The organism is Candidatus Hinthialibacter antarcticus, from assembly GCA_030765645.1.
Classification (GTDB): domain Bacteria; phylum Hinthialibacterota; class Hinthialibacteria; order Hinthialibacterales; family Hinthialibacteraceae; genus Hinthialibacter; species Hinthialibacter antarcticus.
The window spans coordinates 1-57671 of the sequence record JAVCCE010000039.1; the positions used below are offsets into that span (position 1 = coordinate 1).

Consider the following 57671-nt stretch of genomic DNA (forward strand, 5'->3'; position numbering starts at 1 on the left):
ACTCGTTTGTGGAATTATGGAGCATAGACCAAACGGATTTCAAATCGATTACAAGCAATGGAGCACCTAGTTCCTAAATTTTGAGACACTTACAACACTTCTTCTTTCAAACGTTGGGACAGTAGTGTTTTTAACTGTTAAAACAGTCGGAATTTTAGTTAGACCATCTGCGACGTTATTAGATTGATCATGCCACTTAAGAGGCATAAAAACTTGATTGCTGTTTTGCCATGGCACAAGAGACGAGAAACTATACATGTCTTCATGTGACAGCGCAGTACAAATAACATAAGGCAATTTTGAATAAATTGCAAATGCGATAATTCCACCTGATTGATATTGAAAATAAAAATCACTATTTTGTAAAAGCAAAATATCTCCAAGAAAGGAATTTGAAAAATCTTTTGAGAAAGAACAGGCTAAATTGTTTTCTTTAGCAACTTTACGGAAATATTTACACCCATTAAAGTCTGAAATCATTAGCACTGAATGGTCTGGGAAGTATTTATTTAATTCAACAACTGTTTCTATAAATTCAGAATCTTTGGTGTTTCTATCTTCTCGTCGTATTGTACAGTATCGACAATGAAATGTTATGTATGGTTTAGATGGACATGATTTCAGCAATTCAGGTTCTAAATTATTTTTGTTTATAAGAAATCTGTCTATATTTGTTGACTTACTTTTTTCAAAAAGATGGTTCATTAAATTAAAGCATAATGGATAAATTGGCTCTTTTGCAAGTATCTTTTTCAAAAATACAAAATAATCATTATTTTCTTTACTAGTCATTTGAATGAACACATCATTCCACTTACAAAGTTTTACTCTTGATACTGATTCAGGCAAATAAGCTTTTGCAATATTCAACTGATCTTTTAAAAAAGTTTCTTTTTCATCAGTATTTAAAGGACGTCCCTCGACATCTCGATATGAGGCAGAATCAACAATAAAGAAATTAACATAGACTTCATGAGACAAGAAATACCGTCCCAACATTACAACTTTAAAATATTCACCATATGCGGGAGGAGAAGTTGAATTATCAAATACGACTGAAACCCTATCGATTGATTTATTTTCAAGAGCATTTAATATAGATTTCGCTTCTTGCTTTTCTATCTTTCTCTTTCGATAGATATCATACTTGCGGCGAATATTTTTGATTGACAATGCTCTCACCAAAGACGCCAATTTGCGTATCAAAGGCAAGATCATCATGCGTCCAATACCAAGCGGCAAACGGTTTAAACCATTTTTAAAATTTTCACGAAATGACTGTAAAAAATTAGTATTAATCACATTCACCTTCCAATTCCAGCATCGGGCGGCCAACGTCGCCCCGCTCCAGGTCAGCAAGCGCTTTATTGACTTCATCAAGTGGATAACGATTTGTAATTAATTTTTCCAACGGCAGGCACCCTTGGCGATAAAATTCAGCAAAACGCGGAATATCCTCATCCGAATTCGACTCGCCGCCCCAACTCCCTCGTATCTGTTTACCCGAAATCAAATCATGCGGTTCCAGACAAATTTTTTCTCCCGAGGGAGGATGGCTGGCAAATACGCACAATCCGCCGTTTTTTCGTACGCTATTAAACGCACTCTCGATGGTTGAGGTTTGACCCGCCGCTTCAACCGCGTAATCAACTCCGTCAGCGCCGACAATCTCTCGAATACGGGCCGGGGCGTCTTCCTCGAGGGCGTTGATGGTATGAGTCGCGCCGAACGCTTTGGCCAGTTCCAATTTACTGGCTTGTGCGTCTACCGCAATCAATAGCGATACGCCGCTTAGTTTTGCAGCCATTACAGCGCTCAGACCGATTCCACCGACGCCCCAAACAACCATTCGGCTGTTTGGTTTAGGACGGACGGAATTCAATACGATACCAGCGCCCGTCAACACCGCGCAGCCAAACAAGGCGGCAATGTCTAATGGAATGTCATCTTCAATTTTCACGCAACGGTTTTCGGAAACGACCGTTGAATCACTAAACGTGGTAATCGCGCCTGCGTTGATCGCCTGTTCTCCGTTTCGATAAATGCTTCCTCCGCTGTCGATTCCGCTGCCTTTGATCCACGTCAAAACAACACGGTCGCCGGGTTGAACCTTTGTCACGCCTTCGCCGATTTCAACAACTACACCAGCGCCTTCATGCCCGAGTAAATGCGGGAGGTAACGGTCAGTTCCCCGTTTGCCTTGCGCCTCCATCAACTGGCTGTGGCAAACACCGCTATATGCGACATCGACTAGAAGTTGCCCCGGTTTGAGTGCAGGAATTTCGATCTCTTCAATGCGAAGCGGTTGATTGAGTTCGTATAAAACAGCAGCGCGGGTTTTCATGGTTGTGTTTGCTCCGGCATGTCTATCTGACAACGACCAGCAGCCACATCTGCCCGGGCTTGCTCTAAGCGTTCCGGCGAGTCAATGGCGCAGCGATACCCCGTGAGAGGAAAACCATACAAGCGCCCGGTATCGACTAATTTTGAAAAAACGTCCCGGGGAAAATCACAGGGCTGGTTCACTGGGACATGAGAAAGAACTTCACGGTCACAAAGGCAAATGGCGGAATTCACCCAATGCCATTCAATATGTTTGTATGCGTCTTCGCCTGGTCGTTCTAGAAAGCCCGTAATGCGATTGGAATCATCCAGGCTGACAATGCTGTTAGAGCGCTTTCGTTGATGAAGAAGCAATGTCGCCAAAGCGCCGCGTTCACGGTGAAACGCAAGCATCGCAGTCAGGTTTTGGTCAGTCAAAATATCTCCGTATTGAACCAGGAACGAATCGCTCTCGCCCAAGAAGGTTTCCATTTTTTTTGCGCCGCCCGCCGTACCCAGCAATTCGTCTTCTTGTGAGTAAACAATTTGGACGCCGCAACGCTCGCCATCGCCAAAATAGTTTTGAATCTGCTCAGGCATAAAATGCAGGTTGACTGCGATTTCGCGAAACCCATGCCGGGCGAGATGCGTCAGAAGATATTCAAGCAATGGCCGGTTTTGGATATCCAACATTGGCTTGGGGGTTTCATGCGTCAGCCCGCCCAAGCGTGTTCCATAGCCAGCGCATAACACTATCGTGCGGATGTTGCAGCCAGTATCCATTCGGCGGCATCTCCTAAATCTTTGCAGATAAAATCAGGTTGAATTGTCTCGTCAAGAATATCGCTGGTTTGAATCGTTGGCGCGACGTGTGCGCCGGTCTGAACCAAGACGGTCTTACATCCAGCCGCAACGCCAGCATGGATGTCAGTAATTCGATCTCCAACCATGTAACTTGTCGAAAGATCAATTTGATATTCTTTCGCTGCATGTAAGATTAAACCCGGACGGGGTTTTCGGCATTGGCAATCAATCCGGTACGCGGGCAAGGTCGCCTGGGGATGATGGGGGCAGGCGTAAAAGCCGTCAATCGGCGGAGCGCCCTGTTGCATCAATTGATCTTCAATTTGTTTTTGTAATGAATACATTTCGTCTTCTGAAAGTAAGCCGCGCGCAACCACGGTTTGGTTGCTAGCGACCAGTAGGCGGAATCCGTTATTGTGCAAATTAATTAATGCGTCAACAACGCTTGGCAGAACTCGGATTTTCTGGGGTTGCGTTAAGAGATGAACGTCTTCAATTAAGACGCCGTCACGATCTAAGAACACAGCCGAATTCAAATTACTCACCCTGGCTCATCTTGTTTGAATGCCACATATCTCATGCAGATTCCGCAATAAACCAATAATAGTCGCCCTTGTAGCCCACTTCATCGAAGAGTTTTTTCCAGTCATCCACGTGCATGTACGTTAAAGCGGTCAGGTTCCAATTCAACATGGACTGGTGTTCTGCTTCATTGCGCCAGGCGTCGTTCATGACAAACGCGTCTTTTCGCGTTACGCGCTGAATTTCACGAAACGCCTGCTTACAATCAATCGGCGGCAGGTTGTGAATAGTGTTTATACAAATCACTAAATCAAACGAGTCGTCTTCAAATGGAATGTTGTTGGCGTTTGCGACTTGGATAAACGGCTTCATCTCTTCATGGGCATGATCGTAAGCATATTTTGAAACATCAATGCCGCGAATATACGCCTTGGGCATTAGCAGGCTGAGGTCGTACATCATGAAACCTTTGGCGCAGCCTACATCCAAGATGCGAGCGTCTTCGGGCAGTTGGTAATGGTCGCGAAATCGCTTGACGGTATCCGTCCAGAAGCGTGCGTTGTAGCCATATCCGCCATAGCCGGTGAGGCGGTCGCCGTCGAAATATTCCACGTCGAATTTACGCGCAACGGCGCGGTGATCTTCGGTGATCAATTTGGCACGATCATCAATTGGCCGCTTGGATTGTGGATATTGGTCGAGCAGGTTGATTTCTTGTCCCATGATCTCACTCTCTATCTTTAAAATTCTGTCCATTGACGAATAACATCAACGACGCATTGAATATTTTCAAGTGGTTGGGAAGGCCCACATGGCAATATAACGCCTTCATCAGCGAATGCGGATGCATTGGAAAACGCACTGGGATTATTTAAGTATGGCGCACGATTTAACGGCAAATGAAAAGGTATTGCATCAATATCATTTTGCGACAACATCTCAAGAAACGACTCACGCTCTTTTACTCGAACTTCAGCACAAAGCGAAATTGCCCCTTGATCGATGCGAACAGGAATAAAGCGGATATGTTCTGAATCAACGATACCATCAGAGTAAATTTTGTATACAGCATTTAAGTGCTTGACTTTTTCTTCAACTCGATCCAGCTGAGCTAATCCCATTCCAGCAAGTAAATCGCTAATTTTGAAATTAAAACTCAAAACCTCGTAGCGTTCTTCTCCTTGGCGGGGAACTCCTTGGTTTTGAATTAATTTTAATTGCTGGTACATTTCTTCACTGTGAGTAACAACGACGCCTCCATATCCAATAGAGACAAGAGAAATCATTCCTAAAGAAAAACAGCCAGCGTCACCTATCGTTCCAAGACATTGGTGCTCAAATTTGGAGAACATGGCCTTGCAAGTATCTTCAATAACGACGATCCCAGATTTGGCGGCAATTTTTTTAATTCTCGCCATATCACAAGCCCGACCATTCAAATGGACGGGAATAATTGCTCGTGTAGACGCTGTGATTTGTTTTTCGATTTCATAGGGATTCACCAAAGGTGAATCAGGAAAACAATCCGCCAGTACGACCTTAGCGCCTATAGCCGCCGCTGCGTTTCCTGTTGCGATCCAAGTCAATGCAGGAACAATCACTTCGTCGCCTGATCTAACTCCAGCAGCAATCAACGCCATTGTGAGAGCGGCTGTTCCGCTTGGCGTTAACACAGCGTAAGGAATTTGCAACATTTCTGCAAACCGACGCTCCCATTCTGCTGAAACAGGGCCCATGCTTAAGTGTTTTCCGTCAAAAGCACTTAAAAGCCCTTGCTTTTCCGCTTCTCCGATTTCTGTGTACCACCATGGAATTTTCATTTTGGACCAACCTAGAGAAGATATAATTTATTTAATCAGGATTTTTTCTGATTTTGTGCACATATGTATGATTGGCGCGCTGCATGAAAATGATCGACCCCCAACAATCCACCATCAACAATAATTGATTGCCCTGTTAGGTAAGGACAACCCTCAGAGCACAAATACGACGCCAGATCAGCGATTTCTTCTGGACGCGCCGCTCGCTTCCCGGGGACGATCGATTCGACAATGTCGTGATTCATTGGCTTACTAGTTAGCGATGCGCCATTATCGTCTATATCCACTAATCCAGGACAAATCGCATTAACCCGAATTCCTTTTGCGGCAAAATGCTGAGCCAGATAACGAGTCAAATGGTCCAAGCCTGCTTTTGCTGCATGATAAGCCGCTGGTTGATGAGATATGGTAAACGCATTTGTGGATCCAATATTCAGAATTACTCCGCCCCCATTTTTTTCCATGACAGGCATCACGTATCGGCAGGCCAGTGCAGGTGCCTTTAACAACACATCCAATGCTAGATCCCATTCTGAAAAAGATTCTGCATAGTCATACAGGCTTAATTTAGGACGTGCATTATTTATAAGGAAATCCACACGCCTGTATTGTTGAACTGCAATATTAACCATTTTCTGAATCTCAGATTCTTTTCGAAGATCAACTGGAACAAATTCTGAATTTTTGATTGAAGCCGCTGCTGCTTCGCCTCTTTCTTGATTCATATCAGCAAGAATTACTGTGGCTCCCAATTCGGCGAAACGACGTGAAATTTCAAGACCGATACCTTGTGCAGCGCCGGTTATAAGTGCGACTCGATTTGTAAAACAATTTGGAGTCATAGTATTAGGTTTCTAAATATTCTTTGGGCAATGAGTGGATATAATCCCACAATTTCAGTGATCGAATTGATTCATCAATCTGTTGAACTTCGTCTTTTTCAAGCACCCAAGAGGCGCCGTTTACGCATTCGGTTAACTGAGCATTATTCCGAACCCCAACCAATGCTGTACAAACACCTAGTCGGGATAGGAGCCAGGCAATCGCCAATTCAACAAGCGTCTTACCATAACAGGTTGCTATTTCGCTTAAAGATTCAACCAGGCTATAAGTAGACTCAGTAAGCCAGCGGCTCACCCGCTGACTGGTTGCAGCGCGGCTTTCTGGAGGCGCTGCTTGTCCTCTTATGTATTTCCCGGTAAGCAGTCCTCTCGCTAATGCGCGGTTGCAGATAATGCCAGTGTTTTCTTGCACGCATAACGGCCGAGCTTCAACATCAACCCGTCGTTCAATCATGTTAAAATGCGCTTGATATGAAACCATTCGGTTATATTTGCATGCATCTGCGATTCGGTTAATCGCATTGAGCTGACTTGGAGAAAAATTTGAGCAGCCATACGCTAAAATTTTTCCTTCTTGCTTGAGCGCATCAAGAGCCCCGAGCGTCTCATCTAACGGCGTGGATGGATTGAATGCATGTAACTGAAAAAGGTCGATTCGGTCAGTACGCAGTGCGCGCAGGCTAGACTCAACATGAGATCGCAACGATTTTTCCGTCAGTGAATCTAATTTCACTGCAAACGAACCATCGGCGCGTTTTGTCGGGATCAACCCCGCCTTTGTGCTTAAAATTACTTCATCACGCCGACCTTTCAATGCACTACCTACAATTGCTTCAGATTGCCCATTTCCGTACAAAGGCGCTGTATCGATAAACGTAATCCCCTGATCCAATGCATTATTTAAAAGAAGAGTGGATTCTTTTTCGTCAAGAAAAACACCAAAGTGAAGCGCACCCAAACCTAATATGGATGAATGTAATGAACTCGAACCTAATTTTCGTTTTAACATTGAATCAAAAATGTCGCTAAATTGGCTTTATTCTAAATTCAAGACTCAGACGAGTTGTTTCTCCAACCTCAATATTTTCGCTATGCAGTAAACGCGGGTGAAACATGATTGCATCTCCGGAAGACAGGGAGGGACGCATTGGATCTAGTTGTGTGACATCACCAGCGAAATAGAGTTCATCTTTACGGAATTTTCCATTTTCCGGCAAATAAGATTCGTACTCTCTTTTATGCGAACCAGGGACAAGCGCAATGGTTTCCTGTGGAGTAAAACCAATGATGGGGATCCAAAATGAGAAAACGTCTTTGGCGGCCCCCCATTCTTTTCGACTAAAGGGATATCCATCGCCAAAACCGGGTCGGATAAAACGAAACGCCAACCAACCAAGCCCTTCGTCCCATCGCTCGTAATTTGAACAACCCAATTGATTAAGCAACTCAATCATTGACGGGTTCATCAGAATGTTTGCAATTTCTTCAGGAGGCGTAGTGTGTCTATTGTTCGCCTTAAATAGACTATTGTGCTCTACGCCAAGTTCACGAAACCATAAGTGATATTCGCCTAATGGATGAGTATCCTGTTTCCCATTAACCCACTTGTCGAGTAAGCGATACAACCATTGGTGGGCAAATTCCGTAAGTTTGCAAATATCGGATGATGAAAAAGCACAAAAAATAGCGAATCCATTTTCTTCATAAGAGTGCGCAGCAGACTCGATTACTTCTAAGTTTTGGTTCATGCGGCTTAATTCCCCAAATAATCTTCCTTAGGCCTTAAAATTAAATTCTCGCTGAATTTGGTTATTGATTCCTTCAGGCGAAAACCCCAATCGTTCGCAATGATCATGATAGGTTCCGTATTCACGTTGAAATTCATCGGGGATACAGACGGAACTAAATTGAATTGGCCCGACTGTATGCAATAAACGTGCGATTTCCTCTCCAACGCCGCCAGACTGTGCGTGCTCTTCAATTACGATCACTCGGCGCGTTTTTGATGCGCTGGACAAGATTAAATTATCATCTAGAGGCCGAATTGTATGGAGATAGATCACTTCTGCATCTATACTGTGAGCAGTCAACTGTTCACGCGCTCCCAAAGCGGCTTTGAGATGCGGCCCCGTCGCAACGATTGTGACGTCTTCACCCTCGATTACTTTCACGCCTTTTCCGAACTCAATATCTTTGCTATCTAAGACTTGTTCATGCTGATAGGCGGGAAGACGGTATAAAGTCAGCTGTCCATTGGCATAAACCTGGCGGAATAGAATATCGAACTCGACTGGAGACGCGGGATAAACAATCTGTGAACCTGGTAAGGTTTTGAGTAGCGCAAAATCAGAATAACAATGATGCGTACACCCCAAGTTTGAATAGTCGAAAGCAGAACCAACCGTAATCAGGTTTCCACCCAGTTGGTGGTACCCAAAATCCAATTTAATTTGTTCAAATGAGCGCTCAATCAGAAACGGCGCAATCGTATGTGCAACGGGCACAAAACCCATTTTTGCAAGCCCAGCCGCCATACTGATAATTGTCGGTTCACAAATTCCGACATTGTAATAACGACCAGGGCAAGCTTTTGCAAACGGCTGCAAAATAAAGTGGCTGATATCACCAACCAGAACCACGAGATTGTTGTCTTCTTGCCCTAATTCTAACATTGTCTCTGCGAATTGATCCCGCATGGATTTAGCACTCAACGCAATACCTCCATGATTTTCGTATACTCTTCTGCAGACGGAATTCGATGGTGCCACATCCCGTGCCCCTCCAACATTGGAACGCCTTTCCCTTTGACTGTTTTAGCCACAATCATATTCGGCACGTCTTCAGATTTGAAATCAAGAGCGCTCGCGAGTTCTGTATTTGAGTGGCCGTCTACCACTTGGGTATGCCAACCAAAAGCCTTCCATTTAGCAGGAAGGTCGTCAACAGGCATCAATTGTGCGGCGGAACCATTCCAGTCTACAACTGCACACAAGTTGCCAAGTTGAAAGTTTCGAGCCACGCTGGCCGCCTCCCACACCGTGCCTTCATGACATTCGCCGTCACCCATCAAGACGAAAACCTTATTATTCATCCCTCGAAGGCGGAGCCCCAATGCAATACCAAGAGCGAAGGACAATCCATGACCTAAGGAGCCAGTCGACGCCTCAACACCTGGTACTTTCGTACAATCAGGATGCTCACCCAAACGACCGCCTTTTCGGCAAAACATCATTAAATCTTCGTCTGTTAAAAAACCGAATTTATGCAGTACTGCGTACATCGCAACGCAGCCGTGCCCCTTACTTAAGATAAAGTAATCTCGTTCAGGGGAATCTGGATTCTGAGGATCAAAATGAAGGTATCGCTCATATAATAAATTAATAATGTCGACAATAGAAAAGGCGCTCGGGATATGACCATCTTTTCCCCGATAGACCATCTCAATGATTGTTTTGCGTAGATCGTTGTTCATAAGCTTCTTTCAATTAGCGAGATTGAGGAAACGGTTCATGATACTGGCCGCTTATATATAAAGATCCGTCGTGATAACTGGTCGGCATTTGGTCTAAATTCTCGACGCGCTGCCAACCAATCTTTTGGGCGTACATTCCAACGCCTTCTGTCGTAAAATGATTAAACACAGATTCTGCATTTTTCACGTTTTCTATTTCGACCATTGCGTCTGTATTTTCCCACTGATTCTTATTGGTAGATAGTAATATTTCTTTTTCGTGACCTTCTGCATCGAGTTTGATAAAGTCAGCCCATTCCAAAATCGGCCCGATGCCTTCTAACGAAACGGGAAAGCGTTCTAATTCCCCATACGGGTTTTCTTTTGAACCAGCGATATGGCTGCCTGTCGTATTGCCTACAACTCGAATAAATTCGGTTTCACCTGGTTTGCTGGAAACAGCCGCTTGGGAAACGTTTACAGATTCGCATTGATTGAGTTGTAGATTACGCCGTAAAATATCAAAATGTTTTGGGTCCGGTTCATACGAACGAACATCAAATCCGCACTTTGATAATAGGACACTGTGCAATCCGATGTTGGCTCCAATGTCTGCAACTTTCTTATAACGGTTTCGAGCGCTCCAGTAAAAACTGAAAATAATCAACTCATCCAGATCGAAAAGGTTGGTCGAATTGATTGCTCCCATTTGAAAAAAAGGAAAAACCAGATCACCGAAAGGAGAAAAATCTACTGGAATCGCCTCTTCATTACGAAATAAAGTTCCCACCTCAAGTTTAACAAGCTGTTTCAACGCATTGTAAATAGGTTGTTGAGGTGAATGAAATGCAGAAATTGCGGGTAAGCCTTCAAATAAGTTGTTGAATACTGAATCCATTTTCTCTCTCATGATTGATTTTTGAGATATGCGTCGTTTCCATGACGCCGTAATTTGTACATATTAAAATTATTGCGCAACATTGATTCAAGTTCGGGATCGCCCCATGCATCAAATACAACACTGAAATTACGCCCGCTAACGACATCACGCGGTGAATTGATAATCCAATCACAGCAATTTAAAACATCGCTCATTGGCGTACATTCATCGCTATTTAGTTTTGAACGGGTTTTATCATAATTGGCGCCGACTTTTTCGACTCCAGCCTCTAGCGTCGATTGATGAATTTTTGTTTTAACCCATCCTGGACCAACTATAGCAAAACGTGCGTCTTGGATTTCCGCATCCAAGAGTTCACACATTTTGATTAATGCAATTTTTGAAATCGTATACGCAGAATAGTTCACCGTCGCGTTATTGGCGCCGCCGCCCGCAAAAAACAATACACAGGGTGGAGTATTCGCACCACTGGAACGATATGGCAACAGTGCATGCGCGATACGAAGTTGCGCCGTAAAGTTCACTTGGATTGACGATTCCCATTCATCAAAATCACAGTCCAAAAATGATCCAACAGGATCTTGCAATCCAGTCGCAAGAACAAGAACATCCCAATTTGGGCACGTCTCTTTCAACGAATGGATTGAAGTCTCAATCGACTCTTTATCACTTAGATCACAATGAACCAACGACATCCCTTTGGATTCAAGTGCAGAAATTTCAGGAGAACTTGTGCGATAAGTCCCTGCAACCGTCCAGTCACAATCCAACCAACGCTGGCACATCGCTAAACCGATATCGCTAGAAGCGGAAATGACAATAGCTTTTTTCATTAATGTTATCTCTTTTTAAAACGGGCCTTTGAAATTGGCGTCGGGAACATCGAGTCGTTGACCTGATTTGACATCAAGTAAATCAGTGACTGGTTCAAGCCCCAAGGTGCGCTTCGCTGCGATATGAATATGGCCCGCACGCGGATAATACGCCGCTGACAACGGCGGGCTGGTGGGGCATGGGCAGTCCGGCAATGCAACGCGTTGCGGCGCCGCTTTCAGCGATTCAAATTCTTGCTCGACCACTGCGGCGACAATTTCCGCGCTCACGCCAAATGCCTGTCCGCCTGTATCCGCTACAACGAGGCGACCCGTTTTACGAACGCTTTCAAAAATACACTCTTTGTCCCACGGCAGGATCGTGCGTAAATCAATCACTTCGGCGGAAACGCCTTCTTCCGCTAAGCGATCAGCGGCGCGTAATGCTTCCAGCGTCATATACGAAGCGCTTACAAGAGTGACATCGCTTCCCGCTCGCATTATACGGGCCTTGCCAATCGGCGTCGTATAGTGTCCTTCCGGCGCCTCATCGCTCAGATTATACAGCCATCGGTGTTCGATCATGACAACCGGGTTATCATCCTCAACCGCAGCGATTAACAACCCTTTGGCGTCGTATGGCGTTGTTGACATGACGACTTTTAACCCAGGAATGTGGGCGAACCAGGCCTGAAGGCTTTGAGAGTGCTGAGGCCCTTGCCCCCATCCCCGCCCGGCGATCATTCGGATTACGAGCGGGGCCTTCATCACGCCGCCAAACATGTAGTGCCATTTGGCGGCTTGGTTCACAATTTGCTCAATGGAGACCAGGGCAAAATCAACTCGCTGGTGCGTTAAGATCGGGCGCATTCCGCTGATCGCCGCTCCCAGTGCAACGCCTGTAAGAGCGTTTTCGGAGAGCGGGATATCAAATACGCGTTTCGATCCATATTTTTTTTGCAGATCAAGCGTAGAGCCGAAAATCCCTTTGGGATCGGGCGCGCCTAAACCCATCAGAAAGACATTGGGGTCAGTTTCAAGACAGATGTCTTGCGCTTCGCGAAGAGCCTGTGCGTAAGTGATAGTTCGACTCATGCGTACACCTTGGCGAATAAATCATCGGCGGGTGGAAACGCGCTGTCTTTTGCGAAAGCAAATGCATCGTCGATCTCAGCGCCTATGATTTCATCAAATTCATTTAATTCTGATTGCTGGACGGCTCCATCGGCGAGTAAGCGCTGCGCACAAGCCGCAACAGGGTCTTTCTTGCGCCAAGCCTGATATTCTTCTTCTGTGCGGTAGCCAATATCGTTGTCGTAGTTGGGGCCGCAATGTTCGCGCCATCGGTAGGTAGAAAATTCAAGAAAGACAGGCCCTTCGCCAGTGCGCGCTTGTTGGGCGGCTTCTTGCGTAACACCAAAGACTTCTTCAACAGTATTGCCGTCCCCTTGCCGGGTCGCGGCGCCAAGTCCCTCTGCCAATTGGCTGAGAGAACGACCTTCAGGCTGCCGGACATTTAACGGTGAATAAACAGAATAGAGGTTGTTTTCGCAAACAAATAATATTGGTAGCCGCTTGAGCACGGCAAAATTGAGGCTCTCGTGAAAAACGCCCGCTTCAGCGGCGCCGTCGCCAAAGAAAATTGCGACGACTTGGTCTTCTTCGCGCATCTGGATAGAAAGAGCAACGCCGACTGCGATAGGGATGGTGCTGCCAACAATAGGCGTCGCGCCAACAAATCCCGCATCCAGATCGGTCAAGTGCATTGACCCGCCCATGCCTTTTGAACAACCGGTCTCTTTGCCATAGATTTCAGCCAACATGCGTTTCAGGTCGCCGCCTTTGGCGAGATAGTGAGCATGGCTGCGATGACCGGACAATACGCGGTCCCTCTTTTGCAAGGCTGAACACACGCCGACGGCCGCCGCTTCTTGCCCAATAGAAAGATGAACGGGGCAACGCATCTCCTGCTCAGCATACTGGTCAGCGATTCGCTCTTCGATCAAACGGATGCGGCGTATGTCAGTATATAGTTTTTTTCTGATGTCTTGATCCATATTCAATTTCATCCAGACAATATATAAAATGCCGTTATTGTAAAAATTCTTTGATGGCTTGATAGAGGCTTTCCCGGTCAATCGGGTCGCGGTTTCCGACAATCGTGACCGCCTGGGCGCCTACCATATTACTGATGAAGCCAACAATGTCAGAGGGCAGATTCCGCTGAACGCATAACGAACTAACCGCCAAGACGGAATCACCAGCGCCTACGCGGTCCGTTACTTTCATCGCTAGCGCAGGACATTGGGTAAAGCCGTCATCCGGTCGGAAGAGTAAAGTGCCGAATTTACCTTGCGTAACCAACACGGATTTGCAATCCATTCGTTCAGACACATTCTTGACTAAATCATCTAACTGTCCGGTTCGGTCTCGTTGATCGAGCCTCACCTCACCTTCATGCACACATACGTAATCTGCCCGAGGATAGCGCGACAACGTATGAAATCCATGATTGGCGGCATTGATCTGAGTATTCACCGACAAAAAGCGAGCATGTTGACAAATGAAATCAATCACGCGCGGCGTCAAGAGACCATGACCATAATCCGCCGCAATCACTACATCGCATTCAGCCAAGCGTTCACGAAGAACAGCGCATAAGGCTTCTTCTTCGTTCTCCGCCATCGGCGCATCATTGATTTCATAGACTTCAAGCAGTTTGGTAACAAGATATTTATCGACAAAGCGGCGTTTAACGATGGTGGGAGAATTGGATTTTTGAATAAAAAATGGCTTAACCGTTTCGTGAAGGCTCGACCGAATAAAGTCTTCGCGAGAGTTTTCTTCTCCCAAGTAGGTAACCAATTCGACTTGATCGCAAAAACTCGATAAATGATTGGCCACCATCGCTGCGCCGCCAGCATGCGTCTCTTCAGACAAATGACGCAAAACTAATATGGGCTCTTTCGCCGACTTGCCTAAAATATCACCGTATACATATTCATCGAGAATGGTTTCCCCAATGACTACGACCTTGAGTGAACGCAAATCGTCCAGGCAGCGAATAATCTCGTTAACTGTATGACAAGATTTAAATTCTCTGATATATTCGTCTACGTTTTTGTTGTAAGCAGTCATTCAACTTATAGTTGGTGTTTTATATTATTTTTTGTGGATGTAATCAAATGGCTGTGATTTTAATTCATTGAAATGTTTGTCAACCCAGGCGATTGTCTCTTCGACGCCGCAGTCTAAATCGATTTCATCTTTCCAACCAAGTACATCTCTTGCTTTCTGGCTATCTAAGCGATAGGCAGCGTCTTTGCCTAAACGCTCTCCGGCAATTTCTACGCATTCAGAAAATTCAACACCCATTTTTTTACAGATTAGTTCAACCAAATCCCGAATCGAAATCAAACGCGGCGTGGACAAATGATATACTTCGCCTGATTTTCCCTTTTGGGCAATGCGCCAAGTTCCATCAGATACGTCTCGTATATGAATGAATGATCGTATTGACGTCCCACCGCCATGCAACTGAAGTTTTCGGCCTAGCCGGATAAACAGTATCGTTCGCGGAATGATTCGGTACAGTTGCTGCCCCGGGCCATACACATTCGCGGCGCGCGTAAAGACGACGGGGAAATTATAGGCAGAGAAAAAACTCATCAGGCTCATATCGCAGGCCGCGCGCGAAACCGCATAAGGCGTGCTGGGATTATACGACGCGTCTTCCAACACATCACCTTGACAGCTGCCATATACTTCTGGAGTCGAAACGTGGACGTAGCGCTTCAAAAAAACACACGTACGCAATTTGTCGTGCAAATTCACGTTCGCGACAACATTGGTTTGAAACCAGTCAGCAGGTTGCTGCCAACTTTGCGCGACCATGCTTTGCGCAGCAAAATTGACAAAGTAATCAGGACGAAATTCATGAACTACATCCATGATGGCGTCTAAATCACTATTTAAATCCAGTTGGTGAAATGTATAACGGGAGCGGTCGCCCCATGCGTACGGCAACAATGCAGGAATTGGTTCTTCAGAGCGGCTAATGCCAACCGTCTCGATCCCCTGATTGAGCAAGTATCCAACAAAACTGGCGCCGGAAAATGAATTGCTGCCTAAAACAAGAACTTTATCACTCATGTTTTAATTCCCTGCCGCAGTCTGTTCAAATGCGCGTTTCATCCAACGCAAATTATAATAGTTATCTTCATCTTTGATTCGGCCATCTTTGAATGCTGCGATCATCTCTTCAATCGCATCAGAGACGGTAAGTTTAGGCTTGAAGCCCGTCGCCAGCAATTTATCGGAATTGACGCGGTAGGATCGCGGGTCTTGAGATTCCGTCACTTTAATTTCCGCAGGAACTCTCTCAACCACCATTTGGGCGATATCAAGTATTGAAATGTTTTCAAACCCGGCGTTGTATACCCCCGTGATTTCATCTCCACGTTGGATCAAAAAAATATACAAATCCGTGATGTCTTGAATGTGAATATTCGGACGCACTTGCGCACCGCCGAACACCGTAATCAAACTCCGGCTTAACGCTTGCAACGTTAACATATTGACGGAAACGTCCAACCGCATCCGCGGTGAATAACCACAAACGGTCGCGGGGCGAATAATCTGCACAATCATATCATCCGAATAACTGAGCAACACTCGTTCCGCAACCATTTTGGTTTTGTTATATTCAGAAACCGGCTTCAGAGATAAGTCTTCCGTAACGTGTTCTTCTTCTTTAATGCCATACACGCTGCCGGACGAAGCATAAATAAATTGTTTTACGCCGTTTCGTTTAGCCGCTTCGGCCAACTGCATCGTCGCCAATGCGCCAACTTCCCAAGTTAGTTTTGGATCCAAGTCGCCGCAGGGATCATTTGCAACCGAAGCCAAGTGGATCACAATATCGACGCCGCCCATCGGGATTGACTCTGCATCCCGAATGTCCACATTCAATACGCGGAGTTTTGGGTGCGGTGCAAGAAAATTGCCGAACCATTGGCAATCCACGACAGTGACGTCATGCCCCTCGTCTAGTAATTTCGGAACCAGAACGGTTCCTTTGTACCCACAACCGCCCGTTACTAGAATATTCATGCTGAATTTATTCCCTCTAGTGTAAAAGTGTATTAATGATCTTTAAAATCTATCGTTTTGAATCTGCAAAGAAAAAATGTAGGGCTAGCGTCTAATCCAACTTAGACAGTGCAGTATTCCAAGCCAATTTCGGACGAACAGTTCCAATTGATCCATAAGAATACTCTTTACCAATTTCGCCTGTATCAACAGCATCAAAAACGAGAATTTGATCCTCAAAAATCTGTGTATTCGTTGGCGATTTCCCAACGATAGCAGTTACGCTAAATGAGCCATCATTTAAAAAGTTTTTCGGAATTCGACAGATAGAATGATACAACCCAGCCGGGCACTCCTTAGCATACCATGGATCAGGTGTTAATGAAACAGACGTGTGATTAGAAGAACCAAATAATGGAACCCCATATTGATCTCTGAGCCATAATGCTGCATATAATTTTTGATTGTTTTGTAAATTCCAATATGATATCTGAATTTGAGTTTCCTTTGCGATATCAACATTCGCAGTTGAGCCGGATACTCCCTCTTGCAAAATTCTCACTGCATGGAGACGAACGCAGTCATTGCCTGGCGCTTGTTCAGGATCATTCCAGACAATCTCTCCCCCCATCGTACGAGCGCTTGATAAATAATCATGCACAACATCATTGACAGAGCCGTCAGCGATTACGCCGCCCTTATCCAGTAAAATGGCTCTTTGGCAAAGATTCATAATGCTCGGCATATTGTGAGAAACCAGCAAAACCGTGCGGCCCTGTTTTGCGACTTCGCCCATTTTGCCGAGACAACGCTTTTGAAACTCCGTATCGCCAACAGCGAGCACTTCATCAACGAGCAAGATTTCGGGTTCAAGGTGAGCCGCGACAGCAAACGCCAGTCGGACGTACATTCCGCTTGAATAGCGTTTGACCGGAGTATCTAAAAATTTCTCGACTTCGGCAAATGCAACAATTTCATCAAATTTCCGTTTTACTTCCTGTCGGTTCATGCCCAAGACAGCGCCGTTTAACCAGATGTTTTCTCTTCCGGTCAACTCAGCATGAAACCCCGTTCCGACCTCTAGCAAACTCGCGACGCGTCCTTTAATGGTCACTCGCCCTTCGCTCGGCTCTGTAATGCGGCTCAAGATTTTTAACAGCGTACTTTTCCCTGCGCCGTTTCGGCCGATCACGCCAATGATTTCGCCGCGCTGAATCTCAAAATTCAGGTTGTTTAACGCCCAAATTTCTTCGAGTTCATCCCCCTGAATAATTGGCTTGCCTGAGAGCAAATCGCGCGTCTTGCTCCACATCCCACCAATTGTTTGAACAATTGTATCGCGCAATGTGGAATAACTTGCACCGCCAGTCTGATGACCGATTGTGTATTTTTTGCCTAAATTTTCTACTTGAATGACTGTATCAGCCACCATTGATTAAATCCCTATAGCAATGAAATTGCGCTTAGATAAGATCGGCGAATATACATTCGACTCGCCGGAAGGTTCTGACGCCCAACCAAAGAAAAACAACGATAACCACCCAACTCAATATAAAGCCCGGCCAGTAAATAGGACTATCGCTTCCTAAAATACACCAGCGAAATCCGTCAATGACTCCAACCATTGGGTTCAAATTATAAAGCAGACGCCATTTTTCAGGAATCAGATTACTGCTAAAACCCACGGGAGACACATACAAACCAAACTGGACGACAAAAGGAATTACGTGACGGAAGTCTCTATATTTCACGTTGAGTGATGTGATCCAAAGGCCTGGCCCTAAACTGGCGAGCAAAGCCATCAGCATAAAGACAGGTAAAAATAAAATAGAGAAACTTGGAAGATATTGAAAATAAACCATTAATCCCAGCAGCAGCAAAAAACTAATCAAGAAATCCACAAAAGCCGTCACAACGGTCGCCGTCGGTACGATCAATCGTGGAAAATAGACTTTACTGATGAGGTTTGCGTTATTGATTAAACTGTTAGAGGCTTCGCTCAACGCTTTAGAAAAAAGCGTCCAAGGCAACAACGCCGATAAAACCATTAACGCATAGGGTGCGTTGCCTTCACTTGGCAATTTTGCAATTCCGCCAAAAACAAACGTAAACACTAACATGGTAAGAAACGGCTGGATAATCGCCCAAGCAATGCCGACGATCGTTTGTTTATAGCGGACGGCTATATCACGCCACGCAAGGATCCAAAACAATTCACGATAATGCCACAAATCGATCCAGTAATTCTTGTTCGCGCGCCCCGCTTCAAGAATTAGGATGCGCTCGTTTTGTACGTCAGAAATTTCAACGGAATTCGTCATAGTAGGCATCAATCAATCAAACGGCAAATAGGAGATTCAGATAAATAGGTGAATTTAGAAGATAAGGCAGGCTCCGCCCCTGTAAGCGGTACATAAAGTAGGGTAGACCGCGCAGGGAACATCATATTGTGCTGCAAGTAAAATATATAAATCCGTGATTAATGTCAAGTCATATTATACTCAAGATAAAAAAAAGTCTGGCTCCGTAACGCCCTCTGTTTATTCTATCGAAGTCAATCATTGCTTCTGATTGATAAGATACAACCATTCAAACCGCCTCTTCCTACCTATATAAAAACATACGCAGATTCGGCTCACTCTTGATACTGCGTTTGTCCTGACAAGCCGCAGGAGTGAAGGCTTTCATCATGGTGAAGACCTTGCGCAGTAAACGCAGTTGGCCTTCTTGCCTGGAACGGGTCTGGAATTGTGGCGTTTAACAATTGCATTTGATATCCATTGGAGGTCAGCACAGCGCGAGAGCCAGCGTTTTCATTGGTGCGCGACGCCATGACCATCGAACCAGTCGAAACATCAATCGCTGTTTCATCGGTACGCAACATAAAATCGCCAAGCGTCTTTCCCGGTTCTAACTCGCCCTTGGGCGTCATAATCACTTCAAACATGGGTAAGCGTCCGTACCGAAGTTTATGCTCACGGAAGATATTATCATGCGCGTTTGATTTTCGGCTGACGGAGTTGACGCTCATTCGGTTCAGCACCTTTTCGGCGTCATCTTTTTTGTCGGGATCGCTCAGGTCGGTCAATAACCGGGCGATCAAAGCGACATCATCTTCAATCGCTGAATCGGTTTTGTATTCAATCGGCAGGTTGCCGCCGTCTTCATCGTCATCCTCTTCTTCGCCCGCTTCGGGAATTTGCAAGTTCCTCACCGCAGGCTCATCAGGAATCACATCAATGACGCGCCGCAGCGAATATTCAGCGCTAAACAAGCCACCCTCGTCGCGCCAAGCCGATTGCGGAACGGAGACGCATAAATAGCGCTCGGCAATTGCTTGCGCGGAACCGGCGCCGCCCAAGCCTTCTACGCTCACGCTTTCTTTCAAGGCATCCTTTAGGGCTTCAAACGGCGCGTTCAAAATTGCGCACACGCCGACGTTGGCGATTTTTCCCGGCGCTTTGACCAGACCGCTTCGGGCTTCTGCGGCCAGGCCTCGAAACCCTTTTTCTTTTAATTCTTTTAATTCAGGAAATTCGATAAAATCTCCGGCAGACACTTGAATGCTATCGACGTAAGGCACGAATGATTGACCGGAACGTAAAACGGAGTTCGCCACATGAAAAGGCTTCGACGTGCTGGCGTCGAGTTGGTTGGCGAAAAATTCCGATTCCGCAGACGACAAACTAAAGCTGATGCTGGCTGTCGTGAATGTCCCCGCGACGTCTAACCCTCCGCATAACGCGTTCCCTGCTCCGCCAGTGAGCGCAGCAAGAATCACCTGCGCCGAGAGATTGACGGTCATATCGACCACAAAGTCGATTGCGGCTTTTTGTAAATGCTCATTGCCAAAACTTTGGGTTGAGACCAATAAGTTGACGTTTTCTTCGGGTGTGCGCGGCAACTCACGCAGCCAAACAGACGCAACCACAGGGACGCTTTCTTCTAAGCCGGGCGGGTCAGTCGCGACCTGGTATTTGTGGGTTGAGAAAAGCGAGGTCGTAATGGGATCGCTTTTGTCGCGCGCTTGGGCAAACCCATTCACGCGCCGCAGTTGCGTGGTTTGACCAAACAACTTAAAGAATTTTTTTTCTTCCTCAATCGCGGTTCCAGCGCCGCCGCTTCGTTTGATGATGACCTCTTCGATGTCGTCTTCAATTGACGGGTCGTCATCATCGCCCAAGTAGGGATCGGTCAAAAACGCCGTAGTGTTTTGTACGAGATATCCGGCGTGAAGTCCGGGAAACTGCTGCCCCGGCGTTTTAGAAACCACTTGGTGACTTCCGGGGTATTCTTTATTCAGATCAAAATAACCGCCTGAGGTTCCGCCATGTTCAGGGACAAGGCCCCGGTCGCTCAACATCCCGCCATTTGTCCATTGACTGACAACGGGCAGTTTAAGCATATCGGGACTATTGGGCGGTAAATCAAATACCGCATCTAACTTTGGATCATAAATGACTCCATCCAGTTCTACGCCGAAACCGCGACGCTCAAACGGAGTCACCAGAAGCGAACCGCTGCGCTCGCCATTAAAAGCGCGCACGCGACTGTCTTTTGCAATCGAGACCGTGCGCGGCGTGCTTCCGATTGAATAGATTTTTTTCGATAGATAATATTGATCGAGTACGCCCGCAAAATATTTCGTCGGAACGTCTCCCTGAATCAATTGGCTTGAGGAATTAAGGTTTGACGTTGTCGCTTCTTTATCAACTTGAATACTCACTTTTTGCGTAGTGAGTTGGTTGCCGACGCTTTGAATGCTCTGTGAAGAGTCCGGCCCGCTATATTTCGTCCACGTGCTAGAAATATTACCTTTGATATCATCAAACCCGACGCCGGGGTCTTGCAGGTCTTGCGTCACTTTCGTCACCAAATTATACGCAGTGAACTCGTAGTAATCGCCCAAATTCCCGCTGAGAGAAACCAGAATTTTTTCCGCGTCGGTTGTTGAACTGACAAAGTCAGGCAAGCCGTCCGGCCCGCTCTGCGCCATGAGTTGCGATCCTTGAGGGTTCAACGTCTTTCGGTCGGTTGTATTTCCAAACACCATAAAGGCGCTGAAATTGCGTTGAAAGAACTTCTGCTTCAAAGTCGAGATGACGGTCTGTTGGGTTTCTTCATCGCGTTCTGTTTCAAAACCCACGAGAGGGCTTTGCGCTTCTTGTCCTCTGAACTGGTCTCCGGTTTTGATCGAAGGGAGCAATTCCAATTCCAACATGTGCAACACCGCGCTCCGACTTTTATTTTGCACGTCAAATTGTTGCGACCCGACTTCATGCGCATTGTGGTGTCTTGCATTGAGCGGAAGGTTCTTGTCTGAGTGATTCACAAAACCCGGGTCAGAGACTTCAAACTCAACGAATTCGGTCGCGACTTCCCACTCTTTTCCATCTCCTGTAACAACCTTGAAAAATCGCTCTCCGGTATCTTGAAACTGCAAGTCAACCGTCACTTGCATCTGACGGTCTGCAATTTTTTTCGATTCCTTGATCGTCAAACCAGACGTGACGCCGGGATCAGACGAGTAACTGATCGCAGTAATGCCCGAACCGATTGACGTGTTGAAGCGGTTGTTGCCATGCAGCGCCAAGGTTGTGTATTTCGACGCCTCGGGCAGTTTTCCGGCGGCAACGGCATTGCGAACGCGCTCCGAAGGCACTGGCAGCTGGCGCGGGCTGGCGGCGAGCGCATTGCCGCTCACAAACAGGCACTGCTTGTTAAACAGCATATCTTGCTCTTGGATGAATTCCGTAATGCCAAACGGCGCTGCTGCTAATACGCCGCCGTCTCCGTCAACGAAACGGCGGGTTTCAACCGGGAGACTGGTAAGAAGTTGATCTTCAGCGAAAATGGAATATACCGTCGGCGCGATTTGAACAATTAAATCATCACCGATGTTGTTGATCGCTGATTCGGTCGGGACGATATTAAACGAAATGACGCCCTGGCTGTTTGGCATCAGTGAACCGTTTACGAAAAAGTTGAAATTGCGCAAAAAATTAACAGAGACGCCAACCACTCGTTGCTCAACCGATTCACGGGTTAAACGAAGCCCTTCACTGGTGTTTGAAAAAAATTGAGACTGAATCGACTTGCCAACAGTCTTAGCGGTTCCGTTGGCGTCATACGTCTGGATCACAACCGGAATCGGAATTCCCGGCGCCCAACCGCCGCCAATCGGCGCGACTATCTCAAAGGCGCCCATCTGGTTTGACCGAGGAACCAACTGTTCGTTGTCTTCATCGGTTACGGGTTTGATGTTCTCAGACGCCACGCTCTCAACATCAGCGGGGTGGACGACGTTGACGGTCAATTCTTCAGTTTCGATTACGGGATGCTCTTTCAAGCCATGCTTGACCTTCCATTCGCCCTGGATATCAAATGGGCGGTTGAAGGTTCCGCCGCGATACACCGTAGAAGAATTAAACAAATCGGTAATCGGAAATGTGGAATTCTCTCCGGTCGGGTCAGTGACGTTCCAAATCACGACATCGTTATGCGCGAAGCGGGTAAAGGTGTTCCCTTGCGCCTCCTGCACCAGATCAAACGGAGACACCGCCGAATCGGGGTGGCGGTGGAATACATTCACCCACGAATTAACGGGGACCTTAATATCATCTGGAACAAAATTCTGCTCGTTGCTAAATTGGGCTGGCGGATGTTGTAACACCATTTTGGGCTTGACGACGTTGACCGAAATAATCACCGGCTCAACGCCGGGGTCGTCTCGAACCGTGAATTCAATATGGTGCATTCCCGCCTGTCGAGGGACGACAAAAAATTCGTACTCGCCAGGACTTTCAACAAACGCTTCTGGTCGCGCGGATGAATCTGCGGTGAGATTGAATAGGTCATATTGACTGAATTGAAATGGAAAGAAGTTATTAAACTCACCTTTGATTGCGCCGTTGCCGGTATGGCGGTTGCGGTGAAACGCCGCTTCAAACGGCGCGGGGTCTCCGGCTTGGTTGAGCACTTTGACTTGCAGTGGGACATCGCCAAAGAACTCGCTGTTTGGATTGGTGCATTGTACGGCAACCTGAATATACTCCGTGATGAGCAACTCCGAGGTGCTTTGGGTGATATGCCCTTTCGCGGTCGCGTTGACTTCGATCCTTGAGAAAATCACATCCATCTTAACTTGATGTTTGGCGTACGCGTAATCAAAATCCGCAACCAGCGTCGCGCGGCCTGGTTCCTGACCAACGACAACAAACCCCTTATCTTTGTGCATAACCGCAATAAGCCCCTCTAAATCGGGGAACGGGTCGTCGTCGCCAATCACAGCGACTTTTTCACTTGATGATGAAAATGTCAGATGCGAGCTGGTTGCGGTCAGTTTGTCGCCCGCATGATCTCCACGCAGAATGGTTGCAACCGGCACAAAGTTAAACATTGCGCCAGGATTGGTATACTCAACTTCAATCACTTCTTCATTTACCCGTTCAACCCGGAAAAACTGAGGACTGCGCGGTTCAATTTCCGCCTTCAGGTCATAATCCGTCCGGGAACGGGCAACCACCGTATCTCGCGCCCCAGTCGCGTTGTCATCAACGAGAATGACGCAATCCCCCAGTTTGTCTCCAATGATAATTGTGCCGTTCGCGTCAACCGTCGCGACATCGGGGAGGCTCGGCGTAAAAGTTAAATTCGCTGGGCCGACCGGAACAATGGTGTCGTTCGATTTCTCAACGGTTACGTTGATAATTTCTGTCGGGCCCGCTTCCAAACTCACCACCGATTGAGGCGTCGCGTGCAGTTCAGAAATAAGAACGGGAACATCCGTGATGATGGCGCCCTCCGGCGTAAACGAGAAACCGACGTTTACATCAAACGGCAGCGGCGCGGGCATAATCGCCGGGGCTTTATAATCGCCAAGAATATTGATCCTCCCGGTTTGGAACTGCCCGCCAAGCGTCTCATTGACTTTCCAATAGACATCATTGATCGGGTAAAAAACGCTATCGAATTCGATTCCCGCTTGAAACGTGACCGTTTGCTTCAAGCCGACATCGGCGTTATTAGGCTGAATGATAAATTCGCCGAATCGGGGAACAATCGTAACCGCCGCCGTAGCGCTCGCGCTTGTATCTGTTGCATGGCGAACCTCAAGAACCACCTCAATCGGCTGGGCGTCCGAGAGGTCCGGCGCCGAATATAAACCAAACAGCGGGCTGGCCTCGCTTGCTTGAAACGTCCCAACCGACGCATCGCCTCCCTCGACTCCATTCACCGAATATTTCCAATTCGTGGTATGTTCTTGCGGGTCGAGAATGGCAAACAACTGCGTGTCTTCTTCGACGACGCTTGCTATGTGGGGGATGAGTTCGATGCCTTTATTGTCATACCAATGCGAGGAGAAAACAAACAAGTCGTCCTCGCTGACAAAACCATCTTGATTGAAGTCCGCAGGAGAACCAGACAGTTGAACGTACCATTCCCGCATGAACAAAAGCAGGTCCGATTGATCGACAACGCGGTCTCCGTTGAGGTCGCCTAATTCAACTTGTGAAAAAGACGGGAGGGCGAGAAAAACAAAAAGCGAACAAAACAGGGCGGCTATAAATAGACTTCTCTTGGAATGATTCATTCACCCACTCCATCATAGATATCAGATTAGATTAAATCGTCGGGAAAAGATGAAATTCTTGGATGCGCCAAAAATCGGCGTAGGCGGATATCCCTCAAAGTGAATGTAACTTAACAATATTAGTCATATTTGTAAAGAGAATTTTTGAAAAGAACTGAAATTCAGTAAAAATAAACATGGAAATCTTATTGATTAAGCATAAAAAAATGGAAGGAGCGAATATCGCCGCCCCTTCCATTCGCAGAACGCCAAATTGCTTCTATTTAAATTTCTGACAGATAGAACCTCGCCCAGTTGTTATAAATATCACGTCCAACAACTTGTTCGAGAGCCTCTTTCGCTTTTTCGTGATTTCCCTTGCCGAGATATCCCAATGCCATCAGATAGAGCGCGTTCGACTCACGCATCGACGGGCTTTCTCCCTCGCCAAATTTTGCAAAGAAATCGACGTCTTCTGATGAGCCAAGTGTTTTTTCACCGGCTTCAATCATCTCGTCAAAACATTTGGAGGCATTCTCTTCGTCGCCTAATGCGCGGTTCGCCAAGCCTTGGTAATAGGAATATTGCCTTGGCTCCCGGATATTTGTTGCAAGTGATTTATTGAAGTAAGCCTCTGTTTTTTGCTCATCGCCAAGCGCTTGATAGGCAAGCCCGGTGTAATAGAAAATTTGCGGGTCGCGATCATAGTTACGGTTGCGGCCCATTTGATGATTTTCGGGATATTCATCCGCCGCGAGGAAATCTTCAAGCGCTTTTGCAAACTCGCCCTGCTTGTATCGCTCGACGCCGCGCAGCATGTGTGCATCCGTATAAGTATCATGAAGTCGGCGATTGCCTTCCTGGATGTGGAAGTAGTAGTCATCTAAATATTGGATCGCCTTGTCGTATTGCTCGCCCTGCACCAACGCAATAATGGCGCGGGTCAACGCCGATTCATTTTTTGCGACCACCTCATGGTTTGCTTCGAGAATTTGAATGCGCGTTTCGACTGGCGCCAGGTTGCCTTCATATAATTTGTCGAGTTCATAGTAATAGCGCGGGTCGAGCGGGTTGTGCTGAATCGCGGTTTCATAACTTGCGATTGCCTGGCCAAAATCGCGGTTAACGTCATAGTACGCCCACCCCAGGTTGCGGTGAGCAATCGCCAACGCCGACTCATACTGCACCGCCTTCCGCCACATTTCGATTGCTTGTATCGGTTGCAAATCGAATAACAAATTACCCAAATAATAGTACGCCCGGCTATCTTGCGGGTTCGTCTCAATCGCAAATTGCAAAACGCGGATCGTCTCTAAACGATAAGGGAAGCAGTAATCCGTCGGGCTTTTCCGGGCGAGTTCAAGTTGTTGAATCGCTTTCTTTTCATTGCCGCTCAAGTGGCTAAGAAAAGCCAAAGTATAATGAACCGTCGGGTAATCGCTTAAGCCTTCAACTTCAGAATCTACGGCGAGCGTTAAAATTTTCTCCGCGTCATCGCTTAGCCCTGCATTCATGTAATCCTGCGCGAGTTCCAGATACGATTCAGGATCATCCTTGAGAATGCGCGCCAACTCGACCTGATCACTTTGACTGGCTTGTTGATCTCCGCGACGCGCAAGCGCTCGTTCGTTCCAGGCGAGAAAATCTAACGGGTCAATGCGCAATGCGCGTTCGGTGCTTCTTACAGCGCGGCGGGGTTGCTTGAGTTGTCTCTGTAACGCACTTTTGAGGCCAAGCGCTTTGGTATTAAGCGTGTTTACTTCGAGGCTTTGATCAATCAAAGCAAGCGCTTCGGCATAATTACCGCGCAGGCTTTCAATCTGCGCCAAGTTAAAATACGCCGCGCCGCGAAATTCATAATCCCAAACGGCGCGATAGAGGTTCTCATACGCGTCGTCAAGTTTGCCTTGCTTCTGCTGGACTAATCCTAATTGATAGTAGGCCTCGCAATCACGCGGGCGGGTATAGTTCTTAGAAATGCGCTCGACCGCTTTTGAGAAGTAAGCCTCGGCTTCTTCATAGATTCCCCGTCGCGCCGCATCCAACCCCATCTGAATATTCGACCGCGAATCGAGCGGGTCGCGTTTTAGCGCTTCTTTAAAATACTCAGTCGGATCTAAGCGGGCGTTATGAAACTGCTTGATGCGCAATCCCGTCAGATACAATTCTTCAACAGATTCGATTTTATCCGGGTCCTGCGGCGGTTCGACGGTTTTAGGCCGTTCATCAGGAACGTCTAATTTCACTGGAGAGTATTCAACGAGTTTTTGTCCGCCCTGCGTTATTAGCGAGACAACAATGTCTTCTTCTTTGGCGCCTTGCGGCATCTCGATGATTTCTTTAAACGGCTTGGCGGGCGATACGTCAATTGGTTTGTAGCGTATGTTTTTGCCGCTAATTCGAAGCGATAGCATGACATCACGATGATGCTCGGTTGTGTTAATTCTAAGATGAATTTGATTATCCGAATTGACTTCGAGATTGACCGCCGCGTGTTGGTTTGCTGATTTCACGCCGCCGATTTCACGTAACGGATACCAAGTCTGCACCGCCTCTTTGACTTCGTAGGGTTTGATCCAGCTGTAATCCGGTTGATTGTCTGAATACGCGCCCGCCATTAATTCCGCATAAGGACCGTCAGCATCCGTCAACACTTGGGTATCCCACATGCTGCCTTCCGGGCCCGGGCCCCATTCCCACAGTTTGGCGCCTTTTACGATATGTGGGTTGGCGACGTGGACAACGCCCGCATCTTGCCCATGGTCATAGCCGCCCAGAAAGCCCTCTTTGAGATCATGCGCAAAAATCGAGACCGGGTTGGGATGGTTCTTCCACCAGCTTAAATCGACGCCATCATAATCAACGCCGCGATAGCGTGTACGTCCAATCGGCCAGTGGACGAATTCATTTTTCGAATGATAAACGCCGTACTCTGTCGACGGTGGGAAGAAGACTTGATAATCGTCGTTGACATGGGTCGCCACATTCGCCCAATACAAAATCGAGTTCGTCGTATCCGTGCGGTTATACATACGGATTTTGGCTTCAATTCTCGAACTGCCAGGGAACAACGAAATGCCGATGCTCCATTTCATGCGGTGGCGCGGCTCGATCTCGCCGAACCAGATGGTCTTGCTGCCGTCGTTATTTTCAACTAACCGATAATTCATCGGCATAAAGGTCGATGCGCGGTGATGATGAAAGACACACCACTCGATTCCGCCCGACACCCAAGCGCCCAACATACCGATTTGCGAGGGCTTTATCACATGTTGACGGTAGAACAACTCATACCCGTTGGTCTTGTCAGTCGCATAAAACAAACGCCCGCCCATCTCAGGCAAGACGCACAATTTGATATATTCATTCTCAAGATAGAGCGCGTTGTAAGTTTGTTCTTCTTTCTGGTTCGACAACGATTCCTGCAAAGGATACGGGTAGATGACCTTGCTGGCGCCCTGATAGGAAAGCGGCTTGCGAAACATCGGGTTCACGTCATCTTCGCCAGTGAGATACGTCGGCAAAACCAACGGCTCTTCCCAGATTTTTACGGAACCGTTCTGTGCGGCGCCCCACTGCGCCATGAAGCAAAACAGCAAACCGAATGCGATAGAAAAGCGATAACGTGAATTCAACATGATGAGGCTCCCCTTCTTGTATGAAATGCTACTCACTATTTTTCATATTTCTCGATGAATGGATAGGCCAAATATCAATTATTGTGGTTCATCCGGTAAGTGAGTACCTACATTGATGGATGGTCATGATTTTGATTACGAAAACATATCCCGGCGTATCAATAATTGACAAACCAAATCAGGCATGGGTGCAACTCTGGGAGCGCCTGTGCAAGCGGTCTTAAAACCCGAAATCATTTATGGTAAATTGGGTGTTGGCTGCAACTCAATCGTTGCGCCGCATTCATCATTCTATGAAAAGAGGCATCGTAATGTTACGCACCATCAAAACATCATTCATTCTTACCTCACTCGCTTTGATTCTTACAATGAACGCTGTTCAGGCGGCGGACGACGGCTTTGCTCCGTTGTTTAACGGCAAAGATTTATCGAATTGGGAGCAACACGGCGGTGAAGCGGTTTATACCATTGAAGACGGCGCCATTGTTGGAACCTCCGTCCCAAAAACGTCGAACAGTTTTCTCTGCACCAAGAAAATGTATTCTGATTTCATCCTTGAAGTGGAATATATAGTTGATCCAAAACTCAACTCCGGCATCCAGATCCGCAGCAACGTCTATGACGAAGACAAAGTGTATGAATACAAAGATGCTGACGGAAAACTCCAAAAGAAAAAAGTCAACGCTGGCCGCGTCCACGGCTATCAAGTTGAGATCGACCCCGCCCCGCGCGCTTGGTCAGCAGGCATCTATGACGAAGGCCGCCGCGGCTGGCTCTACAACCTGGAAGGCGATAAAAACGCTAAAGCCCGCGCCGCCTTCAAACAAAATGAATGGAACCATTATCGCATCGAATGCAAAGGCGACTCACTCAAAACCTGGATCAACGGCGTAGCCGCCGCTGACCTGAAAGACGACATGACCCCGACCGGCTTCATCGCATTGCAGGTTCACGGAATCGGCGACAGTCAAGAAAAAGCCGGGACGCAAATCCGTTGGCGAAATATCAAAATCAAAGAACTCAAATAATGTTCGCCCATGTAATCGCGTTTCACCGAACCAACGAAAGCAAAAAACAATGACGACAAAAAACAGTAATCATCCAGTCAACCGTCGACAAATCTTAAAAACGGGCGCTGCGGCGACAGCGGGGCTTTGGATCACCTCAGGGTTGTACGCGGCAAACGCACAGTCGCCGAATGACAAACTCAACATCGGCGTGATCGGCATCGGCGGCCAAGGCCGCGCCAACCTGAACGCGGTCGCGCATGAAAATATCGTGGCGCTCTGCGACGTCGACGACGAACGCGCCGGCGACGCCTATGATAAGCATCGCCAGGCGAAGAAGTATTTCGATTACCGGACGATGCTCGACGAGATGGGAAACCAGATTGACGCGGTCGTTGTCAGCACGCCCGACCATACCCATTTTCATCCTGCCATGGCGGCGATGGATATGGGAAAGCACCTCTATTGTGAAAAACCGATGGCGCACTCTATCTCTGAAATTCGCGCCATGACCGATCTCGCAAAGAAAAACAAACTGGCGACGCAGTTAGGCGTCCAGCGTCACACCATCCCGAATGTTCATCGCGTAGTTGAGATCATCCAATCGGGCGCCATCGGCGAAGTGCGCGAGATCTATTCCAAACTGGGCGGCGACCGCGGTATGCCCGCCGTCCCGACCGAATTCCCGCCTGTACCCAAACACCTCAAGTGGGACCTGTGGCTTGGCCCGACAAAAGAACGTAAATACAGCCCCGAATATTGCCCTTACAAATGGCGCTTCTGGTGGGATTTTGGCACTGGAGAAACCGGCAACTGGGGCTGCCATATTCTCGACATCCCCTATTGGGCGCTAAAACTCGAACACTGCAATAAGGTGTCTGCCTGGGGGCCGGAGCTCGATAAAGACCGCACGCCGAAAGAACTCTCCATGAAATATGAGTTCCCCGCGAGAGGCGACCTGCCGCCTGTGACCTTACATTGGGTTCACACAACGAAACCAATCAAGTCATTACAGGAACGCGGCATCCCGCAAGACGGCAACAATATTTTTGTCGGATCAAAAGGCACTTTAGTGTGCGGCTTTGACAAGCGCAAACTCTACCCTGAAAATAAATTCGCTGATTACAACGAACCCGCACCGAGCATTGCCGATTCACCCGGCTTCCGTCAGGAATGGATCAACGCGTGTAAAGGCGGCGAGACCGCGACATGCAACTTTGACTATAGCGGGCCGATGGCGGAGACCGTCATTCTCGGCAACACCGCTTACCGCGCCCAAAAAGATTTTGAATGGCAATCAAAAACGATGACGGCAGTAGGCGCGCCGTCAGCCGAGCCATTTTTGCGTCCGACGTTTCGTAAAGGGTGGCCTCAAGTATGATGAGTTATGATTGAGAAGAATAATCCTTCCCATTCATACTATTGACAACTGATATCATCCACTGTTCGAGCGAAGTCTTCATTGGCTTCGCTCGTTCTTTTTGCTGAGCAATAACATTTTTCGCTTCTAACGGGTCGTCATGTAGGTTGTACAATTCAAACTTCACGGATGAATCTTTGTTTTGAATCCGATGGAGTTTCCACGGCCAATCTAACCAGGCGGAATGTCCGGGGAACGTATTATCGGGATATTGCGTTTTGATTTCCGCCGCGTCTAAACGCAACCTGCTAACTTGGCTAATTTGGCTCCCGCTTTGTTGCGACTTCAACAATTCCGGCATCCACTCACGGCTAGGCGTACGTACGCCTTTAGAGGGGTAACTCCAAAAACCAATCGGTGGACGTTCAAATTTTTCTCCTTGAAAGAGAGACGCTAAACTGACTCCATCCAGTGGAGGTTGATTGGGTAAATCAACGCCTGTGATATCAAGCAAGGTTGGGTAGATATCGCTGGTGGAACATGGAATGGATGTTTGTTGCGGCGCCTTGATTTTACCTGGCCATTCGACAATTGCAGGGACGCGTAATCCGCCTTCATAGATTTGGGCTTTGTGCCCGCGCCCGCCCGTACTGCCATGTTTGGGCAAGCCGCCATTGTCGCTGCAATACCACAGCAGCGTATCCTGATGAATATTCTTTTCCCGAATCTGATTGCGCAACTTTCCAAACGCGCGGTCCATGCCCGTAATTTCACCGAGAAAATGTTGATACGATTCCTCTTCGTCTTTATACAACTCGCGGTCGCGCTCAATTGCCTCGTGCGGTAAATGAGGTGAACCAAACCAGACGACAGCGAGAAAAGGCTGATCATTCTTTGAATGGCGCTCAATGAACTCAAGCGCCGCATCAACAATCAACATCGAACTTTCGCCCTTGGTTTGAATCGCGTTGCCTTCGCGGCTCATCACGGCATCGTTGTCATAAAAATTGGGAGCAGAGAGCCATTCATCAAAGCCGCTTGCGCCAGGATTCACGGGGCTTCCCTTCTGCACGGAACCAAGATGCCATTTACCAAAATGCCCGGTTACATACCCAGCCGACTTTAACGCTTCGGCAATCGTAATTTCTTGAGGCCGCAACGTGTTTCCCCATGAGAAGCAGCCGAAACGGTTTGGGTGCCTTCCCGTCATTACGCTGCCCCGGGTCGGAGAGCAGACAGGAGCGGCGGCATAAAATTGCTCAAAGCGCAGCCCTTCTTTTGCGAATGAATCAAAATTAGGCGTGTGGAGAAGCGGATGTCCATTATACGCCATGTCGCCCCAACCCTGGTCGTCTGCCATACAGAGAATGATATTCGGGCGCTCTGGCGGGTTCGCGTTGCTGATTTGGTGAACGCCAAATAGGGTTGCGCTCGCACCGAGTGCGGTCGATTGTAGAAAACTGCGCCGATTGTTCTTCATCGCATCATCCATTTTCGCTTCCCCTTTGCCTTGCCCATTCACAGTGAATTCGTTATTTATATTGCGTTGTCTAATTTCACCCGAAATCAACGGAGAAAAAAATGTACGTTGTATGCGTAACAGTTTATGTTGTTCCTGGAAAAGAAAACGAGTTCATTGAAGCCACATCGCTCAATCACAAAGGAACCCGCCAAGAGCCGGGCAACCTGCGCTTTGATGTGCTTCAAGCCAATGATGACCCGGCGCGTTTTTTTCTCTATGAAGCCTATCGTAGTGAAGATGACTTCAAAGCACACCAACAGACCAACCACTATCTCACCTGGCGCGAGACCGTCCAGGATTGGATGGCGAAAAAACGCGAAGGCGTCAAACACACCAGCCTCTTCCCGACTGACGGCGACTGGTAAGTCAACTTGGGTCACTCTGCGTTTTTGGCGATCTCAATATCGTTTAACACATCCTTGTAGAGTTTTGTCCAATCGACATATCCGACCCGGTTTGTCCATAGCGGGTTTTTGTATTGCTGCATGGCCAATTCAGAATACGTCTTCCAGTATTGCGCCGCCAAGATCAATTCTTTAATCGCCTGCTTTTGGTATTCAGGCTTTTTTGTTTCACGAAATAGCGCGACTTCGGCGGAACCGCGTATTTTGTGGGCATAGTATTTTCCCAAATTGGCGATGGTCTTGATGTCTTGCAACGTCTGGCGCAATTCTTTGTTGCCGTTGTGATCAATTCCTTTTAACAATTCAAGCGCCTTGTCTGCGTGTAGGTGAATTTGTTGCGATACCTCCAAAGGCGTCGTACCCTTCAATGCCTTCCCTTCAACAACGCTTTTGACGTAATCCGGGATCGAAATATTGTCCGTCCCCGGGTGCGGCTTCAAATCAATGAAGAAGTTGACATCGTTGAACCCTGATTCGGTTTTTGCATAGAACGGACGGCTCTTGCAGCCTTCGATGTACCACTGGAAATCCAACGATCCCCAATGAAACCCGGTCGTCAATGGGTAAATCATTGACGCGTGTTGCCAGGCGTCAAACAAGGATTCGCTCGCAGCGCCGGGAAAACGGTACGCGAGAATTTTCTGGAATCGCTCATTGGTCAGATCAGGGTCATACCCCAACCGGCCCCAGATCATCCAATGATACCAATGTTTTTTGATCTCAATCTGGCGCGGCGACTCCGGCTCTTTACTAAGAAACTCCCGCCCCCATATATATTGATCGGAGCCATAGTAAAAACCGCGCGAAACATCATACGGAATATTCTTGATAAACGAGCGCACGAAGTCAGGCGCACCCCAACGGAAATAATACGAATCGTCGTTGCGCAGCGTCCATATTGTTTTCAGATCGCCGATATCCTTGACGAAGCCTTGATGGTAAGTCTGTTGGGTCGAACTAAAGACATGCGCCTTGGCGTATTTGAAACTGAAAATAAATTCGACATTGTCTTTCTCAATCAACGGCGCAAACTTACGCGCGATGTCTTGCGCTCCCGTCATGTGTTGGCGGTGAATGAAGGTAATCTGTCTTTCGGGGAACATCTTGGCGGCGTCTAACGCGCCCTGGCCGTAAGTTTGAAACGCCCATTCTTCTTTTTGATCCATATCAGCGCCGTGCATGTTCTCGCCCGTGGTCAGGCCGATACCCGCCAGGTCGGGGTAGGTCACAAACATCTGCTTGACGCTCTTGCGAAAATAATCAACGGTGGTTGGGTTGTCAATCTTATCGGTGATGCCGTATTTGCCCTGAGTTCCATTGACGAAGATGTTCCAGGTGACGAAGTAAAAATCGACGTTGCGTTCTTTGCCGTAACGCATCACCTCGCGCCAGAATTTGATCTTGTCATCCATGCTGATTTTTTTGAGCGTCTCGACGTTGTTGATGATTTCCGGCGCGTCAAACCCGATTCCGTTGAGCGAGTAATCTTCTTTCCAATCTATGGTTGAGCGCTGCACGTCATCTAACGCAACATCTTCATACCCAGGTACGCGCACCAGCGACGGAAACGGGTGCAGGCTCCACAATGAGATATAGTTGTAACGATAGGTCGCGAGCGTATCAATATATTCTTTCCAGAAGTCCATCGACCACATTTCAGCGATATTGTTTTGGGCGGCGTCACATACGTCGGTGTAACTAGGCGTGCGCACATCCAGCGGCGCATTGAACTTCGTCCCTCTCATCGCCATATAGGGGGAGTGTTGAATGTTCTTAACATTTTCAAGCCCATCCACAGCGATAATTTCAGCGAGTTCCAGCCCGCCATACATGAGACCGGCTTCATCCGCGCCAATGACCTTGATAACCGTTTGCTCATCTTTTTTTTGTGTTTGTATTTGAAAACTTTCTGGAATGGACTCATCTGATGGTTCATCAATTGAAAAATAAATTGCCGTCCCATCTCTATATGATTCTGAACTAAATTTCAAAACGACCTTTACATTGTGCTTGTCGGCTTGAATTACTTCTTTGATTTTTTCGATAGCGAATTGAGATTGAGGTTTGCCAACGGTATCATAAATGTAAAGATTGCTCGCTTGGATTTGGCTAATCGAAATAAAAATGCCGATAAACACAAATAAGAAAGATTTTTGTATATGCTGAAGAATATAGGCCATGACTGTCTCCCCAAAATGATTAAAACATTCTTTCCCAAACTGACTGCGCTATGATATCAAATTGAAACTTCCACGTCTTGGCCTTACATCAGTCATTTTAATTAATAAAGGCTAATCATGAAACAGACCTTCTTCATTACACTTTTAGTTGGATCATTCGCAATTCTGGGATACGCCAAACCAATTCATCATTCACAAATTATTTTCCCTCATCAAGATAAGCACGTTCATGGCAGCAGTCTGGTTGAGCTGCCCAATGGCGACTTGCTGGCGGCATGGTTTCAGGGTAGCGGTGAACGATCCGCCAATGATGTCGTCATCAACGGCGCCCGGCTCCAGAAAGGCTCAACAAAATGGAGCGACATATTTTTAATGGCGGACACGCCTAACCTACCAGACTGCAACCCGGTGTTATATTTAGACCCAAGCAAGACTCTGCGACTGTTTTGGATCGCCGTCCGCGCCAATGGCTGGCAACACTCGCTGCTTCGCGTGAGGACTTCAAACGACTACAACACCAATGCCGCGCCGAACTGGAACTGGCAGGATGTCATTCTCTTGCAGCCCGGCGAGCAATTCGCCCAAGCGATTCAACAAGGCTTCAAAGAGCTCGACCCGCCCGAAGATATGTGGGCCGACTACGCCCCGCCCTATACACGACTTGTTGAAGAAGCCGCCCAAGACAAAAATAAACGCCAGGAAGGTTGGATGACGCGCAATCACCCCACTCAACTTAAATCAGGGCGCATTCTGCTGCCGCTCTATTCAGACGGTTTCAACATGGGACTCGCCGCAATCTCAGACGACGGCGGAAACACATGGCGGGCGAGCAAGCCCATCGTCGGCCTTGCGGGCATTCAACCGACGTTTGCGCAACGAGAGAACGGCGACATCGTTGCTTACATGCGCGACACCGGCAGGCCGCCCAATCGCGTCATGCAAAGCCTGTCGAAAGATGACGGAGAAACATGGTCGGTGATGGTCGATACCGACATTCCCAATCCAAGTTCGAGCCTGCAAATCAGGGCGCTACAGCAAAATGACTATTGGATCATGGTCCATAATGATACCGAAGATAATCGCGGCAGCATGGCGGTTGCGCTCTCAAACGATGAAGGCGAAACCTGGAAATGGTCGCAAAATATCGGGCGCACTGAATCGTATGGCTATCCTTCGCTCATTGAAGACAAAAACGGCTTGATTCATATTTCGTATACATACAAGACCTCAGAAGGAAATACCATAAAGCATGAAACGTTTTCAGTTGAATGGATAAAAAGTCAGAGCGAATAATACGAGAAACCATCTCAATAATATTTGTAACATCGTTGTACACTGGGGCGGGTACATCTCTCTTCGCTTCGGTGCGGGCTTTCAGGCCCTTTTTCACAGGCGCTCATTGAGATACACCCGCCCCAGATAAGGCCTGCTTAGAAAAAATCCTTGGGTAGCGGGTTGTGAAGTTCGTTTTTTGAGATGGTTTCTATAAGGCTTTGTCAAACTTTACGCGAATTGGAGTTTGAAATGCAGGAAGTAAATCTTATTGCGAATAACGCACTAAGGCTGGTTGTTGTTTTCATCTTGTTGCTATTCACCCGTCCCAGCGTTTGCGATGAATTTGATTTCGAAAAACTACACGAGGTTTTCTCGACCCATTGCTATATCTGTCACGGCGAGGGCGATCCCGCCGCTGGGCTTAACCTCGAACAATATGACAGCCTGGAAAAAGTGCTAGACGACCTTCACGTTTGGACGAGTGTTATCTCCCGCGTCAAAGCGGGTGAGATGCCGCCAAAAAACTCATTACCTCTCGATGAAGATCAACAAACCCAAATCGTTGATTGGCTCCAAAACACGATTCAAGATTCGCTTTGCGGCGACGGCATCGACCCCGGCCCTCATTCCGTCCGGCGCCTGAATCGCAATGAATATTCCGCGACCATTCGCGACCTGCTCGGCATCCATTTCGATTCAGGCAGCAGCCTGCCCGCCGACGGCTCCGGCGGAGAAGGCTTTGACAACGCCGCCGAGACTCTCTTCTTGTCGCCCGTCCATGCCGAACGCTATTTAGAATCCGCCAAAGAAGCGCTCGAATATGCGGCGAAGGAACCAAACTCGAGAGAACAAATATTCATTGCAAAACCAAACGAAGTAACGAGCGCATTCGAAGCGGGCAAAATGACCATCCATCGCTTCGCCTTCCGCGCATTTCGCCGCCCAGTGACAGAACACGAACTCGACCGCTACATGACTTTGTTTCAAACAATGTATCAACGCAACCAGTCGTATGAGTCGGCGGTGTTTTATGCGATGCAGGCGATATTGATTTCACCCCATTTTCTTTTTTTGGTTGAACAGCCAAACCAAAGCGAGATGGTCCGTCCCGTCAGTGATTACGAACTCGCGTGTCGGCTATCGTATTTTTTGTGGTCGAGTATGCCGGATGACGAGCTGTTTGACTTGGCCGCTGAAAAACAACTGCACAAGAGGGATGTTCTCAAACAACAAATTAAGCGCATGTTGAATGAGCCGAAGCAAGAAGAATTTAAAAAGCGTAGTTACATCAATTTCGAAGATCGCAAACTATACGAATTCGCCAATAACTTTGTCAGCCAATGGCTGGGCACGCGCGAACTCGGCGTCAGCAGCCGCCCCGACCAAAACACGTTCTCTAACTACAACGAGATTCTTGAATCCGCGATGAAATACGAACCCGTCTACGTATTTCAAGAACTGCTCGCCAATGATTTATCATTGCTGAACCTCATAGATTCCGACTTCACATTCGCCAGCCGTCAGTTGGCGCAGCATTATGAAATTCAAAAGCAGGTCAATGTACCCAATCAACAATTGACGCGGGTTGAGTTACCTCCAAAAAGCCATCGCGGCGGAATCATAACCATGGCGGGCGTCTTAACGGTCAGTTCTTATCCTCACCGGACCAGCCCGGTACTGCGCGGCAAGTGGATCATGGAAACCGTGCTGGGAACGCCGCCTCCACCTCCGCCGCCCGATATCCCTGAATTGCCCGAAAACCATTCCGACGAAAAACCAAAAACGCTGCGCGAACGCTTAGAGATTCATCGCGCAAACCCCGCCTGCGCGTCGTGCCATGACCGCATTGATCCATTGGGATTCGGCTTAGACAACTTTGACGCCATTGGCCGTTGGCGAACCAAGGACGCCAACCAGAAAATTGATGCGAGCGGACAATTGCCAAACGGCGACCAATTCAACGGGCCGGATGAATTGAAGCAAATCCTGCTTGAACGCAAAGATGACTTTGTCCGGCACTTGACCGCAAAAATGCTGGGCTACGCTTTAGGACGCGGCCTTATCATGGAAGACTACTGCACGGTTGACCGCATTGTTGAAGAGTTAAAACGCAACGATTACAAAGCACAAACCTTGTTATGGGAAATCATCCAAAGCGTTCCGTTTCGATATCATAAAGCGAAAGAAGCGCCAGCGCAGCAAGTGGGTATGGCAAGTAATAAAAACAATTAGAAGACATCTCAATATTTTACAAATTTGTTAGTACGGCAATAGGTGCAACTCTGCTCGCTTCAGCGCGGGCTTTCATGCCCTTTTGCTCAGGCGCTCCCAGAGATGTACCCATGCCTGGATAGAAAATTTGTAGACTTTTAAATTGATTATTACAGTAAACATTTCTATACTGATTTGTTGTCAATGATTTGGAGCGAGTAAATGGGGACGCAATCAAACAAACTCACCCGACGCACATTATTACGCGGAGCCAGCGCCGCATTGGCTTTGCCGTGGCTCGAAGCGATGGCGCCGTTGGCGAGTTTCGCGAACTCCGGTCAAAATGGGCTAGATGAGCAAGCGCCGGTTCGCATGGCGGCGCTGTTTATGCCCAATGGCGTTTACCCCAAAATGTGGACGCCCGATTCTGACGGACATGACTTTGAACTGTCCCCTTCTCTCTTGCCTCTCAAAAATTTAAAAGACGATATTCTGGTTCTAACGAACCTTTGGAACGCAGGCAGCAATACCGGCGATGGTCATTACGTCAAAGCAGCGGGCTTTCTCACCTGCCGTACCATCAACAAAACCGTGGGCGTTGACCTCAACAGCAACGGCATTTCGGTTGACCAACTCGCCGCGCTTCATACCAAAACCAAGACGCCGATCGCATCCTTAGAACTCGGGACGGAACCCGTCCACACCGGCGTCGACGTCAACGTCGGCTATACCCGCGTATACGGCGGACACATCGCCTGGCGAACGCCCACCAGTCCGCTTGCGAAAGAGATTAGCCCCCGTTTGGTCTATGAACGCATGTTCCGCGCCAGCCAACTTGGCCCTACAGACGCACGCGACGATATGCCGTTGCTCGACTTGGTTCTTGAAGATGCAAACCAATTACGCCGCCAGTTGGGCGCATCCGACAAAAACCGCATGGATGAATACTTACATTCCGTCCGTTCGCTTGAAGAGCGAATCGAACGCGCCAACAGCCCTGATGAAGAAACATGGGAGCCGCGCGCTGCGTTTGATCCAGAAGAAATGCCGCCGGAGGGCGTTCCCAAAGAACACGCTGAGCATGTCCGCTTGATGATGGACTTGATGGTGTTGGCGTTTCAGACTGATTCAACTCGAGTTTGCACCTTCATGTTCGGAAACTCGGTTAGCAACAAGAACTTCTCGTTTGTTGAGGGCGTCGACGGCGCTCACCATTCGATTTCACATCATCAAAAAGACAAAGACAAACTACGCCAGTATCAACTTATTAACCAATGGCATGTCGAGCAATATGGGTACCTACTCAACCGCTTAAAGCAAATCAAAGAAGGCGAAAAGACCTTGCTCGATAACTCAATGATTCTATTTGGCTCCGGTCTCAGCGATGGCGACCGTCACGACCCTCATAATTTACCCATCATCATAGGTGGACGCGGCGGCGGCAGAATCAAGACCGGGTTCCACAATAAATATGGCAAAGACACGCCGCTCGCCAATTTATATGTATCCATGATGGATGCGTTCGGCGCTCCTGTCGAACGCTTTGCCGACAGCACGGGCCATCTACCCGGCGTTTTGGTTTAAAGCCCCCCCTCGTTCCACCATTTCTCTATCGTACGACAGAGAGCAATTCTTATTAAATTCCTAAAATTTACCTTGACATTCAATCGGTTTTTTCATTCAATAGATAGTATAGATAGTTTTATCTACACAACTTAAATCTGGGGAGGTCACATAGTATGAAAAAATTAGGTATGGTAATGCTCGGTGTATGCGTTTTTGCAGCATCCGGCGTAATAGCGCAAGATGCACCTCTTTCGCTTAGCGCTGGTTGGGCGAACGCAGCGCCAACCATCGACGGCATTGTAAACTTGGATGAGTATGCAACCGCCGCTCGCATCAGTATTAATGCTCTCGATGAAACACCACCAGGCGTCAGCACGACAGATGCCGGTCTAGTCGGCGGCCCGAATGCCGACGGCAAACAATCCATCGAAGATTCAAGCGCGTTGGTCTATATCATGAACGACGGCGAAAATTTTTATCTCGCTTTCGATATCACTGATGATGTGAATGACACCAGCCGCACGGATGGAAATCATCGCAAAGATGGCATCGAAGTTCGCATCGATTCGGATAACAACGACACGGATGATCGTGAAGAAGGCATTGATGTCTACCCCACCCTCATGCGTGACGGAGCAACCGCTGACTTTAATGCAGATATTTCTGAAGTGGTATTTACAGAAAAATCTGACGGCACAGGCTTCATGGCTGAATTTCGTGTTAGCGCGCAAACATTCGCCGATATCATCGGTTTCGATGTCGCCATTAACGACAGTGATGACGGTGACGTAGCCGATCGCGACACCCAGTATCGCTGGACTGGTATTGATGACGCCTCCTGGAACGACCCATTCAAATGGGGCGACCTGACTCTGGCCACCGGCCCTGGCAACGGCGTATTTGGCCGCATGGTCTCAGGTCAAGCGACCTCAGCGCCGACTCTAGACGGCGTGTTAAATGCTGGCGAATGGTCGGGCGCAACGATGATCGCTTGGGACGCCAATGACGAAATTCGCCCTGGCGTCACCACCGAAGACGCGGGCGTCGTTGGCGGTCAATTCGGCAACGGTAAACAGACTTATGAAGATTCACATGCTGTTGCGTACATCATGAATGATGAAGAGTGGTTCTATCTGGCTGTTGACGTCACAGACGATGTCTTGGACTTCAGCCGCACCGAAGGAAACCATCTTAAAGACAGCATCGAACTTCGCATCGATCCCGATTTCAACAAATCTGCGGAGCGCGAAGACGGCGTCGACATTTTTCCGACGTTTATTGGCGACGGCAGTCTTGATGCTGATGGAAGCAATGACATATCAAACGGCGTCACAGTGCTCAAACCAGACGGAACGGGCTTTATCTTAGAGTTCCGCGCCAGCATGAGCGTTATGGCCCCGGTAATTGGCTTTGATATCGGCATTAACGATAGTGATGATCCAGCGGTGCAAAACCGCGACACTCAATACCGCATCTATGGCGCAGATGATTCATCATGGAACAATCCAACGATGTGGGGCGAGTTAGTTCTTTACTCGTCAAGCGTTGATTCAACCGTTTGGGAAAAATACTAATTCTCAATCTTGATTGGATTCAAAAAGCCCGGGAGCAATTCCCGGGCTTTTTTTTATGCATTTAAAAACCAATCTCCCCGGCTAAAGCCGTGAATGAAAGAGCCTACCGAAAAACATCGCAAAGTCTGCGTTCCCCCTGTTTGTACTGGAGGCGTCTATCACTTAGGAAAGCCAATTGTTATCAATGAATTCATAGTGGGATTTTGAATTACCGTCGGTGCGGCATGGTTCCAATAAACGGTCAACTCATCAATGGTTTGGTAATCGCCGAAGCCAAAATGCAACGTTGAAGTCGATTGAGAAATATAACTTGAACCGCCGTCGACAATTCGCGTCCAGTGATTGTCACTTTTTCTAGCGACCACTCGAACGCCGTAGGTTTGGGCGCTTGATCCAAGTAATTTCACATTCAACCAATTCTTACCCTGCGTCTTATTTTCAAGCAAGACAGGCTTCGCATCGATGCAATTGACGACAATGTCCATATCGCCGTCATTATCGAAATCCAACATTGCCGAACCACGTCCCGATTCCATGCGAATACCGCTGGGTAGGCTCGGCCCTGTCACATCGATAAACTGTTTGCCTAGGTTCTGATAGAATGAAACGCCTTGCCGATAGGTATGGGTCAGGTCCATTTCATCCACTTGTGGATATATATGCCCATTGGCGGTAAACACATCCAACCATCCGTCAGCGTTAAAGTCGCACCAATTGGTTCCCCATGTGACTTTGAGAAAGCTTGGGTTCAGCAGGCCAACGATTCCGGTCACATCGTGCAACATGCCTTTTCCATCGTTGCGGTATATAAGGTCTGTCTGATTGACGTAAGAGGTGACAAATAAATCCATAAAACCGTCGTTGTCGTAGTCGCCCGGCGACATCCCCATGCTGGCGTGTTCCTGTCCGTTGGCGGTAAAAGCGCCGCCGGAAAAATAGCTGACATCTTCAAAAAAACCGTTATTGTTCTGAAACACAAAGTTATATGTCGTGTCGTTGGTCACATACAAATCGAGGTCGCCATCGTTTTCCATGTCGAATGCGACCGCCCCCATTGCTCTGCCGTTCGTCGAATTCAGGCCAAAGTCTCCCATAACATCTTTGAAGGTCCCATCGCCTTGATTGAAGTACATCCGGTCAGGTTGTGCGTCAAAATCCAATGGATGGACAAAAACGGAAACGCCGTAAAAGTCGCCGCGGCGTTCTGCATCGCGTACAGGATCAAAATCGACGTAATTTCCTGCATAAATATCCAGAAAACCATCTTTATTAAAATCGCCCACTGTGAGAGCGGCGCAATATCCGCCGTCGCCGACGCCCGCTGAGTCGGTCGCGTCGTGAAACGTACCGTCGCCCTTGTTGATATAAAGCGTATTGCGACCGAAGTTTCCGACGTATAAATCTAACCAGCCATCGTTGTTGACATCGCCAAAAACGGCCCCCATTGAATAGCCCAAATCGCCGACGCCTGCTTCAAGCGTTACATCGACAAACTGTCCCTGATCGTTACGGAACAAATAATTCCTGAAATTGCTATCTGGTTTTACCGCATCAGGCCGCCCGTTTGAAAAATAAATGTCATCATCGCCGTCATTGTCATAATCGCCGACAGCGACGCCTGACCCCATCGCGTCTAGTATCCAACGTTTGTCGGGGTGGCCTAAGCGATGCTGAAACGCCATTAACCCGCTTTGCTCTGACGCATCGACGAAATGAAATTTGCCCGGTGCAACTTCTTTAAGCGCACCTTTCTTTAAATGATTGGAGCGCTCTTTATTTTTCTCGCCGCTATCGGCGGTTACTTGTTTTGATTCTTCCGTTGAGGCCGATTTCAACTCTGCTTGAGCCATTGTAGTTGGCGACGCCTCTATTTCATCAATCATTTTTTTCAAGGCTTTTAACGGTTCTGATTCAGGATAAACCGAAAGAGCCGCAACGACGATTTTTTCACATTCTTCATATCGTTTTAATGCAAACAACGATCCTGCGACAATCTTCATATAATATTCCGTTGAGCGCATCCGTTTGTCTGAAACGATTTTTAAATACGCTAGACTTTTCTCAAACCGTTTCTGAATATACTCAATCTGCCCTAATAACAACAATATTTGGTTGTTAGCGTTTCCGTTTTCAACTAAACGCGTGAGATGTTTATAGGCAAGATCGTTTCGTCCGACTTGGCAATACTCCAACGAAATTTCAAGCGTTTCTTGGGGAGAAAGAGCATTTTGGCGGTTAAACAGCTCGAAAATTCGCACCAGTTTGGATTTTCCCCAATCGTTTAGATAGGCGCCGATCGCCCGGACCTTCTCAAGTTCATCTTTTTTCTTTTGCCTCGAAAGGCTCAGCAGTAATTGATTGTAGGCTTTTTGATGAAACGGTTGTATTTGGATCACTTTACGCAAATATTGTTCAGCTTTTTCGGGTTTGTTATCGAGGTTTTCTAACAGGCCCAACTCATAAAATACAAGTCGGTGGTTTGGTTCGAGACGAACGACTTCAAGCAAGATCCGACGCGCTTCGTCATACTTGCCTTCTTTTGACAGTACCGCCCCTTTGAGAAAAAGCGCATCAATATGCCCAGGTTCGAGTTCAAGCAACCGTGCGATCCAGAGATTGGCGTCTTCAAACTGATTATTTGAATAACCAACGATGCAAGCACGATGCAGCAGCAGAAGGTTGTTTGAATCTTCAGCAACCATCTGCTTCATTAAAGTAATCCCATCTTCAACGCGGTCAGTCTGACAATAGCAGCGGGACAATTGAGAGCCAATCATCGAATGTTGATTGGCTTTGTTATAAAGTTGTTTAACAAATTCCATCCAACTGTCATTGTAAACAACTTTCTGCAGAGCTGCGTCAATATTCCGCAAATCGTCACCAATCAACTCGGCCTGAATTGCATCAAGGGCTTGAAACCCTTTTTGTGGATTCCTGGACTCAATCGCGGTCACAAGTTCATCCACAACGAGGGATTGGTTGTATTGCGCCCAGAGATTTTCGGTTGAAATCAACAATATGAAAACTGGTAATACAAAGATTATACGTCGCATTCTATCTCCCCGATTCATGTGAAAGAAACAGTTTCGCACATCTAATTCAAGCACTTTAGTCAAGTATAACCGCGATCAGAATTAAGAACTACATTTAGCCAAACACAAATCGCCCGGAAGGTTATCCCGGGCGATTGTTCGTTTGATTACAGAGACTAGGCTTTGGCTAATACAGATGAATGCTGTTGAATTTTTCGGATCGCGACTGCGATTTGTTCCATATCTGACTTCTCGCCTAACAACATAAACTGCAAGAACCAGATTGCTTCTTCACACAAACGATCATTTTCAGGGAGATGATTGTTCTTAAACCAGCGATTAATATACTCTTTACCATAAATGGTTTGATAGCCTGCTGAATTGAGGCTTTCATCTAAAAATGGCTCTTTGTTCAAAGGAGAGTAACCCGTCGAGCAGGGGATGCCTTCCTTCTGCATTGCCGATTTGAATTTATCTCTCGGCAACCCCGAAAATTCTTTTGGATCATAACGCAGCATGTATAAGTGATACGCGCTTTGCGTAACGCCGTCATAGAGTTTCGCAGGATGGATTCCCGCAATCGGATCGAGCAAAGACGTTAGGTAATCGGCGTTATCGCTACGCCGCTTGGCTTGCGCTTCAATTCGCGTCATTTGTTGTGTGAGTATCGCGCCCTGAAACTCGGTCATGCGCGCATTGACGCCGTTATGGAGATATTGAAATCCATAAGTGTTCTTTCGCTCGCGGCCATTGCTATGAAACGAAAAACACCGGTCCATCAGTTCTTCATTTGAACCCGTAATGGCGCCGCCTTCGCCGCCGCTTAAATTTTTCGTCACTTGAAAACTAAAACACCCAAGGTCGCCAATGGTCCCAACCTTCTTGCCGCGCCATTCCGCCAGGTGCGCCTGACAGGCGTCTTCAAGAACTGGAATGTTATGCTTTTTGGCAACGGCCAGAATCTTGTCCAGATCAGCAGGATAGCCTCCCAGATGAACAGGGATAATGCACTTGGTCCGCTCGGTGATCGCCGCTTCGATCTTCGTTGCATCAATCTGAAACGATGCGCGGTCTGTGTCAACGAACACCGGAACCGCATGTTGCAGAAGAATGACGTTCACGCTGGCGACGAAAGTGTAAGGCGAAACGATGACTTCATCGCCGGGGCCGACGCCGAGAGCGTTGAGCGAGCTGAATAGCGCCGTCGTCCCGCTGGATGTCGCAATGCAATCGCGGGCGCCAAGCATTGCGGCATATTCGCGCTCAAAGGTTTTGACATAATCGCCATTGAGACGACACCAGCCTTTTTTCTCTAACACATCGCTCCAAACGTTTTTGTCGTTGGCCTGAATTTGCGGCCAGGAAGCAAACGAAGCCTTGCGCACAGGAGCGCCGCCCAATGCGGCGGGTTTTGCAGACTCTTGCGAAATTCCCCAAGGGGAAGACGTCGCAGCCAACGCGGCCCCAACGGCGGAGCGGCGCAAAAACGTACGGCGGTTTGGTTTTGTACTCATGGGTTGATCTCCTCAATCGCGGCAAAAAATATACCTATCTTCTCTCTATGCTATCAGATACTCTAAAATGGAACCAGAGAAATAAAAACAAAGTGGAGATGGGACAATGAAAGCATATCGACTTTTTCCATTGATTCTTTTGACTGTCGTAACATTCAACGCAGCGGCGTATGAAGCAGGCATCGCAAAAGTCGTCATCACGCCGCAAGATAAAATTTGGATGGCGGGTTACGCAGCCCGCAATCACCCGGCGGAAGGCGTCGAACATGATCTCTACGCCAAAGCGCTCACATTGAAAGACGACGAAGGTTCAATGGTAACCATGGTCACTATCGACCTGCTCGGCGTGACCTCAGAAATGACGCAGGCGATTTCAACTCAAGTCGAAGAAAAAACCGGGATGCCCGCGTCAAACCTGATGCTGACTTCGTCTCATACGCACAGCGGCCCGGTGGTTCGCAAAAACCTGAACGATATGTACGATCTGTCTGATGAACAAAAAACGCTAATCGCGTCCTACACGGATACATTAATCAAAAACATCATCCAAGCCGTTTTGCAATCACAGCAAAACCTTCAACCCGTTTCGTTATCGTATGGAACTGGTGAAGCGACATTCGCTATTAACCGTCGTGAATACACACTACAGGGTGTAAGAATTGGGCTGAACCCTATCGCCCCCGTCGATCACGACGTCCCGGTTTTGTCGATTCAAAATTCTGACGGCAAAGTCATCGGCATGGTATTCGGCTACGCCTGCCACAACACCACGATGGATTTTTACCAATACTGCGGCGATTATGCAGGGTTCGCCCAATTGGAACTTGAGCGTTTATATCCTGACGCGACCGCCATGTTTTGGAGCGGATGCGGCGGCGACGCCAACCCGAACCCGCGCCGCGAACTCGATCACGCCAAGTCTCATGGACGCGAATTAGCGGTAGCGGTTGCGTCTGTATTGAACGCACCAATGAAAAACCTAGACGGTTCCCTTCAAGTCAATTCATCCACAATTGACCTGCAATTAACCCCTGCTCCTAGCCGGGAAGAAATTGAACAGCAACGCGAGAGTTCAAATAAATACATACAAAGCCGGGCGCGAAATCTCTTGCAGACGCTGGTTTCTAAAGGATCAATATCCGAGACGTATCCCTATCCGATTCAAGTGTGGAAAATTGGCGAATTGACCTGGGTGGCCTTGGCGGGCGAAGTAGTCGTTGATTATGCGCTTCGCTTTAAGCATGAGTATGGCCGCGAGACGACTTGGGTGATTGCCTACGCCAACGATGTGTTCGCCTACATCCCGTCTCTGCGCGTGTTGCGTGAAGGCGGATATGAATCCGAGACATCAATGATTTACTATGGCTTACACGGCCCCTGGGCGGAAACCGTCGAGCAATCCATCGTCGATGAAGTCGACCAGTTGGTTTCTGAAATCAACTCGAAGCCATCTCAAAAACAATGATTACAAAAGAGTATTAAAACTCATGAACAATTGACAAACCAATTTTGGCATGGGTGCAACTCTGGGAGAGCCTGTGCATAAGGGCCTGAAAGCCCGCACTGAAGCAAGCAGAGTTATACCCATGCCATACACAGCGAACGATCAGGTATTTCTAGATGGCTTCTAACTCTTACTTCTTTGGCAACGCCCGCGTCGCGCCAGTCGAGATGCCGCCGTCAACCAACAGCGTCTGCCCGGTGATATATTCGCTGGCGTCCGAAGCAAGAAAGACAACCGTACCATCAAGATCGTGCGGTTGTCCGGGGCGTTTTAAAGGGATGCGGTCGCAGAGGTATTCAACCCATTCCTCGTTCTCATACATCATGGCGTTCTGAGTGGTTTTGAACCAACCCGGCGCCAGGCAATTGACTGTTATTCCATTGACGCCCCAATCGTCGGCAAGACTCATGGTCAGTTGTTTGACGCCGCCGCGGCTGGCGCAATAGGGCGCGAGGCCCGCATAGCCCGCCACGCATGTCACCGAGCCGATATTGATAATGCGTCCGTATTTTTTTTCGATCATAGACTTCGCGACCGCTTGCGAAACAAAAAACGTCCCGCGCAAATTGGCGTCGAGCACGAAGTTCCAATCATCCCAAGTGACTTCCATCGCGGGCTTGCGGCGGTTGCAACCTGCGTTGTTCACAAGAATGTCGATCTTGCCGTAATGATTAACTGCCGTGTTAACGGCGGACACAATGCTATCCTGCTTGGTTACGTCTAACTCGACGGCAAACGCTTTTCGCCCAAGCGATTCGATTTCTTGCTGAAAGGGCTTTAACGATTCCAGCGCACGGCTGGTGATGACTAAATCTGCGCCCGCGTTGGCTAGAGCGCGTCCCATGTACTGTCCTAAACCACGGCTGGTTCCCGTAACAAGCGCAACTTTTCCCGTCAAATCAAACATTGAAGTATTCATCTAGATCAATCCTATGCCTGTTCTGGCTGTAATATCACTTTCATCAATCCGGCTTCTTTTTTGTACAACCTCTGAAACCACTCCGCCCCATCGCTCAGCGGCGCGACGGCGCTCATCAGCGGCTCGACCTGGATGGCGCCACTGGCGATCAGGTCTAAGCAAGCGGGATATTCGCCTTTAGACGCGCACGAACCTTGCAGGCGAATTTCACGGGTCACGACAGATTGCAACGGCAGTTCGATGCTTGGCGAAAGGTTGCCAACCAGCGTCACCGCCCCGCCCTTGCGAACCGAATGGATCGCAGTCGCAACCGGCGCGGTCGCCCCGACAGCTTCAATGGCGACGTCTGCTCCGCGCCCGCCCGTCATCTCTTTGATTGATGCAATCGCGTTTTCGTCATTGGCCAAAAGCCCAATTGTCGCGCCAAGAGATTTCGCGAGTTGCAGTTTATTCTCATCCAGATCAATCGCAATCACAGTGCCGCAGCCAGCGGCGCGCAGCGCTTGTATAACCAATAAACCAATCATGCCCGCGCCGACCACTACCGCCGTATCGTTCAATGAAACCGGCGTGATTTCGACTGCATGAACAGCGATAGAGACAGGTTCCACAAACGCCGCCTGTTCAAATGAGATCGTATCCGGCAAGCGGTAGACGATGCGTTCGGGCACAGCCAGATAATCAGCGAATGCGCCGTGTCGGCGGTAATCCTCGCAGGAGACGCCGAGTACGCGGCGGTCGTCGCACAAGTTGATTTCGCCGCGACGGCAATGCCAGCAGGCGCCGCAATAGACGGTCGAATCAAAGGTGACGCGGTCGCCGCGTTTCCATTGTCGCACTTTAGCGCCAACAGCAGCAATCACGCCGGAGGCCTCGTGTCCCATCACAATCGGAGGGCGGCGGCGCCCGGTGGAACCGTCCATTCCGTGCACGTCGCTTCCGCAAACGCCGCAGGCTTTGATCGCAATCAAGACCTCGTCTTCGCCAGGCTCAGGCTGCGAAATTTCTTGTATTTCAAATTCGTTATATTCTTTCAGCATTAAGGCCTTCATCGCTTTTTGTCTTTCACTCCAGGCTTCGAGCGCGGACCAACGCGGCTCATGTCAATCGGCTGAAACCCTAGATCCAATGCGGGTGAATTTTCTTTTAAGCGAAAATCAAAGTTGTCCACGTCAACAAACATCGGGTCGGCGTAAACGGAATGTTGGTCTTTGCCCTGCTTACGCCATTCGTCAATCGACATACCATTGAATTCAACATCGCTCAGCGGTTGAGTGGGATTAAAAAATACATTCCAATCCATCGTGAACGTACTTTTGGCTTCACGAACGCCGCTGTCATTTTTCGGATGAAAATAAAAATCATACGTTTCGTCTTTCCATTTATTATCGAGCAGTTCGCCCTCTTTCCAGTAAATGATGTTGTTCTCGAAGAAGACGCTCTGATGAGGCTCGACCCGGCTGCGGCTCAGTTGCTGTAGCTTCCCCAAAGCAAAAACATTATTGCGCACGGTCACTTCTTTGCAAAAATGAATGTTATATCCAGCGAACTTGGTGTTGTAAACAATATTGTTTTCGATTAATAAATGGCTGGAACCTTCATCGTTATAAATTCCCCACCCGCCGTAATGGTTGGCGTTGACGTCGTGAATCAAGTTGTTGCGCAATACCGAACCGGGCGACAGGCCGAGCGTGTAAATCGCCCCCATGTCGGAGAGCAGCCCCTGACCGATGTCATGTATATGATTAAATTCCACCACATTGTCGCGGCTGATGCTGGGCTGATAACCCCAACTCCACCCCAACGAAACACCCGTGTACCAGCCGTGATGAATTTCATTATGCGCTACGCGGTTGCCTTGGGTGTTCATTAATAACACGCCGACGGCGGAGGGATACTCTTCGCCAAAATACTCAATCACATTGTCGTTGATTGTATTGAAACCTGTGCGCATGAGCGGCGAGCTGTCATACGAGCCGCCGTTCACGCGAAAACCGCCCGCGCCAATGTGATGAATGTGGTTCGATAGAAATTTGTTGTTGGTACAGCCTGTTGAAATATCGACTGTGAAGGTCCCGAGTTTCGAAATCTCGCAGTGTTGAATCACGCAATTTTTCGCGCCGATCATGGTGATCGCCGCCGGGACGCTGGACGAACCCTGGCGATCATTTGAGTTGCCGACCGGCAGTTCAAAATTAGTATACTCAAACGCCAGATTTTCAATATTGATATTTTCAACAAAACGGCGGTTGGCGGGGTCGCCTTCATAACGGATAAACTCCGGCAATGATGGCGCGATCACTTCGGCTTTGTTTAAATCTTCTCCCGGCATTGGAATGATTGACAAGACGCCCGTTTTTTTATTGAGATACCACTCGCCAGGTTGGTCTAAACCTTCAAACACATTCTCGACGATATAGCGGGCGCCGTTGCTGGAAAAATCATCCGTGAACACTTTGCCCGCTTTGTGTTTGAAGGTCACGATGCGCTTGTCGGCGTCGACGGATTGAATCGGCAAATGCGAATCCGTCCAGAAGTGATAAACAATGACTTCGACGTCTTGCAGGTTTGTCCAGTTTGGGTCAATATCGCCGTCAGCATATTCAAAGCGCTGGCAATCGGTGTGATAGTGAACCTCGCGACCGCCGTCGGGGAACCCGGCCACAATCTTGAAGCCATCATTGGGAACCCGCGCGCGGCCTCGCTTTTCTCCATTCACAAATAATTCGCGAAATGACCAAACGCCGCTTTTGACTTCTGGGATTTCAGCCGTCCAGATTCCATTGTCCTGTTTCGTCCAGCCAGTGATCGCCTTGCCGCCGCGCAAGATGGGTTTTTCATTTTTGTATGAAGTAATTGTCAGCGGCGCGTTATCTGCACCTGAATCACCTGGCGCAAACACAATCGGTTCGTCCATTTCATATACGCCGCCGCGAAGATAAATCGTGTAGGCGCGTTCGGCGCCGTCTTCTCGCAATGAGCGGACTTCTTCTAAGGCGCGGTTGACGGTTGCGAATGCGCTTCGTAAATTTTTCCCCGATGCGGCGTCATCGCCATCAGGTGAGATATAGAAAACGGTTTCTTTCGCGGCGAATGAATCTACAATGCAAAACTGCATGAGGAACAGCAGGATGGTAAGTCGCGTCCATGTACGCATTTTTCGCTCCCAATCAGAGATGTTTATATGAATATAGTTTGCCAGAAAAACAGCGGGAGCGAAAGCGCGTACTCAAGCCTACAAGAGAATCAAACCTCTTCTGGAACCACGTACGGCGCCCTGTATTCACGTTTGACTAGCCGATTGGCTTCGTCATTATTAACAAAGCGTTCTTGTTTCGGATCAAATGTGAGTTTTTGATTGCCGACGCGATGCGACACGCTCGCCAAGTGAATCAACGCCGCGCTGTAATGCCCAATCTCGATGTCAGCATTTGGAAGATCGCGAGACCGAATACAATCAATAAAGTTTTGCTTATGCGGATCAGGGTTTTGATAGTCAGGAAAACGCCCCGGCTCTTGCGCAACGACTTCGCCGTCATTCGAAAAGATCTGCCAGCCGCCGCCGTGGCGCCCCATCATCATCATGCCTTTTGTGCCATACAGTTCGATGCGCGTTGCGCTTTGGAACCACAGCGGGTACGAATCGCCCATACGAATTTCACTGGGCGTCTTTTTCATATACGGCGACCATTGCGTTAATTCAAAGGTCATCACCAGATCGTCGTCGTATTCATAAGACGTGACTAATGTGTCAGGCGTTTCGCGGTCATCTTTGAAGGCGTACTTTCCGCCGCTGCTATGCACAGCGGTGGGATGATCTTTGCCGATCAACATACGGGCGAGGTCAAGCTGATGAGCGCCGTCATCGGCGAGGTCGTCTGCGGTAAAATCCCAAAACATTTTCCATCCGCTGACCACGTCTTTGTTATAAGGACGCATCGGCGCCGGGCCGAGCCAGTAGTCATAATTGAAGCCTCCCGGCGGTTCGCTGTCCGGCCCAATTGTAAACGGCCCACCGGGCTTCATGTTGAAAACTTTGCAAAGATGCACATCGCCCAACTTGCCGCTTTGAATATACTCCAACGCTTTGTGGTTATACTCCGCGCTGCGGTTTTGGGTGCCGCATTGTACCACGCGCTTATATTTGCGCGCGGCTTCGACCATCTTGCGGCCTTCCCAGATGTTGTGAGAGATGGGCTTTTCGACGTAGACGTCTTTGCCCGCTTGGCAGGCGAATACCGCCGCCGGACCGTGCCAATGGTCCGGCGTGGCGATTATGGCGGCGTCGATGTCTTTATCGTCGAATGCGTCATTCATTTCCGGTGAGAGGATTGGTTTTTGATCGCGGGCGTTTTCAATAAACGCCGCCATGTCATGCAATTCGCCGCGCTTCTGGTTCACGTCGCACAGCATTTTGACGTCTATCTCATCAAACTTGATAAAGCCGCGCAGCAGGCTGGTGTTGCGCCCGCCGATGCCAATGCCCGCCAACACGATGCGTTCATTCGCGCCCATGACGCGACGACTTTGCGCAGCCGTTAACGCGGCGGCGGATGCGTGGGAAAGAAAGGTTCGTCGTTTCATCCTATCACCTGCTTTGGTTTACTTTTTGAGCATTGCATCGGCCAACCAGCCAAATGCAACTGCCGAAGCGATGAAACATAATCCCCCGCCGACGGAGTCTCCTCTTATACAAAAAAGACATGCAAAGGCAAGGCTTAAAATACCCACAATTGTTGAACCAATACACGCCCAACCGATCAAGCCTTCAGGAGAAAAAGAAAGCAAACTCATTACAAATCGAATCGCGAGAACAATAATGCCCATGAATATCAATAATGAAAGCAGAGGCATTACGATATTTGATATTGCATATCCAGTATCAACATCCATTTTATTTCTCCAAGGGGGATTACTTGTCGTTTAACTAACCGAGGCGGCTCCTGCGACAGCAACTTCATGGTCTTTTTCTACGGTGTCGCCTGACACGCCAATCGCGCCGATGATCTCGCCCGCTTTGTTTTTAATGGGGACGCCGCCGGGAAACGTAATCAGTCCGCCGTTGGAATGTTCGATGCAATAAAGCGGCCCGCCGGGTTGCGAAAGTCCGCCGATGGCGCCGGTTTCCATATCAAAAAAGCGCGCGGTCTTGGCTTTTTTAAGAGCGATGTCAATCGAGCCTAACCAGGCGCCGTCCATACGCGCGAAAGCTTTCAAATTCGCGCCTGCGTCAACAATGGCGATGTCCATTTTGGCGCCGATTTCTGTGGATTTTTCGATAGCGGCGGTTACGGCGTTACGGGCTTGTTCTAAGGTAATGTCTGACATAGGTTTGATTCCTCCATAAGGTTTGGGGCATAGTGTACCGAAGCCCCAAGCAATGTCAAACGAAAACATATAATTTCTGTCATCATTCCAGATAGACGGCGACTTCTGACAATCCAACATTCGGCCCGTCGTCTTTCACTCCCATAATGACAATACGGATGGATTGCACATCCATCTCATCAAATGCAATAACGAGTCCCTGAGACGCGTCATCCATTAGAGTCCCAAACGAGTATTGAATCTGATCGTTAATTACAATGATTCCGTTATAAATCTGGTCTTGATGATTGGGGCGGTCAAACAGCATGATGCGATTGGCTTTCTGCGGGGCGTCCCATTGCAGGCGAAGCCACGCATCGCGGCCTTCTCCCGAGCTCGCCCATTCCTGTTGAGAATCGCCAGGGACGCCGCCCACTTGTCCGTCGATTGCGCCATCTGGCGAGTATCCAGCGAACGTCGAACTCGCCGTCGCAGTCGCGTTCAAAGCAAGGTTCGCTTCCACTGAAGGTAAATGATCGCGATACTCATATCGAACCAACGGGCGATTCGAGGCTTGATAGACTGCTATTTCTGAGAAGCCAATATTCGGGCTACCCGGCTTCACCTGATTCACCACTGCGGCCATCCAAGTAATTTCACGCGGGCCAAACCGTATTTCATACGGATGCTGCGCCGTGTTCTCTAAGACGCTAAACGGAATAACACTCTCATCAGAGAAAACAAGCGTCCCGCCGTACACCTGGTCTTCTGCATTAGGTCGGTCAAATAACAAGACGCGATCAATTATTTGGGGAGAAGCCCAAGTCAATTTCGCCCACGCGCCTTCCTGCTCTCCATCGCTGATCCATTCAAATTCTAAGGGGCCCGGGTGGCCCGCGACGATACAGTCATTAATTGCATACGGCCTTGATACCCCATACACCGAGCTGGTTTCCGCTTTGGCAAACTGTGCGATGTTGTCCGGCAAAAACAACTTGCCTTCCTTCTTGTCATAGTCCGCCTTCCCAATTACGCAGAGCGAAAAGAGAGCAATCACCAGAACGGGAACGACGAAATGTATTTTTTGGACTCGAACCGTTCCTTGCGCGACCGGAGCAATTGCGGCAAGACACGGTAAGACGGAAATCAGAAAACGGTAATCTTCACCGGATTCTCCCACCGCCAATATCAAAATCGACGCTCCCGTGAAGAAAAGCAATATCCATGCTTCGTCGCCCCAAAAATGTAGCGAAGGCGATTGCATCCACTTCTGGACGACTACGCACAAACGTACCAAAAGAAACACGCCTGATAACCGAACCAATACGACATAAACAGGAAGCCAAGGATGGTTGGCGGGCAGTGGTTTTGCGATGCCTGCCTGTAACGGCATCACCCGGTCGCGGACCTTTGGCCCGAACAACTCCGCCATGCGGTCTAATGTATGTCTGGCGCTGACAAATGGATGGGTAACAATGAAATGAACAACTTTCGATTTCAGTTCGTTGCTGACTTCAATATGTCGAGGGTTATTATAATATTTCCACCCTTCTTCTAATTTCACTGTTGCTTCGGGCAACGGAAATACGGGTTCCCAACAACGCCGCAAATTAAAACCGCTATTGTTGCTTGCAAGCAATTGGCCATCGTTATACAGAAATAGTTTAAGATGCCATCCGCCGCTCAGCAAAATAACTGGAACCAGAAACAATAACCAAATACTCCAATGCCTTTTGCTCAGACGAATTAGAGAAAATACTAACAAAAACGGCAGCAGCACAAAAACAAACGGGCGCGCGGTTTCAACGAACGCGAGACTCAATCCGCTACATGCTGCGAGTACCGCAGAGAGAAGCCAACCACGTTTTTCATCGGCGGCATGTCGAAGGCACAAAATATAAAGCAGAAAAAAACATGGAACCCATAGGTCATATATTTGTGGATTCAATGGATGGATCTTCGCCGTCGCCCAGGTAAATACAATCGCTTGCGCCGCGCTCCACCAATATCCGGCGACGCCGCGCTTCAAAGCAATGATCGACAGAAAGAACGCCGCAAACACCAAAGCGCGATATAGATGAATTGTGACGAGTTCAAAATGACCCATCAAATGATACGAAAGAATTTCCAACCCGGCGATCACGGGCGGAATTGGAACGCGTAAATCCCGATAGAAAATTTGAATTTGCTGCCATGACTGACAGATTTCGACGAACTCGTCTTGCGAATACACCCAACTCCATGTAAAGGATGGAACGCCGTTGCCATAGCGGGCGAACGGCGCCGCAAACAGGCAAAACAAGACGACAACAACCGCGCAATGGACTCGCGGCGACATCCATCGCGGCGGCGCTTGTTCGGTTGGCGTACTGCCCGTATCGATTTTTGCGTTCTCATTCATAACAGCCACAGAGTTAATTGTATTTTAAATTCTATGTATCAAGCAAACCTGCATCAAGCAAGAGCTAGACGAACGCTGTGTTTTTTTGAATAATCAATACATCTATATATAGTGGGGAGCCATTTCCATGAACCGACCTCTTACCCGGAGAGAATTTATCGCCCGATCCAGCGTCGCCGCATCCGCCAGCGCATTGCTGATGAACCCGGCCCGCGCCGCTGACCAGGAGCGCCCGAACATTCTATGGATCACCAGCGAAGACAACGGCCCGCACATGGGTTGTTACGGCGATTCATTCGCTGACACTCCCCATCTTGATGCACTCGCGAAAAAAAGCCTCATCTACATGAACGCTTGGTCGACCGCTCCAGTTTGCGCCCCGGCTCGCACCACCATCATCTCCGGCATGTACCCGCCCTGCACCGGCTCCGAACACATGCGCAGCACGTCAATCCTGCCGTCAGGATTCAAAATGTATCCACAGTACCTACGCGAGGCCGGATACTATTGTACCAACAATTCCAAAGAGGATTACAATTTAGAAAAACCGGGACAAGTGTGGGACGAATCGAGCGGTAAAGCCCACTTTCGCAATCGAAAAGAAAACCAGCCGTTCTTTGCGATATTCAATTTCACCACAACCCACGAAAGCCAAATTCGTAAACGCCCGCACGAGCAAGTTCACGAGCCCGACAAAGTCTCTATTCCCTCCTATCACCCCGACACGCCGGAAGTGCGCCAGGACTGGGCGCAATATTATGACAAAATGACCCAGATGGACGGGCAAGCAGGAGAGATTTTGGCCCAACTTGAAGAAGACGGTCTTGCCGACAACACTATTATCTTTTACTACGGCGACCACGGCTCAGGAATGCCGCGCAGCAAACGCTGGCCCTACAATTCGGGCTTACATGTTCCAATGATCGTCCACATCCCCGAAAAATACAAACATCTCCGCCCACCCGATTATAAAACAGGCGGCAGTTCAGACCGCTTGGTCGGTTTTATAGACCTTGCGCAAACGGTCTTAAGTCTGGCGGGAATTCAGCCGCCGACGCACATGCAAGGCCACGCCTTCGCGGGCGCGTACACCCAATCTCCTCCGAAATTAGCCTACGGC

42 protein-coding genes (1 of these 42 running past the window's edge) are annotated in these 57671 nt (G+C 48.2%); 9 read left to right on the forward strand and 33 right to left on the reverse strand.

The genetic code is table 11. The features are described from left to right. Positions 1–66: 66 nt before the first annotated feature. The 22 genes from P9L94_09365 to P9L94_09470 form a co-directional block, all read right to left on the reverse strand. Complete coding sequence (locus tag P9L94_09365; protein ID MDP8244275.1) at positions 67–1302, reverse strand: hypothetical protein; 1236 nt, start codon at positions 1300–1302, stop codon at positions 67–69. Continuing rightward, on the reverse strand, positions 1295–2344 hold the full coding sequence (locus P9L94_09370; GenBank protein ID MDP8244276.1) for a zinc-binding dehydrogenase: 1050 nt from the start codon (positions 2342–2344) through the stop codon (positions 1295–1297). The genes P9L94_09365 and P9L94_09370 overlap by 8 nt, the downstream gene beginning before the upstream one ends. Then, a complete protein-coding gene (locus P9L94_09375; protein MDP8244277.1) occupies positions 2341–3105 on the reverse strand; it encodes a nucleotidyltransferase family protein in 765 nt (254 codons plus the stop codon). Before P9L94_09375 ends, P9L94_09370 begins: the two co-directional genes overlap by 4 nt. After that, complete coding sequence (locus P9L94_09380; GenBank protein ID MDP8244278.1) at positions 3075–3671, reverse strand: HAD family hydrolase; 597 nt, start codon at positions 3669–3671, stop codon at positions 3075–3077. Before P9L94_09380 ends, P9L94_09375 begins: the two co-directional genes overlap by 31 nt. A 31-nt stretch (positions 3672–3702) precedes the next feature. Further along, complete coding sequence (locus tag P9L94_09385; GenBank protein ID MDP8244279.1) at positions 3703–4371, reverse strand: class I SAM-dependent methyltransferase; 669 nt, start codon at positions 4369–4371, stop codon at positions 3703–3705. Between the two features lie 17 nt (positions 4372–4388). Continuing rightward, on the reverse strand, positions 4389–5468 hold the full coding sequence (locus P9L94_09390) for a DegT/DnrJ/EryC1/StrS family aminotransferase (GenBank protein ID MDP8244280.1): 1080 nt from the start codon (positions 5466–5468) through the stop codon (positions 4389–4391). A 35-nt stretch (positions 5469–5503) separates the two neighbouring features. Next, positions 5504–6310, reverse strand: coding sequence for an SDR family oxidoreductase (locus P9L94_09395; protein MDP8244281.1), 807 nt, complete (start codon positions 6308–6310; stop codon positions 5504–5506). A 4-nt stretch (positions 6311–6314) separates the two neighbouring features. Then, complete coding sequence (locus P9L94_09400; protein MDP8244282.1) at positions 6315–7319, reverse strand: aldo/keto reductase; 1005 nt, start codon at positions 7317–7319, stop codon at positions 6315–6317. Between the two features lie 16 nt (positions 7320–7335). Continuing rightward, positions 7336–8058: a hypothetical protein gene (locus P9L94_09405; GenBank protein MDP8244283.1), complete on the reverse strand. Its 723-nt coding sequence runs from the start codon at positions 8056–8058 to the stop codon at positions 7336–7338. Between the two features lie 27 nt (positions 8059–8085). Continuing rightward, complete coding sequence (locus P9L94_09410) at positions 8086–9021, reverse strand: transketolase C-terminal domain-containing protein (GenBank protein ID MDP8244284.1); 936 nt, start codon at positions 9019–9021, stop codon at positions 8086–8088. Further along, positions 9018–9782 (reverse strand): transketolase, encoded by a 765-nt coding sequence (locus P9L94_09415; protein MDP8244285.1) that lies wholly within the window; start codon positions 9780–9782, stop codon positions 9018–9020. The genes P9L94_09410 and P9L94_09415 overlap by 4 nt, the downstream gene beginning before the upstream one ends. 13 nt (positions 9783–9795) lie before the next feature. Next, on the reverse strand, positions 9796–10659 hold the full coding sequence (locus P9L94_09420) for an FkbM family methyltransferase (protein ID MDP8244286.1): 864 nt from the start codon (positions 10657–10659) through the stop codon (positions 9796–9798). Between the two features lie 8 nt (positions 10660–10667). Further along, positions 10668–11495: an SDR family oxidoreductase gene (locus P9L94_09425; protein MDP8244287.1), complete on the reverse strand. Its 828-nt coding sequence runs from the start codon at positions 11493–11495 to the stop codon at positions 10668–10670. Between the two features lie 15 nt (positions 11496–11510). Further along, complete coding sequence (locus tag P9L94_09430) at positions 11511–12569, reverse strand: alpha-ketoacid dehydrogenase subunit beta (protein ID MDP8244288.1); 1059 nt, start codon at positions 12567–12569, stop codon at positions 11511–11513. Further along, positions 12566–13531 (reverse strand): thiamine pyrophosphate-dependent dehydrogenase E1 component subunit alpha, encoded by a 966-nt coding sequence (locus P9L94_09435; GenBank protein MDP8244289.1) that lies wholly within the window; start codon positions 13529–13531, stop codon positions 12566–12568. Before P9L94_09435 ends, P9L94_09430 begins: the two co-directional genes overlap by 4 nt. A 34-nt stretch (positions 13532–13565) precedes the next feature. After that, the gene (locus P9L94_09440) at positions 13566–14612 is read right to left on the reverse strand and encodes a bifunctional ADP-heptose synthase (protein ID MDP8244290.1); all 1047 of its coding nucleotides are present in this window, start codon (positions 14610–14612) and stop codon (positions 13566–13568) included. Positions 14613–14636: 24 nt separating this feature from the next. Then, complete coding sequence (locus P9L94_09445; GenBank protein ID MDP8244291.1) at positions 14637–15626, reverse strand: GDP-mannose 4,6-dehydratase; 990 nt, start codon at positions 15624–15626, stop codon at positions 14637–14639. A 3-nt stretch (positions 15627–15629) separates the two neighbouring features. Further along, entirely contained in the window at positions 15630–16586 is a 957-nt protein-coding gene (locus tag P9L94_09450) for an SDR family oxidoreductase (GenBank protein MDP8244292.1), read from the reverse strand. A gap of 91 nt (positions 16587–16677) precedes the next feature. After that, on the reverse strand, positions 16678–17997 hold the full coding sequence (locus tag P9L94_09455) for an ABC transporter ATP-binding protein (GenBank protein ID MDP8244293.1): 1320 nt from the start codon (positions 17995–17997) through the stop codon (positions 16678–16680). A gap of 31 nt (positions 17998–18028) precedes the next feature. After that, the gene (locus P9L94_09460; protein ID MDP8244294.1) at positions 18029–18886 is read right to left on the reverse strand and encodes an ABC transporter permease; all 858 of its coding nucleotides are present in this window, start codon (positions 18884–18886) and stop codon (positions 18029–18031) included. A 314-nt stretch (positions 18887–19200) separates the two neighbouring features. After that, positions 19201–25158: a hypothetical protein gene (locus P9L94_09465; GenBank protein ID MDP8244295.1), complete on the reverse strand. Its 5958-nt coding sequence runs from the start codon at positions 25156–25158 to the stop codon at positions 19201–19203. Between the two features lie 263 nt (positions 25159–25421). Next, entirely contained in the window at positions 25422–28775 is a 3354-nt protein-coding gene (locus P9L94_09470) for a DUF5107 domain-containing protein (GenBank protein MDP8244296.1), read from the reverse strand. Between the two features lie 311 nt (positions 28776–29086). On the opposite strand from P9L94_09470, the gene P9L94_09475 reads away from it, so the two are divergent. Both P9L94_09475 and P9L94_09480 read left to right on the forward strand, forming a co-directional pair. Further along, positions 29087–29803 (forward strand): DUF1080 domain-containing protein, encoded by a 717-nt coding sequence (locus P9L94_09475; GenBank protein ID MDP8244297.1) that lies wholly within the window; start codon positions 29087–29089, stop codon positions 29801–29803. Between the two features lie 49 nt (positions 29804–29852). Continuing rightward, positions 29853–31163 carry a Gfo/Idh/MocA family oxidoreductase gene (locus P9L94_09480; GenBank protein MDP8244298.1) on the forward strand — a complete coding sequence of 437 codons (1311 nt, stop codon included), beginning with the start codon at positions 29853–29855 and terminating at the stop codon, positions 31161–31163. Positions 31164–31167: 4 nt separating this feature from the next. Here the strand turns inward: P9L94_09480 and P9L94_09485 are convergent, their stop codons facing one another. After that, on the reverse strand, positions 31168–32634 hold the full coding sequence (locus P9L94_09485) for a sulfatase-like hydrolase/transferase (protein MDP8244299.1): 1467 nt from the start codon (positions 32632–32634) through the stop codon (positions 31168–31170). A gap of 89 nt (positions 32635–32723) precedes the next feature. Between P9L94_09485 and P9L94_09490 the strand changes: the two genes are divergently transcribed. Further along, positions 32724–33029, forward strand: a complete 306-nt coding sequence (locus tag P9L94_09490; GenBank protein MDP8244300.1) for an antibiotic biosynthesis monooxygenase — start codon at positions 32724–32726, stop codon at positions 33027–33029. An 11-nt stretch (positions 33030–33040) separates the two neighbouring features. Here the strand turns inward: P9L94_09490 and P9L94_09495 are convergent, their stop codons facing one another. Further along, a complete protein-coding gene (locus P9L94_09495; GenBank protein ID MDP8244301.1) occupies positions 33041–35248 on the reverse strand; it encodes a hypothetical protein in 2208 nt (735 codons plus the stop codon). 117 nt (positions 35249–35365) lie between these two features. Here P9L94_09495 and P9L94_09500 point away from each other — a divergent pair, with 117 nt between their 5' ends. The 4 genes from P9L94_09500 to P9L94_09515 all read left to right on the forward strand — a co-directional run bounded on the left by P9L94_09500 (position 35366) and on the right by P9L94_09515 (position 41874). Continuing rightward, the gene (locus P9L94_09500; GenBank protein ID MDP8244302.1) at positions 35366–36541 is read left to right on the forward strand and encodes an exo-alpha-sialidase; all 1176 of its coding nucleotides are present in this window, start codon (positions 35366–35368) and stop codon (positions 36539–36541) included. Positions 36542–36772: 231 nt separating this feature from the next. Further along, entirely contained in the window at positions 36773–38755 is a 1983-nt protein-coding gene (locus P9L94_09505) for a DUF1588 domain-containing protein (GenBank protein MDP8244303.1), read from the forward strand. Between the two features lie 201 nt (positions 38756–38956). Next, a complete protein-coding gene (locus tag P9L94_09510; GenBank protein ID MDP8244304.1) occupies positions 38957–40318 on the forward strand; it encodes a DUF1552 domain-containing protein in 1362 nt (453 codons plus the stop codon). A gap of 155 nt (positions 40319–40473) precedes the next feature. Continuing rightward, positions 40474–41874, forward strand: coding sequence for a sugar-binding protein (locus tag P9L94_09515; protein MDP8244305.1), 1401 nt, complete (start codon positions 40474–40476; stop codon positions 41872–41874). 158 nt (positions 41875–42032) lie between these two features. Here the strand turns inward: P9L94_09515 and P9L94_09520 are convergent, their stop codons facing one another. Further along, positions 42033–44927, reverse strand: a complete 2895-nt coding sequence (locus tag P9L94_09520; protein MDP8244306.1) for an FG-GAP-like repeat-containing protein — start codon at positions 44925–44927, stop codon at positions 42033–42035. Positions 44928–45082: 155 nt separating this feature from the next. Next, positions 45083–46420: a DegT/DnrJ/EryC1/StrS family aminotransferase gene (locus tag P9L94_09525; GenBank protein MDP8244307.1), complete on the reverse strand. Its 1338-nt coding sequence runs from the start codon at positions 46418–46420 to the stop codon at positions 45083–45085. Positions 46421–46526: 106 nt separating this feature from the next. On the opposite strand from P9L94_09525, the gene P9L94_09530 reads away from it, so the two are divergent. After that, positions 46527–47885, forward strand: coding sequence for a neutral/alkaline non-lysosomal ceramidase N-terminal domain-containing protein (locus tag P9L94_09530; protein MDP8244308.1), 1359 nt, complete (start codon positions 46527–46529; stop codon positions 47883–47885). 169 nt (positions 47886–48054) lie between these two features. On the opposite strand, the gene P9L94_09535 is transcribed toward P9L94_09530, so the two are convergent. From P9L94_09535 to P9L94_09565, 7 genes are all read right to left on the reverse strand, one after another. After that, positions 48055–48843: a glucose 1-dehydrogenase gene (locus tag P9L94_09535; GenBank protein ID MDP8244309.1), complete on the reverse strand. Its 789-nt coding sequence runs from the start codon at positions 48841–48843 to the stop codon at positions 48055–48057. A gap of 11 nt (positions 48844–48854) precedes the next feature. Beyond that, a complete protein-coding gene (locus tag P9L94_09540) occupies positions 48855–49883 on the reverse strand; it encodes a galactitol-1-phosphate 5-dehydrogenase (protein MDP8244310.1) in 1029 nt (342 codons plus the stop codon). Positions 49884–49891: 8 nt separating this feature from the next. After that, positions 49892–52000, reverse strand: a complete 2109-nt coding sequence (locus P9L94_09545) for a right-handed parallel beta-helix repeat-containing protein (protein ID MDP8244311.1) — start codon at positions 51998–52000, stop codon at positions 49892–49894. Between the two features lie 89 nt (positions 52001–52089). Continuing rightward, a complete protein-coding gene (locus tag P9L94_09550) occupies positions 52090–53427 on the reverse strand; it encodes a Gfo/Idh/MocA family oxidoreductase (protein MDP8244312.1) in 1338 nt (445 codons plus the stop codon). 18 nt (positions 53428–53445) lie between these two features. Next, positions 53446–53736, reverse strand: coding sequence for a hypothetical protein (locus tag P9L94_09555; GenBank protein ID MDP8244313.1), 291 nt, complete (start codon positions 53734–53736; stop codon positions 53446–53448). Between the two features lie 30 nt (positions 53737–53766). Further along, positions 53767–54171, reverse strand: coding sequence for a heme-binding protein (locus tag P9L94_09560; GenBank protein MDP8244314.1), 405 nt, complete (start codon positions 54169–54171; stop codon positions 53767–53769). Positions 54172–54253: 82 nt separating this feature from the next. Continuing rightward, positions 54254–56551, reverse strand: coding sequence for a hypothetical protein (locus P9L94_09565; protein ID MDP8244315.1), 2298 nt, complete (start codon positions 56549–56551; stop codon positions 54254–54256). Between the two features lie 127 nt (positions 56552–56678). Between P9L94_09565 and P9L94_09570 the strand changes: the two genes are divergently transcribed. After that, positions 56679–57671: the 5' portion of a sulfatase-like hydrolase/transferase gene (locus tag P9L94_09570; GenBank protein ID MDP8244316.1), read on the forward strand. It continues 918 nt past the right edge of the window; the window shows 993 of its 1911 coding nt (coding positions 1–993); its start codon is at positions 56679–56681; its stop codon lies beyond the right edge, outside the window.

Excerpts from the sequence above, each read along its gene's own strand:
- P9L94_09370 (MDP8244276.1), bottom strand. The coding sequence starts at position 2,344 with ATGAAAACCCGCGCTGCTGTTTTATACGAACTCAATCAACCGCTTCGC.
- P9L94_09375 (MDP8244277.1), bottom strand. The coding sequence starts at position 3,105 with ATGGATACTGGCTGCAACATCCGCACGATAGTGTTATGCGCTGGCTAT.
- P9L94_09385 (MDP8244279.1), bottom strand. The coding sequence starts at position 4,371 with ATGGGACAAGAAATCAACCTGCTCGACCAATATCCACAATCCAAGCGG.
- P9L94_09390 (MDP8244280.1), bottom strand. The coding sequence starts at position 5,468 with ATGAAAATTCCATGGTGGTACACAGAAATCGGAGAAGCGGAAAAGCAA.
- P9L94_09395 (MDP8244281.1), bottom strand. The coding sequence starts at position 6,310 with ATGACTCCAAATTGTTTTACAAATCGAGTCGCACTTATAACCGGCGCT.
- P9L94_09400 (MDP8244282.1), bottom strand. The coding sequence starts at position 7,319 with ATGTTAAAACGAAAATTAGGTTCGAGTTCATTACATTCATCCATATTA.
- P9L94_09405 (MDP8244283.1), bottom strand. The coding sequence starts at position 8,058 with ATGAACCAAAACTTAGAAGTAATCGAGTCTGCTGCGCACTCTTATGAA.
- P9L94_09415 (MDP8244285.1), bottom strand. The coding sequence starts at position 9,782 with ATGAACAACGATCTACGCAAAACAATCATTGAGATGGTCTATCGGGGA.
- P9L94_09420 (MDP8244286.1), bottom strand. The coding sequence starts at position 10,659 with ATGGATTCAGTATTCAACAACTTATTTGAAGGCTTACCCGCAATTTCT.
- P9L94_09425 (MDP8244287.1), bottom strand. The coding sequence starts at position 11,495 with ATGAAAAAAGCTATTGTCATTTCCGCTTCTAGCGATATCGGTTTAGCG.
- P9L94_09430 (MDP8244288.1), bottom strand. The coding sequence starts at position 12,569 with ATGAGTCGAACTATCACTTACGCACAGGCTCTTCGCGAAGCGCAAGAC.
- P9L94_09435 (MDP8244289.1), bottom strand. The coding sequence starts at position 13,531 with ATGGATCAAGACATCAGAAAAAAACTATATACTGACATACGCCGCATC.
- P9L94_09440 (MDP8244290.1), bottom strand. The coding sequence starts at position 14,612 with ATGACTGCTTACAACAAAAACGTAGACGAATATATCAGAGAATTTAAA.
- P9L94_09445 (MDP8244291.1), bottom strand. The coding sequence starts at position 15,626 with ATGAGTGATAAAGTTCTTGTTTTAGGCAGCAATTCATTTTCCGGCGCC.
- P9L94_09450 (MDP8244292.1), bottom strand. The coding sequence starts at position 16,586 with ATGAATATTCTAGTAACGGGCGGTTGTGGGTACAAAGGAACCGTTCTG.
- P9L94_09455 (MDP8244293.1), bottom strand. The coding sequence starts at position 17,997 with ATGGTGGCTGATACAGTCATTCAAGTAGAAAATTTAGGCAAAAAATAC.
- P9L94_09460 (MDP8244294.1), bottom strand. The coding sequence starts at position 18,886 with ATGACGAATTCCGTTGAAATTTCTGACGTACAAAACGAGCGCATCCTA.
- P9L94_09465 (MDP8244295.1), bottom strand. The coding sequence starts at position 25,158 with ATGAATCATTCCAAGAGAAGTCTATTTATAGCCGCCCTGTTTTGTTCG.
- P9L94_09470 (MDP8244296.1), bottom strand. The coding sequence starts at position 28,775 with ATGTTGAATTCACGTTATCGCTTTTCTATCGCATTCGGTTTGCTGTTT.
- P9L94_09475 (MDP8244297.1), top strand. The coding sequence starts at position 29,087 with ATGTTACGCACCATCAAAACATCATTCATTCTTACCTCACTCGCTTTG.
- P9L94_09480 (MDP8244298.1), top strand. The coding sequence starts at position 29,853 with ATGACGACAAAAAACAGTAATCATCCAGTCAACCGTCGACAAATCTTA.
- P9L94_09485 (MDP8244299.1), bottom strand. The coding sequence starts at position 32,634 with ATGGATGATGCGATGAAGAACAATCGGCGCAGTTTTCTACAATCGACC.
- P9L94_09490 (MDP8244300.1), top strand. The coding sequence starts at position 32,724 with ATGTACGTTGTATGCGTAACAGTTTATGTTGTTCCTGGAAAAGAAAAC.
- P9L94_09495 (MDP8244301.1), bottom strand. The coding sequence starts at position 35,248 with ATGGCCTATATTCTTCAGCATATACAAAAATCTTTCTTATTTGTGTTT.
- P9L94_09500 (MDP8244302.1), top strand. The coding sequence starts at position 35,366 with ATGAAACAGACCTTCTTCATTACACTTTTAGTTGGATCATTCGCAATT.
- P9L94_09505 (MDP8244303.1), top strand. The coding sequence starts at position 36,773 with ATGCAGGAAGTAAATCTTATTGCGAATAACGCACTAAGGCTGGTTGTT.
- P9L94_09510 (MDP8244304.1), top strand. The coding sequence starts at position 38,957 with ATGGGGACGCAATCAAACAAACTCACCCGACGCACATTATTACGCGGA.
- P9L94_09515 (MDP8244305.1), top strand. The coding sequence starts at position 40,474 with ATGAAAAAATTAGGTATGGTAATGCTCGGTGTATGCGTTTTTGCAGCA.
- P9L94_09520 (MDP8244306.1), bottom strand. The coding sequence starts at position 44,927 with ATGCGACGTATAATCTTTGTATTACCAGTTTTCATATTGTTGATTTCA.
- P9L94_09525 (MDP8244307.1), bottom strand. The coding sequence starts at position 46,420 with ATGAGTACAAAACCAAACCGCCGTACGTTTTTGCGCCGCTCCGCCGTT.
- P9L94_09530 (MDP8244308.1), top strand. The coding sequence starts at position 46,527 with ATGAAAGCATATCGACTTTTTCCATTGATTCTTTTGACTGTCGTAACA.
- P9L94_09535 (MDP8244309.1), bottom strand. The coding sequence starts at position 48,843 with ATGAATACTTCAATGTTTGATTTGACGGGAAAAGTTGCGCTTGTTACG.
- P9L94_09540 (MDP8244310.1), bottom strand. The coding sequence starts at position 49,883 with ATGCTGAAAGAATATAACGAATTTGAAATACAAGAAATTTCGCAGCCT.
- P9L94_09545 (MDP8244311.1), bottom strand. The coding sequence starts at position 52,000 with ATGCGTACATGGACGCGACTTACCATCCTGCTGTTCCTCATGCAGTTT.
- P9L94_09550 (MDP8244312.1), bottom strand. The coding sequence starts at position 53,427 with ATGAAACGACGAACCTTTCTTTCCCACGCATCCGCCGCCGCGTTAACG.
- P9L94_09555 (MDP8244313.1), bottom strand. The coding sequence starts at position 53,736 with ATGGATGTTGATACTGGATATGCAATATCAAATATCGTAATGCCTCTG.
- P9L94_09560 (MDP8244314.1), bottom strand. The coding sequence starts at position 54,171 with ATGTCAGACATTACCTTAGAACAAGCCCGTAACGCCGTAACCGCCGCT.
- P9L94_09565 (MDP8244315.1), bottom strand. The coding sequence starts at position 56,551 with ATGAATGAGAACGCAAAAATCGATACGGGCAGTACGCCAACCGAACAA.